The following is a 57,093-nucleotide window of genomic DNA, read 5'->3' on the forward strand; positions in this document are numbered from 1 at the left end:
CAAGCTAAGAACATCGGAAGCTGGGTGCGGTGAAAGCCGCACGCCCAGATTTAACTGAGAGGTGCGGGGAATAATATCCCCCATCGACTCAACCGGTTAAACCATAACGAGACACCAGTCGAGAAATTACAGGTTGCCTATGATACCGCTGAGGTACGAGAATTCGGCTGTGGACTGAAGCGGGTTCTACAGATTTTGTGAGAGACATCAGATTAATTCCCAATAGCGATGTCTACGGTGGGCTGCGCCTACGCAATTTTTCGGTTCGGCAGAGAATCTTGCTGATGCCGTACCCCTACAACTCAACTGTGCCTGTTTGAATATCAGCCTCATAGAGATTTTCATCTTTTTGGCTCTTATTAAACTACGGTAACTCTATCGATTTAACACATCTAATTGTTATCTAAAGGAGACTCCCACAAAGACCGCAAATAAACAATAAGTAAATTCACGTAAATTAGGCTCAATTTATGTGGAGTACTTTGACGCCAAACCCATTTAGAATCTTTTACAGCTGATATCGTCATAATCAGCAAGCATGGATCAAAAATAGCTTTGCTGACATCAATAATCTAGAACGGTTTGTCAACACCGAGTCAGAAGGGTGACTTCCTGGCTTAGGCATCCCAGCTAGTTGAAAATAACTAAAACCTCCTGAGTATTGTTAGTGTCTGAAAAATGGTGATAGTCAGTATTTGGGTGTGTAGTTTGATTATCAGTGTCTTAAAGGTACGTACACCAAAGGCATCGCAGAACTTTTTGGTCTACTGACATTGGTGTTGCCGACAGGACAGGTTACCTTTTGAGCTTGCCAATTAATAGCAAAACTCTTGACTCAGCATACCTTCAATATAATCCTGTGTTGAAGGTGGGACGAATTACAAACTGTAGTCACCGTCATAACTCACTCATACCTCCTGAAATAATGCTGATCGTCAGCGATCGTTGCTCTTCTTTATATATCTGAATCTAGCAAACTTAGATATTGCAACTAAATTGCTATCGGTTGACTTTAACTTGTCGTCCACTCAGAGTTGAAACTTTTGTGCAATAGAGCTATTGATGAATCAGCCCATCTCAAAATGGAAGGTTGGCTTCGACTAATAGAGGAATCCAAATTCAAACTTTAGTATGATCCCAATTTTCACCAGCCAGCCTGAGCTTCGATAAATTTTGCTCGTTGATAAGTATTTAGAGACACTGATGTTTGCCGATCAGGTGGAACATTATCAGCAGACAGTGATGTGAAATCTCTCAATATTAGAATTTATTCCGATAGTTCAACAAACCCTAATTATTACCTGTGAGATAATTGAGTTTGTCCGGCGACTAATTAGAAGATTGTTACTGACTTGTATTAACTATAGCTAGATGCGTTCACAGCAAACTCTCTCGCTCTCAACGACATTAGTTTAGCACCACGACAATAATGAGTCACTTTACATTTGGAGTCGATCCGATGCAATATCCTTCTGCTACAATTCCACCGGAACAACATATTCAAATCGGAGCGCTCGTCTTCCCTAACATGGATCAGATCGATCTGACTGGCCCGTTTGCTGTTCTATCGCGCTTGCCAAACTCATCCTTTCAGCTGATCTGGAAGAGTACAATGCCTGTGCGCGATCATAAAGGTCTACGTCTTTTGCCTGATGCAAGCTTGGCGAATGCTAAACCGATCGATCTGTTAATAGTTCCTGGTGGTCCAGGGCAAGAGGATTTAATGGAAGACAAGCAGGTTCTCTCCTTCCTCACCGCGCAGGCTGGGCGGGCGAAGTGCGTGTTCTCGGTTTGTACAGGCGCACTCCTTTGCGGTGCAGCTGGTTTGCTGAAAGGACTAGAGGCAACAACCCACTGGCAGTCTGTTCAGTTCCTGAAGTATTTCGGAGCCGTGCCGAAGGAACAACGGGTAGTCATTGATAGAACATTTGTCAGCGCGGCAGGTCTTACCGCTGGTATGGACGGGGCTTTGAAAGTGGCTGCCTTGCTGCGCGGCGAGGCGATCGCCCAAGCGATTCAACTCGACATTCAGTACGCGCCGGAACCGCCTTTCGACAGTGGCACACCCGATCGAGCGCCGACTGAAATCGTCGCGAAGTTGAAACAGACCTCAGAAAAACTAACAGCGCAACGGTTGGCTACGGCGAGGCGGGTGGCAGCTAAGTTAGGTGTTCGGGTCGATGACTAAAAGATACTATGAAATGGACAATTACTTTTTAGAAATTCGCGATCGCCCTTCAAATGTTCAATGTTCAAGACTAAAACTTTAACCATCATAAAATTACGATGAAAGCTGCCATTCTTCATTTTCACCATGCTCCTCTCAGCGAAGAAGTTGACCTGCCTCCTGCACCAAGGCTTCGTGGATTCATCGCGATGATGTGTTGAAGTTGATCGTGACCGCAATTACCATATCTCGATATCAAGTCAGCTTTAACGGCGATTTTAGGATGATAAGCACACTTTGCAATTTTGCCAGCTAGTTTAGATGAATGGTTAAGTCATTGGTCTACCATGTTCCACGACATCGCAGACTTTTACTCAGAGCTGCTCCGTTCGGTAGTTGAGGATGACACCAAAGCAGGTTCGCTAACACCATAAGAATCTGATAAAGCGTTGTAAGAATCTGAAAGAAATCGAGTATTGGAACTCATTACACTTCAGATAGTAAAGCAAGCGGTTGTGTAGCAAAAATTTTGTGAAGCACTATTTGTAGTGTTGTAGTAGGTGTACTTAAATCATACCTATAGCGGTTTTAGAATTTTTTGCGACACAACCAAAAAAAGTCAAAGGAGTTAATCATGAGCGTTGAAACCGATTCAAATCCACAAACCAACCTTACCCCTGCCCAAGCAGCGATGCAAGCCCTTTGGGAAGAACATATCGCAGATGAGTTTGCCACACGGGATACGGAAGCAGCCCTGGCAACGATGGTTTCCGATGCCTACGTTAATAACATTCCTGTGATGACCGGAGGAGTGGGATTAAACCAACTGCGCGAGTTTTACTCCAAACATTTCATTCCCCAGATGCCGGCGGATACAGAAATAATTCCGGTCTCCCGCACGATCGGCACCGATCAGTTGGTCGATGAAATGGTGCTTAAGTTCACGCACACGGGTAGCATAGATTGGATGCTACCCGGTGTCGCACCAACTGGAAAACGGGTTGAAGTGGCGGTGGTTGCGATCGTCCGTTTCCGAGATGGCAAGGTAGCGCACGAACACATCTACTGGGATCAAGCCTCTGTGCTAGTGCAACTAGGGCTGGTTGATGCCACTGGCTTACCGATTGTGGGTGCTGCAAGTGCTGAGAAGGTTCTCAATCCTAATTTGCCATTCAATGCATTGATGCAGCATGTGCATTAGAGTTCGTTCTCATGCACGCTTGGTATGCGAAGCGATCGCTTCTAACTCAGTAATGATCGAGATTGTATATATCGGCGATCGTGGGTTCTTCAAATTGGTGGAAGTTTGGGTTGAGAACAAGCAACTGCTGGAACTGTTCCCTCCTGAATTTTTGCAAGCGTACCTCAATCTCTTTAGCAAATCCCAGAACTTTGAGAATGCCATGAATGGTCAATCGAGCGTGCAAAAGCAGCCTGAGGTCTGTAAAGTGACTTTGATCGTCACTCGGCATTGCAAACTATAAGGAGAAATTTATGCGGCGGTTTACTCTGTTTACGTTACTGTATTTTGCTGCAGGAGTTTGCTTCACCGCGATTGCCATGCAGTCTGCTGACATGACTGCGAATCTCAAAACAACCTTGCTAGTCGAGGCAGGACTGCTATACCTTTTCGCAGTTCTCAGTACCTTTTCGTTTTGGCGTCAAGCTGTACTGCGAAGCCATAATAGAGTGCGCGATCGCTCGATTTGGCAACAGAATTTCGTGGCGATCGCCCCTTGGCTTGTCATTGTCTTAGTAGTGATTGAGTCCATCTCTAATCTGCTGGGGCAAAACTGGACGACTGAAGCGATCGCCAAAGCATCCTTGGGGCTACCGATCGTCTTGGTGTGTGCAGAAAATCTTTTGCCAGAAACCAAACCTTGGAATAAATCAACATCGTGAAGCTGCCGATGAAAAAGCAGCGATCGCCAATCTCGACCCAATCTGCAAAACAATCGGAGGTTTGAAATAGAAAGAACTTTACACGGAAATCGAGATTCAAGCATCGCCAGAACGGGTGTGGCAAGCTTTGAAATGACCTTGGAAAGTGGCATCGAGCTAGAAGCCCGCCGACTTCTGTTGGCTACAGGTGTAATCGATGAACTTCCAGCGATCGCAGGGCTGCAAGAGTTGTGGGGCGTTAGCGCGCTGCATTGTCCTTACTGTCATGGTTGGGAAGTGCAAGATCAGCCGATCGCACTTCACGGCAAGGGTCAAGTTGGTTTTGACCTTTGCGTCCTAGTTAAAAGGATGAAGCGATGACTTAGTGCTGTGCACTGATGGCCCCGCAGACTTAACTGACGAGCAACGCCGATTGTTGGTCAAGCATAATATTCCCGTGCGCGAAGAAAAGATCGATCGCTCTGAGGGCAAAGATGGACATCTTAACGCAATTGTTTTTGCAGACACGGTACTCGCTCGATCGGCGATTTACCTGCATCCTTTGCAGCAACAACGTTCTGAGTTGCCCAAACAGCTCGGCTGCGACATCGAAAACGGTTTCGTTAAAGTAGACGAGTGTGGACAAACCAGCATTCAAGGCGTTTACACCGCAGGTGACATGATCACTCCGATGATGCAAAGCCTTCCGTATGCTTCCTTTAGCGGAGGGCGTGCTGCGGGTTTCATCAATCAAAGACTATTAGCAGAAGACTTCGACTCATCAAAGATGTTGTCATAAACATCTGAGCGTCCCATCATCAATAAAATAGACTCATCCAGTTGACAAACATAGCCAAATCGAATGCTTGTCATTACGTGACGATCAGGCATTGGTGAGAGTTCACTTTAAAACTGCTGTATTTGTCCAACATTCAGCAAGACAACAATTTTTTATCAGAAGTAAGCGGTTGAGAAATATCTAAGGAGGGATGATAGAAATCATAATTTCCGACTGTCAATTCACCTGTATAAGAGGGAGTAGAGAGCGGTTGTTTGGTGAGATAGACGATCCTACCCGGTTCAAACTGACCATATAGCACCGAAGCAGGACTTTTGAGAACTTCGACTCGTTCAACGTTGATCAGATTTAACATTTTGGCGCTGGTAACAACAGGTTCTAGCTCACTTAATTGCCTAATCTTTTTAGTTGCTTCAAGTGGCTTGGCTTGTGGTGGTGTTTTCGCGAGGCGATCGCTCAACCGATTATTAGATTTGGGAATATCTTGCGCTTTTGCAGGCTGAACCACCAAAATTGTGAAAAGTATCAACAACCACTCCAGTTTGTAACTGAACACTAGACATACTTGCTTACTCATTTTCTCTCCACACACCGTAGTATTCCAGATGACAAAAAACCTCATACCATTTCTTATTGAGTTTTTTACTCTTCTTAATCCCCCCAATGCTTTTGAGGAAAGAATTAGACTCCCGAAGCGCGAGCATCGCTAATCCTGGTGATTTGTTGATCTTTGATGACTTGTTGAGGAATAACTTGAATTGACTGGGGAATGTCACGTTGAGGAGTATCAGTTTTCGTCGCAGTTGTCGCATCGGGCACTCGATATCCGTCTTCTTCACCTGTTACTACCAACTCAATCGCTTCATCACTATTGGTTGATGGTTTTGGCTGTGTTTGACTTTCTGGCTTTTGTTGAGAGGGAGTTGGTTGGGTTTGAGGTGGCTGCTGTGTTCGCGCTTGGGATGTAGCAGTTGCAACAGAGAAGATTATACCCTCGTTGGGACTGTCAAACAATTCGACAGTTGGTACACTCCCCTCACCCGTCACTGTGACTCGGATAGTATTAGCATCAAAGTTAGTAACTGTGATTTCAGTTACACCCGCAATTGGTTTAGTAGAGCGGAATGTAAACGTATCACCACTCGGTAAGCGCAGTTGAGCATTCGGAATATCAGCAATAAAATTATTACCAGCACTGCGATTTGTGACTTGCAACTGTTCACCTTTAGATGTCTGTAAAATCACCTCCACACCCTTATTGGTGGGATTTGCCTTCACAGAAGTCACTTGCACAACTTCTGTTTGTGGCGTGTTTGATGGTGTTGGCGACTGCACTAATAACATTTTGGCGCTAGTAACAACGGGTTCTAGCTCACTTAATTGCCTAATCTTTTTAGTTGCTTCAGGTGGCTTGGCTTGTGATAGTGTTTTCGCTAGGCGATCGCTCAATCGATGATCAGATTTGGGAATATCTTGCGCTTTTGCAGGCTGAACCAGCAAAATGAAAAGTATCAACAACCACTCCAATCTGTAGCTGAATTTACATACTTGCTTACTCATTTTGTCTCCACACACCATATTATTCAAGATGACAAAAAACCTCACTCCATACCTAGCTTCATAATTACTGTTCTACCGATGCAGATGTGTAAAGTTGAGCTTAGAATGTGAAAGAAACAGAGCCAATCACCGTAAATGGATCACCTGGGTAAACAACGTCGCGTCCCTGAGTCTCCAGGTAGTAGTTAATATCAAAAAGATTTTTGATATTGAGACCAACCCTCCAGTTATCTTGCTTGTAAAACAGCGCTGCATCTGTGCGAAAATAACTTGGTAGGATAAGGGATTTGTCAATTTCTCCGGGGCGATCGCCCACATAATAGAGACCTAAACCAAAGCCTAATCCTTTGAAATTACCTTGTTGAAGTTCGTAAGTTGTCCAGAAACTGGCAGTATTTTCTGCCACGTTTTGCAAGCGATTGCCTACAGGTAAGTCATTATCACGCGTGACTCTGGCATCTATATAACCATAGCTAGCAATCACATTCCAACCTGGTGTTAATTGTCCGACGATATCAAGTTCAATCCCTTTGCTGGTCTGTTCCCCAACCTGAATGGAGTAATTGGAATCAGTGGGATCACTAGTTAAAACGTTGGATTTTGTGAGGTGGTAAGCTGCCAATGTTGCTGAGAGTTTGCTGTCAAACAGCTCTCCTTTAACGCCTACTTCGTACTGTTTACTGCGTTCGGGAGTAAAAGGTGAATTGTCCCTAGAGCGTCCATACTGTGGTACGAAGGATTCTGCATAGCTTGCATACAGAGAAACAGGAGGGATTGGTTGATAGACAATGCCAACCCGTGGTGTGAAGGCGGAATTATTGTCGTTCGTTGCACTTTGGGCTACCAAGTCCTTCTGTAAAATACTGACCGTATCAAAACGACCGCCCAGGAGTAGCTTGAGGTTCTCAGCAATAGTTACCTGATCTTGCAGATAAAAACCTAATGTATCTGTAAAATTTTGAACTATGTAAGGAGTCGTGGGACGGGTAATCGGAACAAAGTAGACAGGATTGAAAACATCGATAGGTGCAAAAGGCCCGTTGGTAAAGCCATTGGAAACATTGGTGTAACGGTTCAGGTCTACGCCAAACAGCAGCTTGTGGGTAATTGTTCCTGTTTTGAAGTTACCAATAACATCTGTCTGGAGTCTGTAGTCCTCTTGGGTGGTTCCACCAAAATTAGCGATGTCTCTAGTTGCTGTGCGTCCATCTGCTTGCAGTTCGTCCACCTGAACGCGGATTTCATCACTCTTGAATATGTTGGTGGATAAGGTCTGACGCAATTGCCAATCCCGACTAAAGCGGTGTTCGAGATTGTACCCAAACTTGTAGTTTGTAGCAGTGCCTTCGTTAATAGAGGGTTCACCAAAAAATCGACTGATGGGAACTGATCCAGGGCGATCGCCAATTGCAATCACTCCGCGATCGGGTTTATAATCTCTGTCATTATATTCAAAGAATAACTTTAAATCCGTATTTTCACTAAGTTTCCAAGCTATGACTGGTGCAACAAATATATTCTTGGAACTAATAAAATCTTTGAAGCTACCAGCATTCTCGTAGGCAATATTGAGGCGATAGAGCAGGGTTTTGTCTACATTCAGAGGCCCTGATAAATCCAAAGCTGAACGATAGAAAGCATAATTTCCAGCACTCAGATCGACATTGTAGTAAGGGTCACTTAGAGGTTGCTTCGTCACAATATTTACAATCCCACCTGGTTCAGTTTCTCCGAATAGCACAGATGCTGGCCCCTTGAGTACCTCAACCCGTTCCACATTTGCAAAATCTGTGGATGGAAATTGGTCACGAATTCCATCTCGAAAAGTTGTTTCTTGCGTAAATCCCCGAATTCTCACCCTATCAAAGGAGTTTTGATAGCCTGCACCTGGTGTTACCCCACTGACATTTTGCAGAATATCCCGCAATCTAATTGTTTTTTGATCATCAATTATTTGTCGTGGAATCACCTGAATCGATTGGGGAATATCGCGCAGAGGCGTATGGTCAAGGAAAAACTACAGCTATCTGCCATCTTTTTAACTTAATAAGCGACTTCAAGGTTTCCAAGACTATTGGTGGCAAAACTAAAGATGTAATCGAAACTAGAGAGTTACTCTCAACGGGAGCGGGCAGAACTACTATATGTGAAGTAATTATTAAAGCATCTGAAAAAAGTTACATAGAGATAGAGCCTTATACAGTTGATGAGATGGAAAATCTGATTTTTGAATTCTGTGATTCTATTGCCAATAAAGATAATCCTCAAGCAGAGCAAAAAATAATTATTTCTCAAGAAATTGAAAGAGCTATTAGGAATGTTACAGAACTGAAAATCAGTTATAAATCAGTTAGTGATGGTGAAAAAAAGATAAATTTTAAAATTGACAAAACTAAAGAACTATTCGATGAATCAAAAGAGGAATTAAATGAAGAGTTAAGATTAGAGTTCCTTAAAAAAAATGCCCTTTCTAAGGCAAACCTAGAATCTAGAACTACAACTAAAATTAAATTTGAAAATCAGAGTAATGAGCAAGCATGGATCAAAAATACCTTTGCTGACATCAATAGCGTAGAGTTAAAAGAATTTGCTATTCCGAGAAAAATATATCTTTATGTGAGTTCTGACATTTTATCAGGCTCAAACTTATCTCAGTTTGATTCAGTCGTTGATACCAAAGGACTTGATGAAAATCCAATTCGCAAAGACTTACAGAAATATATTGATAGTCAGGATACCATTTGTCTCTTTGTAACTCCTTTCGCTGCGGCTCCTGAAGCTAATATTATTAAATTAATAGGTTATCATCTTGCATCGAAATCTAAAGAGTTTCATCATAGATTTGTGACTTTGGTATTACCTCACAAATATGAACCTGAAAAAGTCAATGGGGCTGATGGTAGGTGGGATTTAGGAATTGACATCAAAAAAGAATAAATTCAAGCTACATTCAAGCATTTGAACTTAGATTTTTTCCCAGAAAATATATTGTTCTATGATTCTTTGAGATACTATCGTCATGATATAGTTAAGCTAAATGAAATCTACGATGAAGAAGATGTACAGGCAGAGAAAAATGAATTTATCGAAGCTGTAGCCGGTGTAGTAAAACGGAGGCAAAATATTTTATTAGATGAAATCAAGGCTATTAAAGAAAGCTCGGCAAAAATCAAAAATGGTAATGCTTTAACAGAATCAGAAATCAATGCAATTCAAAATGCTATTCAGAAGATAAAAAGTTTACGGTATTTGAGTAAAAGAGTACCTAGTTTTGTTTATGAAGATTTTATTGGTGAATATGTTAATAAATACTATCGCACGGTATATCCAGCATGGAACACGAAACACGCTATCCATAGAAATTTTGGTTACTATCAGCCAAGGAATATAGATATATATTACGATGCGAGGGTTGTTGCTGAGGGAATAGATCAAGATAAAATGCTAAAAAAATTTACCAAAGAAGTAAAACATGAATTAGAAAATATCCTGAATGAGCTAACATCTGTAAATGAATCTTTAAAGACATTTATCCCTGAAGTAGTTAAAAAGTTTTACGCATTATATGACGATTTTATATACGAAGTAGGCAGAGAAGTTGAAGAAGAAGTTAGCAAAAAACTGTTACCTCGAAGTGAAGATTCTGATTTTTGGAAAGCTCTAATTGCTGAGAAAGGTAGGGACAGGAGTAAGGGAGAAACTTTTGTTGATAATGTATGTCAGATATTTAAGCGAGAGTTGGAAAAAGAGACAAACTTAAATACATTCTTAAAAAGCAGAGCTGAATATCATTGGGAAAAATTAGTTACTAAAATACTAGGCTTTTTTGGTTAAAAATAGACAATTTATCAATTGCACATTTAATACACAGTTTAGGGCGCAATATAATTGTGTCCCTAAAACTATTTTATTCACTATTAGTTGCTATCAAAAGATATATGGCTGATTTACAACAAGAAATATCTACAAAACTCAGCAGATATCCAAAAGATTATCAAGAATATACAAAATGTTTAATTAGAGGAATACAAATTCCAATTAATGGAAGGCCAGAGGAGTTAGTTAGACAAATATTTATTCATTTTTTTATTAAAGAAAGTGGGTTATTCCCAGATATTATCAGTATCGAAGTTGAGGCTAATCATCATGATGTAGAAATATACAAAAAGCAAAAATATGAGAAATTTAAGCCTTATCAATCCCCTTTGATAATTGTGGAAGTAAAACGATAAGATGTGAATTTAAAAAATCATTATAGTCAGATTCAAAGGTATTTAAAAAAAGCTTGTTGTGATATTGGCATTTTATATAATTATCATGAAATTATCGCTTTTACTAGAAAAAATGATCAGTTTGAAATTAATAATCTCAAAAGCCTTACAGACATAGAGACATTAATTTTACAAACAAATAATAACAATGATGATTTATTAGATTTTGAAAAAGCTCAAAACGGAAATTTTGATAGTTTTAGTTCTTTGATTAGTAAATATGGGGAATATACAACGAACAAAGTAGTTTTTAAACTTAAACAACAGCAATTCGAAATAGAAGGATATTTCTTCAATATACAAGGAAATAAAGTTTACTATGATATATGTGGTAAATATTCCCAAAAACAACAAAATTTTGATTGCCAAGATTTTGAAAAACTAATTTCTATCACTTATTAAAGAAAAACCTAACCCCCTAACCCCCTTTCCGACGCGGGAAGGGGGAAAATTCAAAGTCTCTCTCCTAAAAGGAGAGAGATTTAGAGAGAGGTTTTCCAGATACCGTGAAAAGTCAGAAAAAACGAGAGAGCTTAGGTTAACACATAGTAGGGGCGTGCAGCTAGCTGTACGCCCCTACTATGTGTTGCTATAACCCTTACCAATCATTTGGTTGAGTGTCATCCCAGACTTCTAACTCCAAGTCGTGGAGATAGGTTAACCCACTCTGAATTTGTGCATCTGTTCCTTGTAGTTCAAGGTCAAACCAACCATCACCGACAGCATTGGCTCCCAAAATTGCTGCGGTGATATTCACAGTCAGTCCATAGTCAGACACCAGGCGAGAAATGACAGGTTCCTGGTGATAATTCTTAGGAATTCTTAGTCGAATCCGTTTATTGGTAAGTGTATTGTCACTAGCCATATCTGAATTATTTCAATCCCTGATCGGGATTGGTACAGAACTACTCTTAACCCTAATGGTAATTTCCTAATAGGTACTAGGTAGATCGTACCATGTCCCCTGATTTGCTTGTATCCTATTTAAAGGATAACTGTTCTAACCGCTTGATTTTTCTATTCAACATCTTTAATGCGTGTTTTCCGTTCTAAAATCTCCTTCAACACTAAGGTTACTACTGCTAACAACGCTAACAGTACAGCCGCAGAGAAAGCAGCTTCGGTTTCGTACTGTTTGTAAGCATCTTCTACAAACAATGGTAAACTCTGGGTTTGGTCAGCAATGTTGCCAGATACCACCGAAACCGCCCCGAATTCACCCATTGCTCTAGCATTGGTCAAAATTAAACCGTAGAGTAAGCCCCAGCGGATACTAGGTAAGGTGATGCGCCAAAATATCTGCCAATCTTTCGCACCTAGAGTTCTCGCAGCTTCTTCTTGATCTTTACCAAATTCCTCTAAAACAGGAATCACTTCCCGCGCCACAAAGGGCATACTCACAAAGGCTGTAGCCAGAACCATACCTGGAAAGGCAAAGATAATCTTGATATCATGGGCCTGGAGCCAAGGGCCAAACCACCCATTCCGTCCGTAAAGTAGCACAATCATCAATCCTGCGACTACGGGCGAAATCGAAAAGGGTAGATCAATAATGCTCAAAACTACGGCGCGTCCGGGAAATTTATGACGAGCGATCGCCCAGGCTGCACATAGCCCAAATACTGTATTTATAGGCAGAGAAATCAAAGCTAGCAACAGTGTTAGCCAAGCTGCATGGAGAAAAGCTGGCCGCGTCAGGTTGGATAGAAATGGCCCAACTCCTTTGCTGAAGGCTTGGACAAAAACGTTAATTGCAGGGATGTATTGAACTAAGGCTAAATAGGCGATCGCTATCCCAATTAAAACTATTGGTACCCAACTCTTCTGCTCTTTAGGCTTGGCTATTTCTGTATCAGACCCAGAAGATGAGTGAAAACTTGGCTTATCTACTGTCATATCTCCTTGCCCATGCTTGTAAGAAATTAATTGCCAATAACAGTACCAATGAAATTGATAGTAAAACTATGCCAATTACTGTTGCACCAGAATAGTCATACTGCTCTAATCGCTGGAAAATCAGCACAGGTGCAATCAAATCTTGATAGGGCGTATTGGAAGAGATAATCACAGTTGAGCCATATTCCCCAACTGCACGGGAGAAACCCAAGGCAACACCAGTCAAAATTGTCGGAAATAAAGGTGGCAAAATTACCTTCCAGAAAGTCTGCCATTGAGAAGCCCCCAGACACCAGGCAGCTTCTTCTATTTCATGTTCCATTTCCTGAAGCACGGGTTGCACAGTTCTGACGATAAAAGGTAGTGAGATAAATATCATAGCCACCGCTACTCCCGTGCGGGTAAAAGCCACCTTAATTCCCAGTGGTGCTAATAGCGAACCTATCCAGCCATTATCGCTGTAAACTGTTGCCAGGGTTAGCCCTGCTACCGATGTTGGTAGCGCAAAGGGTAAATCCACTGTGGCATCAATCAAGCGTTTTAAGGGAAAGTCATAGCGAACCAGAACCCAAGCAATCAGAGTCCCAAAAATACCATTGAGTAAGGCAGCAAATATTGCTGTAAAAAAAGTGACATTATATGTTGCTAATGCGATCTCACTGGTTGCGATCGCCCAAAATCTCGCCGGAGGTTCCGTACTCGCTTTCAGGAACATGGCAGCTATCGGGATAAACAACATCACCGTCAGGTATGCAATGGTGATTCGCCAAGTCCAAGGAACCCGCCCCAATCTCTTCCAGAATGGCGTTTTGCGTTCAACTTCCACAGAAGGAGATACAGTCGTCATAGTCAAAAATTCAAAATTTTAATTTCAAAAAAAGTGGCGTTGCCAGTGGTCGGTTGTTTTTTCTACTGATCACCGACCATTGACTTATGACTAATTACCGTTTAATTTGGGCTTGAATCTTATCAAACACGCCCCCATCTGCGAAGAACTTCTGATCGATTGCACTCCAACCACCGAAGTCTGCAACTGTACCGAGAGTTTTCAGCTTGGGAAATTTGTCTGTGACTTCCTTCGTTTGAGCTAAAGTCTCATCTATTGATCGAAATCCCAATTTGACAAACTCTTGCTGTGCTTCTGGGCTGTAGAGGTATTTCACGAAACCTTCAGCAAGTTCGCGGGTACCATGCTTATCGACGTTTTTATCTACCACAGCGATCGGATTGTCGATGGATATATTCACATCGGGAACGACATACTCAACCTTCTCGCCCTTTTGCTGTGCCAAAATAACTTCGTTTTCGTAGTTTATTAAAACATCTCCCTGCCCTTGCTTGGCAAATGTATCAGTAGCTTCCCGCGCATCTTTAGGCAAGATTGGGACATTTTTGTAAACTTTTGTCACGAATTCAGTAGCTTTCGCCTCATCACCACCTGCTTTAATCACAGAATTCCATAGTCCTAAGAAATTCCACTTAGCGCCACCGGAAGTTTTGGGGTTAGCAGTAATCAATTTTACACCGTCTTTGGCTAAATCTTCCCAGTTCTTAATGCCTTTAGGATTGCCGGAACGAGTGACTAATGCTGCAACTGATTTGGAGACAATACCATTGTTGGGAACTTCTTTCTCCCATCCTGGCTGAATTAATCCAGCCTTCTCAATCTTTGATGTGTCTCCAGCTAGTGCTAAGTGAACAACATCTGCTTCCAAACCATCGATAACGGCGCGAGTTTGGGAACCAGACCCGCCATAGCTTTGCTTGAAGGTGACAGTTTGGTTATGATCTTTCTTCCATTGTTCTACAAATTTAGGAATGATCGCTTCGTGAGCTGCTTTGGTAACTGCAAAAGAAACGAGGGTTAGTTCAACATTATTCTTGCTTGCAGCAACAGGACTAGCAGTAGGGGTTTCAGAGGAAGAATTACTTCCAGTTCCACCAGAGCAGGCGGCAAGCGCCATACTCAATACGGTACCTACTAAAAAGAGCGATACAAAGCTTTTGAGCGAATTTAGCCGGAACCGATATGTTCTATGTTCAGCAATCGCTTGTAACCTTTTCAGTGGGCGTTGCCACAAACTCATTCTATTTCCTCCACTAAATCTACAAATAACTGATGGGAATACAGTTGTATAATGTTTATCATACTAGATGATTCCATGTATTTAATTGCAAACAACAATAAACATCACATTCTTTATCAAGAATATGGTGATTTTACCAGCTTTGTGAGGGATTATAAATGTTTTTAGTTTTTACTATTTAAGTTATCATCACAATTGGCTACTTAATGTATCAAGCAAATTGCTAGTGAATAGCTAATTTTTGAGACTCACTGCTATTTCCAAAGTTGGAAATGTAGTTTCCGCTGATGACGATGCCTCAATAGCTGATTTGAGCTTATTCTTTTGATTGTTAGGTAAACAAGAAATCTCGCAGTCATAGAGGTATGTAAAACAAGAGGTTACAACTTCATATAATTGTCTTTTTGTCAATCGATTTTGGATTTTGGATTTTGGTGAAGCAGCGCGGTCTTGGGGGTTTCCCCCATGAGCGACTGCTGAACCCGAAGGGATTGACCCCGACTACCTTTTCGCTTGGGGCAAGATGATTTCAAATTTTGGATAATGGAATTGTTCCGCCCACGTTAGCGCAGCAGGACGTTCGTGTTAGCGTCTCTAAGAGTTGTCCGAGGCGGGGCATGAATCGAAATAATTTTTAATCTAAAATCTAAAATCCAAAATCTAAAATTGGCACGGTCAAACGAGTTCTTTTTTGTTCCTTAGTTAAGAAAACGCGAATGCATATTATCAAAGTTAGTTTTCCAAGATAGAAAAAAAATTTTGCAATATCATACCAACTTCTGTTTTAGAGAAAGAACAAACCATTGCACAGCCTGGATTTAATCGCTGGTTGATTCCTCCGGCAGCATTAGCAATCCACCTGTGCATAGGACAAGTGTATGGCTTTAGCGTGTTCAATCTGCCAATGACGAAACTGATCGGCATCACCCAATCAGCGCCGACAGATTGGAACCTGCCAACTCTCGGCTGGATATTTTCTAGTGCGATCGCCTTTCTAGGGATTTCTGCGGCTCTTTTTGGCAAATGGGTTGAAAAAGAAGGGCCCCGCAAAGCGATGTTTGTGGCAGCACTCTGCTTTAGCGGCGGATTTTTCATTTCCGCTCTTGGAGTATATCTACATCAAATTGTGCTGGTTTATCTTGGTTACGGCGTATTGGGCGGGATTGGCTTAGGTATTGGCTATATCTCTCCGGTTTACACGCTAATTAAGTGGTTTCCTGACCGTCCAGGGATGGCAACAGGGATGGCAATTATGGGATTCGGCGGCGGAGCGATCATTGGTTCGCCACTGGCGGTAGCACTGATGAATCATTTCAAATCATCGACTTCCGTCGGTGTATGGCAAACATTTGTGGTGATGGGTGCAATTTACCTTTGCCTAATGATGTGTGGTGTTTTTCTTGTACGCGTTGCACCACCTGGCTGGCAACCCGCAGGCTATACATCATCTGTTCAGCCGAAAAAATTGGTAACAACTGCAAATGTTAATGCTGATAACGCGATTAAAACCCAGCAATTCTGGTTGTTATGGGTTGTGTTGTGTACCAACGTGACCGCGGGGATTGGTGTTCTTAGTCAAGCATCGCCAATGATTCAAGAAATGTTTAAGGTTTCAGCTTCAGTCGGCGCTGGATTTGTCGTATTGTTGAGCTTATTTAATTTGGTCGGTCGGTTTTTCTGGTCATTTCTATCAGACTACATCGGTAGGAAAAGAACCTATATGATTTTCTTTGGTGTTGGGATGATTTTGTATGCTTTAATTCCGACAACTGGCAAAATGGGCAATATTGTCCTTTTTTACGGAGGTTTTTGCATCATTTTGACCATGTATGGCGGTGGATTCGCAACTATTCCTGCTTATTTACGTGATTTATTTGGGACGGTACAGGTTGGCGCTATTCATGGACGGTTGCTTACGGCATGGTCTGTAGCAGGTGTTCTCGGCCCAGTTCTTGTGAACTACATTCGTGAGTCACAGATTAATCACGGTATACCGAAAGCTGAAGCTTATACATTGACAATGTACATCATGGTAGGGGTATTACTTGTTGGCTTTATTGCAAATCTACTTGTCCGTGAAGTCCATAGAAAATATAGCATTGGGCAAGAAAAGTTATCATAGAAAGAATGAAAAAGAAAACCCATTTAGAAATCATCTAAATGGGAAAAATATCTAGTTAATTGTGAAATTCGTCAAAAATATCAGATATTTGAGCCTTGGCTACCAAAGCATTTGTTGAGTAATATTCTTACTTTACATAACCTATACTTGTTCGGAACTGAACGCATATTTCAGGGGCAGCCCGTCCTGAAAAACTAGTAATTCTCCCGGTTGGATTTGTGTCCAAACTTCGTTGTCAGTGAGGGGAGTGGTAGCAATGACAGCGACGCGATCGCGTTCAGTAGTCACCTCCCGAAAATCTACAGTCATGTCTTGGTCAATTAAATGGGCAGCTGCAAAGGGCGCTTGGCGGACAATGTAGCTGAGTTTGGTTGAGCAATAAGCAAAAAAGTGTTCTCCATCTGATAATAAGTAATTAAATATACCTACTTTTGCTATTTTATCACTAGTTTCTTTCAGTACAGGGTACAGTTCCTTGATGTCAGGCTTACCCTCAGGAAAGCGCGATCGCAATGTTTCTAGCATCATACAGAATGCTTTTTCACTATCAGTGTCACCTACAGCTTGATAAAAGCCGAAATTTTCCGGATCAAAATCTGGCAAATTACCGTTGTGGGCAAACACCCAATACTGACCCCATAATTCTCTGCGGAAAGGATGGCAGTTGTGTAGGGCAACTTCACCCTGAGTGGCTTTGCGGATATGGGCTATGACATGGGTTGAGTGGATGGGATAACTCCGCACTAACTCCGCTATTGGAGAAACAACAGAAGGTTGGGCATCTAAAAACATCCGACATCCCTTTCCTTCAAAGAAAGCAATGCCCCAACCATCGCGATGATCATCCGTTTTTCCTCCCCGTGCAGAAAACCCTTCAAAAGAAAAGCAAATATCCGTTGGAACATTGCAGTTCATTCCGAGCAATTGGCACATGGATGTTGTAGCTCTCAATTTTTGACTAAGGCCTCAGGATCAAGATACTTCAGAATGCTGCATTGATTCTGGAGCGATCGCTTCAATCTTGGAATTTAATGAGATATTCCAAATGCTCCCCTACAATAAAGAATCTGCTTCAAGTTAGCAATATGTGACTATGCCAAAAGATGGTATCGGCGGACATCTGGTGCAGCAGTCACTAAACCTTCGAGTTTGGCTACTCCCGCTTGGAGATGGGGTGAATCTAGATGAGTATTCAGGGCTTGATCAGAAGTCCACTCCTCTACAAAAGTAAAGTCTGTTGGATCGGACTGGTTTTGCAAAAGTTCATACTTGATCGCACCTGCTTCCTGACGGGTTGGCTCAATGAGTTCCAACAGTACAGCTTTTAGTTCTTCTACTTTGTTAGGCAAAGCGATAAAATGGGCAACTACGCGAATAGTTTGGTTAGTCATTTGTCATTTGTTATTTGTCATGGGGTAGAAAGGATGGAGGGGCGAGGGGAAAAACTTGCTGCTCCCCTGCTCCCCTCCTATGCTGTTAACATTTATTAAAACATCTCCTGTAAATATTGCTCATAGCCTAGTTGTTCTAGTTTTTCTTGCTTTGCAATTACTGATTCAGATAGGGTTTGGCGATATTGCTGCACTCTTTCTAGCAATTCTGGTTGCCCAGTTGCGAGGATTTGTACTGCTAAAAGTCCGGCATTTTTGGCATTACCGATCGCGACTGTTGCCACAGGAATACCAGCAGGCATCTGTAAAATAGAATATAAAGAATCTACACCTTGTAAGTTACGGGTGGGTACAGGAACACCGATCACAGGAAGTGGAGTTAAAGACGCTACCATTCCAGGCAGATGGGCAGCACCACCGGCACCAGCAATAATCACCTTAATACCGCGTTGGTGTGCAAGTTGAGCATATTGCACCATCCGTTCTGGGGTACGATGAGCAGAAACGATCGCCACTTCGCTCTCAACGCCAAATTCCTCACAAACTGCGATCGCGTCTTTCATAGTGGGCAAATCAGAATCGCTGCCCATGATAATACCGACTAGGGGAGTCATAGAATTTTGGATTTTGAATTTTGGACTTCGGCTACGCTCAGTCGAACGATTTTGGATTTTGGATTAATCGCCGATTGTTTCATCTAAAATCGGATGAGATTTAGCCCTCTTTTCACCAGTGTGATGATCCAAGCAACACAAAATCCTGTAGATATTATCAATGCTAGAGTACCAGGGTACAAAGATTTGCAAATGCTCTTGGTTAATCAAGAGGGCATAATTGAGCAAATCTTGCCAATGAGTACAGTAGGAGTACACAGCCGTGCGCCCCTACTAGATGTAGCAGGTGACTGGATTTCTCTAGGCGGCGTCGATTTGCAAATAAACGGTGCATTGGGTTTGGCATTTCCCGAATTGACAGCTGAAAATGCTCACTTGCTAGTGAAAATCTCACAATTTTTGTGGGATGCCGGGGTAGATGGATTTTTACCAACACTTGTGACTACTTCGGTAGAAAACATTCAGCGATCGCTTGCTATTATTGTTGAGGTTCTCCCTAGTCAACAAGCAGGTGCCAAGATTCTGGGAGTACATCTAGAAGGCCCATTTTTGAATTTCCAAAAGCGTGGCGCACACCCAGCAGAGTACCTGTTACCCTTAACAATTGACGAGGTAAAGCGGGTTTTGGGTAATTATGCTCATATTGTGAAAGTGATCACCTTAGCACCGGAGTTAGATTTGACTGGTAAAGTCATTCCATATTTGCGTTCTTTGGGGATTACTGTCAGTTTAGGGCATTCTCAAGCAACAGCTGCCCAAGCGCAACGTGCCTTTGAGGAGGGTGCAACGATGGTAACCCATGCTTTCAACACTATGCCAGGATTACATCACCGCGAACCAGGATTATTAGGGGCAGCAATTACCCATCCTGATGTAATGTGTAGTTTTATTGCTGATGGTAAACACGTTTCACCCACGATGCTGCAAATTTTACTTCGCGCTAGCTATGAAGAAAAAGGGCTATTTCTTGTCAGCGATGCTCTTGCACCTTTGGGGCTACCCGATGGTGTGTATCCTTGGGATAGTCGGCAAATTGTAGTTAAAAACGGTACGGCACAACTGGCGGATGGCACTTTGTCGGGGACGACTTTACCCTTATTGGTGGGAGTGCAGAATTTGATGAAGTGGGGAATTTGTGACGTAGAAAGTGCGATCGCTTTAGCTACTAATGCACCTAGACAAGCGATTGGTTTACCAGGAATTGCCAAGAGTCAACCCGCGAATTTATTACGCTGGCATTGGGATGAAGCTACAAAAGAATTAACTTGGCAACGTGCTATCATCGCAGATATGGGTATATTTTAAGTAATCCATATCAGATTAACTTTGTCTCCCTTCATCCCCACACATACTATAAATTCATGTCCATCATCAGCAAAACTCAGCTTCCACAAATAGGTCTGAGTTTCTCCTTGTTTGAGATGACCGAAATAAGTAGTTGTATAACCCTCAGACATGCGTGGAATTAGCGGGGAGCTAACTTGGTCAAATATTTGTTTGGTAATATCTCTTTTGTACTCTAAATCACCTACCGTGAGAAAAAGTTCGTAATTTCCCGCAGCAGTGGCAGCCAAAATAGTCTGCAAACAATTAATCACGTTTTCAGGGGGATTTGTCGAATTCATATATCATCCTCCTATGTCTAGTACGCCACGGCGTAAATAGAGCAACCATTTAAAATCCCTAAAGAGCTTATTCCATAATACTTTTGACTTTTGACTTTTGACTTTTGACTTCCGCCTTGCGGTACTAGTGTGATTCAGAGATCAGGCGTTGACTAACAATATAAGAACATGATACTTGATTTATTGAACTTTAGAGATCGCACCATCGTTTATTAACGGGGTAATCTTGTTTAAAATCCTTTAAACCACTGGCTTTTGCGTCTGTTATACCATTTCACTTTAATGATGATACAAATACGTTGGTAAGGGCATGGCATTGCCATGCCCCTACGAGAAATCTATCTGTATCAGGGTTTTCGTGAATTGGTATTACTCCTGCTTGTGTGGAACAAGAATCTCCCACCACAGCGTAGCTTGGTGGGAGAGTGTTAATAAACTATGCAGGGCTAGGTTGAGTTCGGCTTTGAAGTAGTTGGATAATTGCAGCTTTTTCTAAGATTCCAATTAGAACGCCATTCTCACGAATTACGGGAAGCACAGATAGCTTTTGTTGTTCGAGTAACTGCATTACTTCCAGCAGAGGTTGATCGGATTGGACTGTGGTAGATTCGGTAATTGGTCGCATGACTTCTTTGACTTGAGTTTCTGACCACAGTGCTGTTGGGATGGTTCGTAAATTATCAACAGCGATCGCACCTACTAATTGTCCATGATCATCAGTCACTAAAAACCGATGCCAGTTTTGCCCACTTATGACTCGCTCATCGGCAAACTCTCTCAGGGTAAGATTAGCAGATACAATTGGGCTATCGAGAGTTACAGCATCCTCAGCTGTCAAACCTGTGAGTTTTTCTTGCACTCTGGCAAATTGAGCCGCATTACCAGCATTTTGCAACAAGAAGAAACCAACTAACAAGTTCCAGAAGTTACCGAAACTGCCAAATAATAGTAGGGGAAGTACACCAGAAAGAACTGCTACCCAACCAAAGATTTGCCCAACTCGACTAGCAAAGGTCACACCTTTATAAGGATTACCTGTAATCTTCCAAACGATAGCTTTCAGTATATTTCCGCCATCTAAGGGCAAGCCAGGAATAAGATTGAACAGGGCTAATGCCAAGTTAACAGAAGCCAGAACACCAAGAATTGCCGCTAACGGCCCTGATGCAGCAGTAGTAACACCAATAGCTGTAACGATACCGCATAGTAGTAAGCTAACTAACGGGCCTGCGATCGCTACCCAGAAAGCTTCACCTGGGGTTTTCGACTCTTTTTCTAAGCTAGCCAAACCGCCAAATATAAACAGTGTAATGGATTTAACATCAATTCCCTGACCAATTGCAACGAAACTGTGGCCTAATTCATGGGCGACGACAGAGGCAAATAACATCAGCGCTGTCATCAATCCTAATAGTAAAGCTAATCCCGCAGACAATTGGGGAAATTGCGCCGCCAGTCCACTGCTATAGCTCCAAGTTACCAAACTCAGAACTAAAAACCACGACGGATGGATATAGAAGGGAATTCCGAAGAGATTACCAACGCGAATTGTGCCATTCATGTCGTTCACCTTTGATTTCAGCTTCGAGAGGTTTGCTTTCGTCCTTCTCGATGTCTTTAGTGTAACGAAAGGTTAAGAGATTTTAATCTTGATGACGGTAGTGGTGTCCGTCGGTAAAGGTGCGGTTATTGAGAATATTGCGAACAAGAGTAATGACATCTCCAAGCGTTTACTAAAGAACCAGGGGATAAACAAGATAAACTCTAGTAGCACCATCACCAAGAAGGGCAGGGATTATCCCCAGGCTTACTATCGCGCTCAAGAAAATGGGCACAAGAAAAGCAAATATATCCCCAAGTAACTCTCACTACCTCTCGATCGCTACATCAGGCAGGCGACTCCACTCATTCCAAGAGCCATCGTAATTCCGAACATTCGGATAACCCAATAAATACTTCAAGACAAACCAGATATATCCAGAACGCGCACCGATAGTACAGTAAGGGAACACTTCTTTATCAGCTGTAATGCCATGACTGTTATAAAGATTTTTCAATTCGTTGAATGATTTAAAAGTTCCATCCTCATTGAGAATTAAGATATGCTCAAGATGCACTGCACCTGGAATATGTCCAGTGAGTTCACCTGCTTTTGGTGGCTGATTGAAAAACCACTCACCACAATATTCTTGAAGTGTTCGGACATCCAACAACACGCGTTGGCGTAGCCCGTCGTAGACATCGCTTCTACCAATTGATGCCTGAACTTCATTATGTAATACTCGCAGATGAGCATCAGGAGTTTTGGCACGGTAATCAGTGTCAGCAAAGGTGGATAACTCAGTTGCCAGTGGACAACCTTCTGACTTCCATTTCTGGTAGCCGCCATTGAGAACTCGGACATTCTCATGCCCAAAGACTTTCAATAACCAGAAAATCCAGGCTCCTGTTCCAGGATAACCGCCATAGGCAATCACTGTTGTGTCATTGGTGATGCCTGAGCGTGCCATCAACTTCTCAAAAGCTCGCGCATCCCAATTCATCTTCAAATCGGGCAATAGTAAGTCTGTAAAAATGTTCCAGAAGACAGCACCAGGGATGTGAGCATTTTTGTACGGCTCTAGACTCATATCTACTTCGATAATGCGGACGTTTGGATCGTTGAGATGATTTGCCAGCCACTGGGTATCAACGAGAACGGATGAATCAGCGTATTGAGACACTTATATTTCTCCTGTAATAGCGCTAAAAGAATTGAAAGTTGTGTTTCTTCTTGAGATTAGTCTTGGTTGTAGTTGGGAAATACAATGTGCAATGTTCGATGAACTAGGGTTGTGGAAATAGAGAATAAGGAAAAGCCGATAAGTGGGTGGAAGATTGCTAAAGGAAAAGAAGTCTTCAAGTGAATTGTGAGAAATTGCAGTCCCAGCAGCACTGGCATACTTGCTGTAAGGCTCTGGACTCTTGGGGGAAAGGGAATCAAAAACACCCATACCAACAAAATTAGTGAGAGTCCGCTATATCCTCGCACGAGCCAAATATGTAGGTTCCACCAATCAGAGTTGTAAAAGTAAGCTAATCCAACACTGAATACTTGGGTTGCTAAACAGAGATTGAAAAACACTGCTGCGATCAAAAAACCAATTTGAATCCAGCGCCCGGATATCTGTGTGTCATCAATGCCAGAATTTACAGTCATGGTAAAGTAATCCAAAAAAAGCAAACAAAGGATTTGACTTGATGTGACTAAAGCTAAGATAGGTCTGGTTGCTATACTGCGCCTAGACCTCGAAAGGGTACACTTTGCCAATCATGATTGCCTTACAAGCTCTATTTCATGCAATTGCTCAAGCTAAAGATGAACAGACGTTGCGATCGCACATATCCGCAGAAATGAGTCAGTATTTTTCAGCTACACGAGGTGGGCTGTTTTTCTTTGCTCAAATTTCTCTAGTTGACAGCAAGCTCCAAAAAGCAATGCAAATTGCATTATCACCCCAACACAATCCAGTTGCACGCTACTTGCTAGAACACCATGCCCCTGTTCATGAAGCTTTAGTAGTAGAACCTAAGACGTGGAGGATGATTTAAGGTTAGCTGTCTCTCCTCTTGATCGTTGCCATGACTTTAAGTGCTTTCATTGCTACTCCAGTATGTTAAGTGGGCGTGGTTAGGTTAATGCCCAAGGTTTCAAGTTGTTGATTTATCCAAGCTATTGTAGATCGCCCGTTCTACTCCTGTTTTAGCAATTTCTAGCAGTTGTTTGGATTGCTCCCACGTTTTGTGAGATGCTCTTACCTTTTGTGTGATTTTCTGGCGAGTAGATTCTTTCGGTAGCGCGATCGGAGTATTTAACAAGTCTTCAGTGGAAATTGCCGGATAAATTTCCTTAATTCTTTAATGGCGATCGCTGTGTATTCCTGGTGAACACATCATCCTGCTTCTATTTAATCTGTGCGATCGCAGTTCCTAGAAGATTAGCCTCGCCTTTTACGACTGCGAATTTGCCAATGGATTCTAATGCGGCTAAACCCGGACAATTTTTTGTGTGGTAGCGGGGCTTCCACACAAAAAGAATCTCAATCTAGGTGCGTAGCATTATACAAGTATTCGGGTGACCGCCGAGATAGGTGCAAAATGGAACACGTTGTAATGGCTTAGGCATCCACCTATGCTGCAATTGTCTCCATCTGCTGAGAACTTTTGTGCAACATTGCAGCAATTATATCAGCAGGGACAGGACGACTAAAGTAGAAACCCTGACCTTCATCACATCCCCGCATTTGCAGGTATTCAAGCTGTTCTTGGGTTTCCACACCCTCTGCCGTGATCTTCAACCGGAGACTCTTTGCTAGGGCAATGATCGCATCGGTGACGGCGGCGCTATCAGGATTAGATATGACATCCTGCACAAATGACTGATCAATCTTGAGCATGTTCACAGGAAAGCGCTTCAAGTAGTTCAGCGAGGAATAACCGGTGCCAAAGTCGTCTAGAGCCAACCATATACCCAGTTCTCGTAATTGTTTTAAAGTTTTAACAGATCGCTCAATGTCACTCATCAAGAAGCTTTCTGTCACTTCCAGTTCCAGGTAAGATGGTTGGAGTCCACTCTCCTCAAGAATCTCGCTGACGACCTCAACTAGATTTGCTTGTTCAAACTGTCGAGCTGACAGATTCACAGATATCCGAATTGGGGTAAATCCAGCAAGCTGCCAAGCACGGTTTTGGGCACAAGCAGTTCGTAAGACCCATTCATCAATTGCTACGATCAAACCATTGGCTTCTGCAATGGGAATAAACTTTACTGGAGAAACCAAACCGAAGGTAGGATGCTGCCAGCGAACCAACGCTTCCATAGCTGTAACTTTTCCGCTGTGTAAATCAATTAGAGGTTGATAATAAACCAGCATTTCGTTGCGCCCAAGCGCTCCATGTAATTCATTTTCTAAAGTCAGTCGCTCCTGCAACTGAGCATTAATTTCTGGCGAATAGAATTGGTATTGGCTACGTCCTTGCTGCTTCGCCTGGTACAGTGCTATGTGAGCCTGTTGCAAGAGTTTATCTACAGTATTAGGATCATTTAAGTCATTAATTGTGATACCAATGCTAGCGGTGAGATGAATCGAGTTACCCTCTAGAAAAAAGGGTTTGCTCAGGGTACTCAAAAGCACCTGAGATAACTTAATCACATTTTCAAAAGAATGAATGTTAATGCGGGCAAGGGCAAATTCATCTCCACTTAAATGGGCAAGAATATCTGTTTGCGCCATGCAGGTTGATAACCTATGAGCAACTGCTCTTAACAACAAATTTGTTGTCTCATGCTCTAACCCATGACTAATATCAGTAAAATCATCAATGGCTAGGAAAAAGACAGCTACAAGGCGCTGTTTGTTTTCAAGTTGAGATAGAGTTTGATAAAGGCGATCGCGGAATAAATCACGATTGGGCAATCCAGTTAGATCATCATAATTAGTGATGTAGTGAATTAACTCATCTAATTTGTGAAGAGTTTGTGAGGTATCCGCCATCAAGGTACCCGCTTCATCAGCAAATTCTGTAGGCAGTTCAGGTAGTGTTTTGGTATTGAGATAGTTTTGCAATGCAGCAGATGTCAAAATGACCGGTTTGAGAAGGTAGTGTAGCGCGTAGAGGGTGACAGCTGTACCCGCTAGCGTAGCCAACAAAGCAATGATCATAACTCGCACCGCCATCTCCAAGGAATAGGAGTTTGAGATGACGAAACTTAAGAGTAAGGTCAGAAGTGGTACATGAGTACCCAAAAATGCCACCAGCATGATTTTAGCGGTGTAACTTTTCTTGAGCCATCCGAAATGAGCTAGGAATGAATACAGGTAGAGCTTGTGATCGAGTTTCATAAATTCTGTTTGATAATTGGCGAATTAGTTCCGAGCTATCCTGGCAAAAGAGTATTTTTGATTCGCAATCCAGTTAGCTCTCAACCCAACCCTCATCAGGTTATATATTATGCTTCCCAATATATATTTATACTTAATATCTATAACGATAAAGTTTCTGTAAAACTTATTCCACAAACAATTCCAAAATCAAAATTATATTGTATTGATTGTTACAGTCACAGTAGTTATTCGTCGATTGGAATGTCATATGAAAGCAAAATTAACGACATATAATTACTGACAAATACCAGTGTTTACCCGTAGTTTAAGTTCACTAATTTCGACTTATGCAAGAGGTCTAAGAGGATGTTTGAAAAGTTGTAGAGTATAGCAATAACCCCACTTCCATTCCTCTAAAAGAAGCAAAGAGAGGCTTTGAAACCCCCATTCCCTTGTAGGGAAGGCTTGCTCGGTGGGTTAGATTTCTGAGGTTTTGATGTTAGTAATAATACTTTTCAAACATCCTCTAAGGGACTTCCAAAGCCTTTGAACCTCAATGTTGAACCTTTGAACCTCAATGTTGAACCTTTGAACCTCAATGTTGAACCTTTGAACCTCAATGTTGAACCTTTGAACCTCAACGTTGAACCTCTGAACCTCGAAGTTGAACCTCTGAACCTCAATGTTGAGCCTTTGAACCTCAATGTTGAGCCTTTGAACCTCAATGTTGAGCCTTTGAACCTCGAAGTTGAGCCTTTGAACCTCGAAGTTGAGCCTTTGAACCTCGAAGTTGCACCTTTTAACCTCAAGTTTGGAGTTTGGAACTCGAAATAGCCAGGTAAATACTCTATTCCTCCTGCCTTCTGCCTCCTTACATTAAGGTGACTGATTTAACACCCACTTCAACCACTGCCCAAAGGAACTTACAACATTTAACCTTTGAACTCCAGGCGCACGGGCGGCGGCGAGTCCATCAACGGCGACTAATGCGGCATATTGCAACCCCAAGAAACTATCAACTGCTGCATAAGGGCCACCTAAAGTAATAGCCCCAGCAGCATACATTTGACCTTTATCACTACGCATTTCTACTAATTCAAAATTGTTCGCTACAGCCAATCGCCCCAGGTGATTCACTGGGAGATTGTAATGTTTCACCAAATCTGCTATTAAAGGATTGGCATCTACTTTGGCATCCAGTCCAGTAGCATCAACAATAAAGTCAGCTAGCAATTTCATTTCCCCAAAGCTTTGCTCTCGGATACGGGTAATAGTCCGATTTTGGGCATCTCGTTCTACATCCAAAACCTCTCCGAAGGTAATTTGATACCAACCTTCGCTGATCCCTTGGGCAGTTATTTGCTGCCAGTCGTGGCGGTCGGCAGTGGTAGTTCCACCCCAGTCTGCTAGTAAACTCTTGCGTTCATCAGGACTAGCTTTTTCTAACATTGCCCGGAGTTCGCCGCCCCAACAAGCTTTCGGCCAGTTAAAGGGTTGAAATTCGTAATGATTTTTGACTAGGCGTTGGGTATTTTGAAATTTGTTGCCTTGGGGTTTAGGCGATCGCATTAAATGCAAAACTGCAATATTCTGATTTCGCTTTCTGGCTTCATAAATCCGTTGAATAATCCGCGAAGCCACAATTCCCCGCCCACGAATCAACACCGTACCACCTCGTTGCTCTAGTTGCTGATAAACATGATCATGGGCTTCATAAGCATTGACGACAGATTTAAAGTCTTGATATTTTTCCCTATAAGTTTGCAAATCTGGGAGAAACTGAATTGCTGGATACCCAGTAGCTAAATGTAAATAACGAGTAACTAAAAAAGCATAATTTCCTGGGCCGCGAGAATAAGCTACGCAATACCTGCCATCATCAGTTTTGCGAATTACCCTAACTCGCCCATAACGATAAATTTGATTCCAGCCAATCCGCTTCGCCTCCCGGTCTATGGAATCAAAGACATTACCCGCACGCGGAGTATAAGTTTCTGCAAATGTTGGTTCAGCAAACACTTGCCACAAATACTTGAATGCTGACTTCATCTCTCCCTTGGTGAAATCGTGCCAAGCCTCACGCAAGGCATAACTAGGCCAGCCCCAAATATTATCAGGACAAGAGTCAGAATTAGATCGCAGTCTTTCATGTAAGGGAATTTGCGAATTCAAACAAAGGCGCTTATAACGAGCATAGGGCTGCCCCTCTAATCCCAAAGCTACAATTTTGTCAGGACGCACACCACTAATTCGCAGCAAATTAGCCCAAAAAAAGCTACCCAGTCCCGCCCCGATCGCTAGATAATCAGATTCATCTACTGGTAAACCCGTAGCATGAAGTGCTTGCACAGCGACTTTTTGTGCCTGAAATGCTAATGGCGGGAAATTACTCGCCAAGGGCCTTAGCGGCTGAACGGCAGGCAAACTGGGGTCTGGGAGATTGGTCTTTGCATTGAAGTGAATCGTTGAAGGGGGAGTGGTATCTGGTGCAGAGGCGTTAGCAGCAAATGTCACCATGATCACATAGGGGCCAATTTGCAACGTATCGCCATTAACCAGGACACTGCGTGTTTGTAGTTGACCGTTGACATATACACCGTTAACGCTACCTTGGTCAATCACCACCAAATGGTCTTGTTCCCAGTCAATTAGGGCATGGTAGCGAGAAACTTCGTTACTGTTAAGCAGCATCCTAGAAACCCGCCCTCCCCTGAGTTCAGCAGGTAAACGAGCGAATTCTCGACCAAAAGCGATCGGCATACTCAACATTGGTTCTCGCCGTTCTCCCGTCGCTGGATCTTCCCAACTCAATTTAATTTGTAAGTCATTTGTCATTAGTTATTCCCCTCTGCTCCCCTGACTTTTCACGGTAAGTCCTCAAGCACAGAAAAAGCGTGGCTTTTTCCACAGTCTGATTCTCAATAGCTTTTAGTTAATGAAAATAGCTGACGCAAAAATCAGGGCTTGGGAAACCCTCAAAATAACCTTTTCCACATACCGTGAAAAGTCAGCTGCTCCCCTGGTTACTGAGCGACCTGTCCTAAGCGGAGCCAAAGGAAGTCGAAGTATGCCCCCCTGCCCTCCTTCTCAACTACCCGGTGCTACCAACACACTCACAGCCGCAGCCAAAGATGTCCCACACCAACGACAGCCAATTTGTAAATTCTCTCCTGGGGAAACTTTATGACATTTGGGGCATTCTAAACCATAAACTCCTGGCAGTGGTGCGGGGGGTGTCGCTGGATAGTGGTGATGTCCATGTACTGGTGGATGCGGTGAGAGCAAAATTGTTGCTGGAATGCTGCCCGTTGAAATGCTAGTAACGTTGAGTTTTATTTGTCCCAAAGAGATACTAGTGCCCTCAGTTAAAGGCATTTCACCTTGGACTAATTGCCGTCCATCGACAATCGGGGGATTTTGCGATCGCAAATTCCTGATATAAAAGCCCTGTTGCTGGTGATGAAAAAAGATTTCAACGTGCAGACCAGAGACAGTAGGGTGACTCAGAATAATATCGCACCGGAGTGGATCGCGACCGATGCGGACAGTGCCAGGATTTTGACTTGACTGTTGTTCGTAAATGTTCTGAATTTTATCTTCACCTGCATCGTGCCACTGTAAAGTCAGTGCGTTCATTGTTCTAACTTCGTAACTCGTATTTAGCTACTTCAACTTCTTTCTGTGCGATTCCTAACACGATTGAGTCGGTGCAAGCAAGTATTTAGAAAAAACTTCAACAAGCTTTATTTCGCCGACGCTAATTTATCTGCAATGCGTGTAGTTTCTGGCAACCGATATTTTGGCGTGCAGCGTAATACATAGTCGATTGCTGTCGGTAAACTAATTCTATGGCCACTGGAGATGTACAGAGGTTTTACTCCGGTGCGCGATCGCAAAACTGCCCCAATCGTTTCACCCTTATATATCAGTGGTTGCCTGCTGCCTTTTGTTTGGGCCAATTCTTCATACTTGCCTACTAACAACGACTTAGCTACACCAATTGTTGGTATATCTATAAGTAACCCTAGATGGCTAGCTATACCTAATCTGCGGGGATGAGCAATTCCCTGACCATCACACAGGATCATATCTGGTGTTGTTTTAATCTTTTCCAGGGCATCAAGAACGGCTGGAATTTCCCGAAATGAGAGGAACCCAGGAATATAAGGAAAGCTCGTAGGACGGTGTGCTAGGCTTGTCTCGATTACTTGTAAATCAGGAAAACTCAGGACTGCGACAGCTGCCCGGCTAATTGTTCCATCAGCTTCAAAACCCATATCCACTCCAGCAACGTACTGGATAGGTTCTTGCAGTTGATCCTTGGTAATTACTTGATCGCGTAGCTTTTCTTGGATAACTATGGCTTCTTCCAGCGTTGAGGGCCAAGCATGATCGTGATAAATTTTCATATTGAAAATTGGAATTAAACTGATTAATATTAATATTGTTAATTTGGCAAACACAAAAACAATAGTTTTTGATATTGATACAGGGAAAATATCTTTATTGCAAAACTCTGTGAAAGACTATCTTTGTACTAGATATTTTAGCCCAATTTAGCTGATATTGTGCATCATTATGTTACTTAAGGCTGTCAAGAGGGAATCCTGAGAATATAAGTTTATTTTCCTAGATTTTCTCTTTTAGTGGTCATGACACAGCCGAATATTCTAAAACTTGCAAAACAGGGAGATACCCAGGCGATCGCATCTCTGATGAACCGCCATCTACACCCCAAAGGGATCACTGCAAAAGTTGCCTTCAAAGATGCTTGCTTAGAGGTAATCCTAGAATCTGCCCAAGTACCAAATCAGCAAATTTTAGTTGCATTTATCCGAAAAGGGTTAACTGCTTTAGGGGCTGCATCTATTGAAAGAGTGAAAGTTAATGGACAACAAACGGGTAAGGGGTTTCCAGCTTGGAGTAAAGAGTTTGATTTGGGCATAGCAGAAGCTGAAATAGAAACAATAGATAAGGAAAATTCTTCCAGCAATCCTCAAACTATAACTATTTGTATTAACTTAAGTGGCGATACTGCACAAGGATTAACAAACCAAGATTTTGAATTTATTGCTAATCAAATAAGCACTGACATTTTATCATCTTGTACTGATGTTTTTATTCAGAAAGTAAGTATTAGTAATGGTAGCTCTGTGATTACAAAGGAACGTTAGTGTTTAATATCCATCACATATAGGCGCAGACAAAGGGTCTATAATCGAGGTTTTTACAATAAGTATAATAAATCCAAGTAAATTATAAATATAGGGCTAAAAATGTTATTTCTACCTGTAACTAGGGAACTATGAGATAGAAGATATTTATCAGATTTTCGGATTTATTGGTTATGACACAGCCGAATATTCAGGAAGTTAGTAAGCAAAACATACAAAAGTTTTACTGGCCTTTATGGTTTCCTTATCCTATTTCTTGGTTAAAAGCATTGATTTTGAATTTCTTTTTGAGTTTTATTATATTTGTACTCAAGAATCCTGGAAAAGTAGCCTACCTTATTGCATATTTTGATAATAGTCCTGAGTTATTTGCTATATTTACAATACTGTTACTCTTATGTCCAATTCCTATAATTTCTTTTACTCATCACTGCTTACACTTGCTCATTGGTCGGTTTATACCAGAAATTCAGGCACCCGAAATAGGTAGAACACAAGGATTATTACCAGGAATAATGAGTTGGTGGGAAGGATTGTATGCTTGGCTTGTAATTGCAATTTCTACACTGATAGCAGCTTTGTTTTCTACAATATTTCTACCATTTTTTAATCTTAGCTACGTCAGACAAATTGAAGAATACACACAACTACAAAATATTAATAATAATATAATATTAATATTTGGACTATTCTATATTTCTGGTGGGGCACTAACTTATCAAATTGAATATTTGGTAAAACACAGAATCATATCTGCTTATTCTGGCAATAAAGAAATAGATGCAAGTAAATCCAACACTGATTTAAAGGCAGATAAAGAACTCAATAGATTGCGCGGTGAAATGGGTTTACACAAAATGAAATCAAATAATTTATCAAATAATCAAGAAATTACAATCCTCAAGACTCAACATAAATATCGTAATTTAAACAAAAATTGGCTGCTTATTTTTTTAATATTTTCAATTCCTGTAGGAATATACTTTTCATCAAAATTTGTAGAAATACTTCCCTTTACCTCTAAAAATCCAACACAAATCTCATCAAAGTCTGTATTAGTTACACCCTCACCAGTGATTTCCAAATCGCCGATTGTGTTACTTAAAAATGATACATTCCGAGAAGCAGTAAGTAAGGCAATTAATGCAGCTAACCTTACTCAATCAGCAAAATCTCCAGATGAGTGGAAAACAGTTGTAAGTCAGTGGCAAACTGCGAGCGCACTTATGAAAACTGTGCCATCTTCTAGCCCAAATTATGCAATAGCCCAGCAAAAAATCAGAGAATATCAGAAAAATCTGAACTACGCTGAGAAAAATGCCGTCGGTGGCAAGTAATGCGATCGCACCTCAAAGTTAAACTAGAAAAAGCAGTGCGTAGGCATAGCCCGTCGTAGACATCGCTCTTATTCTCACCTACCTGATCAAATGCGATATTCCGATACTAATAAGGATTAATTATCATGCTTAATGGACTCAGGCAACAGGCGATCGTCAAACCTGGTGGTGTAGTAGAAATCTGTTCTCCAGAACTTCCAGCAGGTGTAACTGTCGAGGTTATAGTACTTCTGGAGTCACCCCCAAAGCATTCAGAAAAGCTTCTAACTAGCTTTATCGGATCTGCTAGAGGCAGTTTTGCCACACCCGAAGAAGTGGATAACTTTATTCGCCAAGAACGAGATGCATGGGAATCTTAGATGCTATTCAAAGCACACGGATCTACCTCGATACAAACATTTGGATCTATGCTTTAGAGGGATATCCACCATTCATCCAAGATTTAACTCAGTTATTCCAAAGTATCGATCAAGGTAACTTGAGTGTAGTAACTAGTGAATTATCACTTGCTGAAGTATTGGTAAAACCTTTCCAAAATCAGGACTTAGCTCAACAGACAACTTACGTACAACTGATTAGCAATTCACAGAATTTAACAGTGATTCCTGTCAGTCGTCAGGTTTTAATTGAAGCTGCTAAACTCCGTGCCAGTATTAACATTAAATTACCAGATGCTATCCATGCAGCAACAGCACTATTGACTCAATGCTCTACTTTTCTAACTAATGATCAGCGCTTTCGGAGCGTTCCTGATCTATCAGTAATTTTGCTTTCTGAGATTAATTCCCGCTAGCTAGAATTTATAATAAAAGTAATTTCGTCCCCGAAGCCAATCATGACAGAAGGAAAAACGCGGCGTAATTTTCTAATTACCAGCATTGCTGTGACAGGAGGTATTGTGGCAACTAATGCTTTACAGCAAAATACTAGCAACACCGCTACACCGCCAGCAACCATGCCAGAACGGCTGCTGGGACGTACGGAAGTAAAACTGCCTATCTTCGGATTAGGAGGAGCAGGACAAACGCCGCTATCCTGGGAAGGAAAAGAGGGTGATGCTGCGGCAATTATTCAAAGAGCGCTGGAACTTGGCATTCGCTACTTTGATACAGCGGCTAGTTATGGGCCGAGTGAAGATTATTTAGGTAAAGTCCTACCACCCCATCGCTCAAAGCTGTTTCTAGCAAGCAAGACTGATCAAAGACATCGGGATGGTGCATGGCGAGAATTGGAGCGATCGCTTAAACGTCTCAATACAGATTATCTCGATTTGTGGCAGTTGCATCGTGTTTCTTTTTCCGAAGAACTCGACACCATCTTTAGTTCATCTGGTGCAATTAAAGCTTTAGAAGAAGCCATACAACAAAAATTGGTGCGCTTTGCTGGTATCACCGGACATCACGACCCTGAGGTGATTGCGGAAGGGTTACGTCGCTATCCTTTCCACACTACACTGATTCCTGTGAATGCCGCTGACAAACACCACCCACATCCATTTATCCCAGTAGTTCTACCAGTTGCTCAAGAAAAAAATGTCGGTGTGATTGCGATGAAAGTCCCGGCTTATGGTCGGCTGTTTAAATCAGGTGGGTTGACAGGTATGCAGCAAGCTTTAGGTTACACAATGTCTCAGCGTGGGGTTCATTGTTGCGTGATTGCGGCAGAGACTGTCGCACAATTAGAGAATAATGTCAAGATAGCGCGGGCTTTTGTGCCCCTTAAAAAGGAAGAATTAACAGCGATCGCTCAACGGACTGCTAATATCTGGGAAGATAGTACATTCTTCCGTAACTGGACTTAGCCCAACCTTGCACATATTGCAGAGTGTATTCTTATCAGGGGGACTGATAATGTTGTGCCGCTTGGGACATATTAAATTGTAGTAGCTTTTCCTCTGGCAACTTGTATCCCAAACTCGGTTTAAAAGGCGAAATATTCAAACTGCGAATAATTTCTGCCGCCACAGCCTTTGCTAGTAGGGGTGGTACAGAGTTACCGACTTGTCTAAATCCGTGCCATTTAGTTACATGAAATCTAAACCAATCGGGGTAAGAATGTAATCTTGCTGCTTCTCTGACTGTGATACAACGGGGCGTAAATGGATGAATCGGTCTAGGAGATGTGAAAGAACCCTTGTACTTGTCTGTTCCGGCTCTTAACGTATTGCAGACACCAGCAGGGTGCAGCTTATAAAAACGACTAATTTTTTCTCTTTCGCCTTGTTGAGTCTCCTGAAAACGTTGAATAGTTTCTGCTGAATGTTTTGTTCTTAAACTTGAAGAAAGTATTCGCAAATCATATTCACGTTTGTAAGAATAATCATCGTTTAGGCATTTGATACCGCGAAGTATCCGAGCATAGTTACTAGGCTTTCCGTATTCTGCTGTTACCCAATTTTTCGTTAGTAACTCAGGATATTTTTCTATTTCAGGTAAATCTCCAATTGCATCCCATACTGTAGGACTCAATGGAATGTCAGATATTTTTTTATAATTTAAATTATTTTGTAATGCTTGTTTAGTAATCGGTTGAGGATATTTTGGCAACTCTAGATCCTCCCTTGCGCCTATGAGAAATAATCTCTCACGGGACTGTGGTACTCCGTAATGTGCAGCGTTGAGAATTTGGTAATTTTCTTCTACCTTATAGCCGTAAGTTTTAAACTCGCTAATCAAGGTTTGGAGGATTTGTTTATGTTCGCCAACCGTGATCCCCCGCACATTTTCCATCACAAAAAATTTTGGTTTTAGCTCCAAAACCAGTCGATGAAAGTGAAACACCAAAGAGTTTCGTGGATCATCAACAGCCCGTTTACCAATTAGGGAAAATCCTTGACATGGTGAACCACAAATTACCACATCAATTTCACGATCGCCAACACGAGACCGATTCCTAATTTCTTTCCCGGTTGTCTGTTCAACACTTTTACATAAAACTGAGCAAAAAGGGAAGTTAAACTCATGTGTTGCACAGTGGATCGGGTCGATTTCCACGGACGCCAGCACATCAAAGCCAGCTTGCTCAAAGCCAAGAGTCATACCGCCCGCGCCCGCGAACAAATCAACTGCGATCGCTCTTTGTTTTTTCATCTCATAAGCCATGACACCTCAATATAATTCCTAATTTCCCCACGGATAAATGCGGGTTTCAACAAAAATACGTGCTTCACACTTATTTTATTCATAAATAAATTGATTGATTCTCTATTTTGAATTACAAATTACAAATTTGGTCGCATTTGCAAAATTTCTTGAGCAGCGCGATCGCATACCCCAACTTCTCCTAAACTTTGCCGCATTTCTTCATAATCTAGCAAAGTTTGCTGTCTGCGACGGGGATTGAGTAGCAGTTCCATCGCTGCTTGGATAATATTCTCTGGTGTGGCTTGCTCTTGTAAAAATTCTGGCACAATCGACTTCATCACTACTAAATTGGGTGGTGATGCAAAGGTTATGGAACCTTTGAGGATGTTACGAGCTATCCAAGCAGTCAGGGAACTGAGGCGGTAAACTACAACTTGCGGCACATTTAACAGAGCCAGTTCTAGGTTGACAGTACCAGATTTACTAATAGCTAAATCAGCAGCGGCAAAAACTTCCTTTTGTCGACCTAATACAACTGTAGCCTGCAAACCGTAACGCTCAATAGCCTCCTCAATTGGCTGTCTATAGACTTCCAGAGATAGGGGAATCCAAAAATGAACTTCAGGTAATTTAGCTTGCAGAGTTTGGGCGGCTTGAAAAATAATTGGTAAAAGATATTTTAGTTCTTGGTGGCGAGAGGCGGGGAGGAGTGCGATCGCAATCTGTTCTGGTGCAATCCCCAATGTTGTCCGAGCTGCTTGGCGACTGGGAGCGTCTTGCATTCCGTCAACCAAAGGATGCCCTACCCAAATAACTTTTGCCCCTTGTTCGCGAAAGTAACGGGCTTCTTGTGGGAAGATTGCCAACAACTTGTCTGTAAAACCAACAATCCTGTTAGTCCTACGGAAATTGACTGACCAAGCCCACTCTTGGGGAGCGATGTAATATACCACAGGCACATCTGGCAGATGCTGTTTCATGTAAGTCCCAATTTTTATATTCGGACTCATGTAATCGATCAGCACCACCAAGTCAGGTGGATCTTGCTTTAGGGAAGCGATCGCCTTACGTTGCACTTGGAGAGTCGGTAAAATATAAGGCAGCCCTTCTTGAATACCCATTGAGCCAATACTACTGGTATTTCCCAGTAGAGTTGCCCCAGCCTCTACCATTTTTTCGCCACCCAGGGCCACAATCTCTAATTCCAACCCAATCGCCACAGCTTGACGCTTCAGCGCTGTAATTAGCAGCGACCCTTGTAAATCGCCAGATACTTCGCCAGTGCTGATAAATATCCGCATTTGATAATTGGTAATTAGTAAAAACTTAAAAGTGAGGAGTGAATAGTTAAGAGTTAGGAGTTAAAAATTTAATTCATCAACTCATAACTCCTAACTTATAATTCACGATTCATCACTCACGCCTTTTTTCCCCTTACCGGGAATCAAGCCACGCCTTCCTGGCATCTGAGAAAGTAGCAGGAAGCGGCGCAGATGCTGCAATTCTTCGCTATCCCCTAACAGTTCCAGTTGTTCCAAGGCATCCTTAAAGGACAAATCAGAACGGTAGAGAATGCGGAAGGCTTTTTTCAGCATTTGCAAATCTGCTGAGTCCATACCAGAGCGTTTAAGTCCGACAAGGTTTAGGGTTCGTACCCGCGCCGGATTTCCCTCAACTAGCATATATGGGGCCACATCCCGGTCAATACGTGCCATGCCTCCTACCATTGCCTGTCTACCAATATGTACAAATTGATGGACACCTAAAACCCCACTCAGCCTAGCGCGTGACTCTATATGGACATGACCTGCCAACGCCACAGAGTTAGCAATCACTACCTGGTCTTCAATCACGCAGTTATGAGCCACATGGACATAAGCCATCAGCAGGTTTCCATCACCTATTACCGTCGCTTCACCGGCACCAGTAGCACGGTTAATAGTAACGTACTCACGAATTAAGTTGTTATCACCAATTTTGACCCAGGTTGGTTCTCCCACAAACTTGAGATCCTGAGGTTCCATGCCGATGGCTGCACCTGTAAAAATCTGATTTTGCGCCCCAATTTCACAAGGTCCCTCTAGCACAGCATGAGCGCCGATTATTGTTTCAGGGCCCACTTTGACATGCGCTCCAATCACAGCATAGGCACCGACTTGCACTGTATGGTGGAGTTCCGATTTAGGATGAATTACAGCAGTTGGATGAATTAGCGTTTTCAAGGGTGAATCTCCAGAACTGTCTTGATAAGCCAGCGCCAGACGGGGTTTCTGAAGCAGCGTGTTACTCTGGTTAAGAGAGTTGTACCTACTGCCGTCCCATCGAGGTGACTGGTAGAGCGTGAAGTATTTCAGTGAACGAAAGTGTCGGGCAAAGCAAGTTAAGTGTGTTTGTGAGTGCGTCTCGTAGAGAGGGCGTCGAAAATCAATAAATTATTCAGATGCTGTTGTGGATTTTTTTTAACTGTTATCCTTTTTCCGGATTCAGTAAGGGCACTTCACGGCTATGCCTATACCACGAAAGCAAACTTTTAGTTAACTAGAGAAAACATTAATTCCCCTTCACAAGTAAGTTGACCGTCAACTTCGGCACGACCTTGCATCTTACCGAAACGACGTTGTTTTACCCATAACAGTTCCAACGTCATTACTAGTTGATCTCCCGGTACGACCTGGCGGCGAAAGCGGACTTTATCGATACCAGCGAAGACGAACAGTCCGTCTTCTTCCGGAGACATTTGAGTCAGGACAATACCCCCGACTTGTGCCATTGCTTCGACAATTAGCACCCCTGGCATCAGTGGACGTCCAGGGAAATGCCCTTGGAAATGGGGTTCATTGATAGTGACATTTTTAACCCCAACAGCTTTTTTACCTGGAACATAGTCAATTATTTTATCTACAAGTAAAAATGGGTAGCGGTGGGGTAGCAATTTCTGAATTTCTTCAGATGTGAAGCTTGTTTTAATCTCAGAACTGATTGTAGTCTCATTTATAGCCTGTGGTTCGGTAGATGTAGTTGTATCGATGGTATTCACTTCAGTGAGGATTGACATTGGCCGTGTAGTTGATTTTTCATCTGAAAGTTGAGTAGGCAGGCGTATATCCAAAGCTTAATAATCCTAGATTTTAGGCTTTAGTTCTACTCCAAAATCTAAAATCGTTCGACTGAGCGTTCGCGCAGCGTCTCGTAGAGAAGCCGAAGTCCCAAATCTAAAATTTTTTGAGCCAGTTGAATGTGTAAATTATGACTGGCTTTATACGCTAAGAAATGAGCACTAGGAAAAGTTCCTAGTAAACTTAAATCTCCTACTAAATCCAAGATTTTATGACGGACTGGCTCATTTGCAAATCTTAATGGTGGATTTAGCCAGCCTTCTGATCCACAAACAAGTGCATTATCCAAACTGCCACCTTTAATTAACCCTGTTTTTTGTAAGTGTTCAATTTGATGCTGTAACCCAAAAGTACGGGCAGGAGCAATTTCCGCAGCAAAGCTAGCAGAAGCTTTTCCTAGTTCAGCACTGAGTGACCAACTATGCCATTGATTACCAATGGCAGGCAGGTCAAAATCAATACCGTAACTAAAGCGGGTTTCTGGTGCTGGGAGGGCACATACAAAGGCATCCCCTTGATAGACCCATATTGGTTCTGTAACAGCCAAGGGAACTTGGTTGTTAACGGGTTGTGATACTAAGCCAACTTGGGCAATGTTGGCTGTCCACACACTTGCTGAACCATCCAAAAGTGGAACTTCTGGACCATCAATTTCAATCCGGGCATTATCCACACCCATACCAGAAAGTGCTGCCAACAAATGCTCTACCGTGCGAACAGATACCTCACCCTTGCCCAACTGAGTTGAGAGAACAGTGTGACTAACTGCCGCAACTTGGGCTGGAATGATCGGCAAATCTGGTAAATCTACTCGCACAAAGTAGCGTCCACTTCCTGCCTCAGCTGGTAGTATCCGCACCTGGGTACTCACACCGCTATGCAGTCCCACCCCTGTTTGGATGATTTGGGCGGCTAGAGTGTGCTGTTGCATAGCCGAAAAGTCAATATATTTCTTTTAGTATTGTTCATCGTCTGTTTTGGTAAAATCCCTGATATTCCCCAAAAAATGTGATTAATCCCTTTATCGGAACAGTATTGAGGTAAATGTGAAAATTAGCAAGCTAATCCAAAAAAGTTATGAGTTAAGAGTGAGGAGTGAGGAATTAAAACTCATAACTCCTTTACGGGCGCAAGGTCTTGCGCCCCTTCTAACTCCTAACTGGTTAAAATCTTTCCCCAATACCGAAATTAATCCGGCTATCACCGTCATCGTTGATACCGTAATCAATCCGAATTGGCCCCAGTGGAGACTGGACGCGAACGCCAAGACCATAGCCAAAGCCACTACCATTTTTGTTCAACACTTCAGCTGCCCTAGTACTAGTTCCCAGGTCACTGCCGACATCAAAAAATAGTGCGCCACTGACTACTGAAAAAACTGGGAACCGATACTCAACTGATGCTTGTACATAAGAGCGTCCACTACCTAATGTTCCTTCTTCATAACCCCGGACGGAATTGCTACCGCCAAGGGTAAAAGCTTCGTAGGGAGGCAAGTCACCGAAGATGGTTCCTGCTTGCAGGTTAAATGCTAAGGTTTGTGCCCCTTTGGTGAGGCTAATCAGCTTGATGGGTAAATATTGGCTGTAGCTACCCCGGAATCTGGTGAGGAAAATGCTGCCTAGTCCGATAGGAACCGACTGATCAACCCCGAAGCGGAGATAAGAACCACTGGTGGGTTGCAGGGGGTTATTCCGGAGATCCCGTTGTGCCCCTAGTTGCAGCAGTAGTAAATCGTCTTGACCGCTGCTAGATAAAGTCAGTGGAATTTCATCACTGATGCGGTTTCCATTATCATCAAATACCGCTCCTGTTTTTCTGAGATTGCCATGAGCATCACGGGCAGAAACTCGTTGATACTGTAAACCCGCTGAGGCAGTCCAGACAGAAGTTTTGTAAGGATTGGAGGACAGGGGACGGGTAAAGGTGACACCACCACCTATACGCAGAATCCGGGGGCGATCCTGAGAATTTGTATTGGTGGGATTACCTGGGTCAAACGTCTTAATATCTTCATCTTTGCCATCAAAAATCAATGAAATTGAACTGCGGCGAAAAATATTGGTTGTGTAAGAAGTCCGGTAGGGATCTCCCGCGATCCAGGGGTCTGTGAACCGCAGATCAAACAGCAGTTCCCGTTCTCCCACCTGTACTTCTGCCCCCAGCTTTTGGTTTCTACCGTTCAGATTTTGCTGTTGATAGCTTACTGTTCCAAAAAGTCCGCTAGCAGAACTAATCCCTGCCCCAGCCGCAATAGAACCGCTGCTGCGTTCAGCTACATTCACTACTACATCCACCTTGCTGGGGTCACTACCAGGGTTAAGGGACACATTCACATCCTCAAACAGTCCCACTCCATACACGCGCTGTAGGTCTTTTTGCACTGTGTTGCGATTGAATACTTGTCCTGGCTTCAACTCCAATTCTCGTGTAATGATGTAATCCTGTGTGCGTCCCCGAATCGGTTGTCCTTTCTCGTCTGTCTCCTGACCATCTTTATTACGGAACCGGACTCTAATATTCTCTACTACCCCTTCTGCTATTTGCAAGGTAACAACTCCGTTTTCAGAGACTTGAGGCGCTCCAATCACGTTGGCTAGCACGTAACCTTGGTCTTGATATCGCTTGTTTAACTGCTTGATGCCTTCTTGCAAGTCACGCAAGTTGAGGATTTTGCCATACTGCTCCCGAAATACTTCATCCACAGTATTAGCTGGTAGTACAGAAGCAACACCAGTGCCAGGATTGGCTTGCACTTCTACTTTGCTCAGAACGGGGTTAGGCTGCACAACAAAGCTCACCCGCACTCCCAAGGGGGTATCTTCTGGCGTTGCCTGGACGTTGGAGAAGAAGCCAGTACCAAAGATGGCGTTAATATCTTCTTGTAGTTGGCTGCGGGTTGTCGTTCGTCCTGGTTGGGTACGAATTACTTTGTAAACTTGGTCTTCTAGTTCTGGTGATAGTTGCCCAGCCTGTGATCTAATTAATACTTCTGATACCAGTACGCGGGGGTCATTGGCTTCTGGGGCTGTGTTGGGTTGAGTATTTCCCGGAGTTGTCGGCGGGTTAATATTCTGCGGACTGGGAGTAGCGCCTGGGGCTGTGTTGGGTTGAGTATTTCCTGGAGTTGTCGGCGGGTTAATAATCTGCGGACTGGGAGTAGCGCCTGGGCGTGGGGCAGGTGTTCTTTGTTGACTAGCTGGGGGGGGAATGTCTGGAGTGGTTGATGGTTCTGGAGTTGTGGGTAATAAAGGTTCCGTTGTCGGTGGATTGACATTTTCTGGGACTGGAGTGGTTTCAGGAGTTTGGGAAGGCGTTGGTTGTTGAATTTCTGGCGGTGGAATGTCTGGAGCGGGAGATGGCTGTTGAGTAGGGCTGGGATTAATTTGAGGGGTTTGTGCAGTTGTTGGCGTTATGGAGGTTGGTACTATTACCTTTGATGTCGCACTCGCTGCTGGATTGGCAGGGTAAATTGCGACAATGCGGGATTGGAGAGGCTCCCCCTCTATAACTCTTGTGGGATTAGGTCGAGATACTAGACTTTTACTAGAGTTACCCTGACCAGTATCCTTTTCTGGCTGCTGATTTTTTTCTAGTGTCAAAACTTCTGTTGTCTGTTTTGAACTGTTGGCGGTTTCTGCATTTGCACTCAATGAACCGCCCAAAGGGACTGCAATTGCTACTGCTGCCAGCAATACGGGAGATAAACGCATTTTACTTATGATTCCTCTTCACGACCACACACACACCATCACAAGGCAATAATGCCCTCATGCCCAAAGGTAAAGCTCAAGACATAATTTTTTCTTTTGCTTTTTTACTTTACAAGGCAAAAGGCAAAAGTCAAATTTCAGGAGGCAAGATCAATCCCACGCTTTTAAACGTGGGATTGATCTTGGACGCTTTGGATCTCGTACCACCTGAGGTGAGATCCAATTCTTCTTTTAAAACTGGCTAATGACCCACGACTAAAGTTTTCATTCATAATTGTTTCCTTTTGTCTCCTGCCTTCTCTTATAATTTCTTCTTACCTTTTGGTTTTTACCTGTTTAACTTGTAGTTTCTACTGCTTTTAGCACTCTTTGTAAAACCTCCTGGTAGGCATCCTCTACATTTCCTAAGTCTCGGCGAAAGCGGTCTTTGTCCATTACCCGGCGGTTTGAGTCCTTTTCTGCGGTATCCCACAAACGGCAGGTGTCGGGGCTAATTTCATCGGCCAAGAGCAACTGCTGTTGTGAGTCCAAACCAAACTCTAGTTTGAAGTCTACTAGGGTAATGCCGCACCGCTGCCAAAAGTTATTGAGAAATTTGTTGATGTGCAATGCTAGATGTGTTATTGCGTCTACTTGTTCCGCAGTAGCTAGTTCTAGCAGATACAGGCGATCGCATGTCAATAAAGGATCTCCTAATTGGTCATTTTTGTAATAAAACTCTACCAAAGGCTGTTTCAGAATTGTACCCACTGGTAACCCTGTTTGCTGACACAGACTGCCAGCAGCAATATTTCTGATAACTACTTCTAAGGGCAAAATCTTTACTGCTCTCACTAGCATCTGATTTGGGGCAGGGCTGTTGATAAAGTGAGTCTTTATACCATTTGCCTCCAACTGTTTAAAAAGCTGGCTGGAAATGCTACAATTAATTTTTCCTTTTCCTTGGATACTGCCACGCTTTTGGGCGTTGAACGCCGTGGCGTCATCCTTAAAATCGGCCAACAAGACTTCGGGATCGTCCGTTGTATAGAGAATTTTCGCTTTGCCTTCGTATAACTTGGAATTAACAGACATGGTGGCAGGTAAAGTTCTAGGCGATGGACGATTTTTGTCGTTTCGGGCTTCACCATTTTATCTTTAGTTATTGACTATTAGTCATTGGTGATTATTGAGTGCTAAGTACTGAGTGCGGAATATCAGTTCTTTACTCATAACTTGGAACTCAGAACTGTTTTGCCCAACGCCCTCATTAGCCAGTTGCCAAGCATTCAGAACTAAATCTCTAACTTTTAACAGACGACGACAATTAGCTTTAGTGCATAATAGGTTTATCTAAGTAGTTTCAACCGAGAAGATTAGTAATTATTTTTGCAGAGAAAGATTGCTAAAAAGTACGGGTATGTTTTAATAGTTTGTAAGTCAGTGTTTCAACTGTAGTTAATTATAATCTGAGCTTCATAAACTAAGATGAAAGAAATTGATAGCTCGGAGGGAAGTCAAATATACTCTCTAGTCATTTTAACAGGGAATTTTTTGTAACATTTACAGTAAAACTATTTCAAGCTTTATCTTCTAGTCTCAAAATCTGAATCAACCAATTTCTGCATCACCAATTGGAAAAGGAGTTGGATGATTTGATTTCCCCTAGTCTGACAAAAAAAGATTAGGGTAGCTAGTGATTCAGCTTTAGACATTTAAACAGAAAGGGAGTTAAATAATTTGGAGAAAAAAATAGTGAACAAGGATGATTTTCTCTACCCTCGTGGTCGCTACTACGGTCAGGTAAAGCCAGAAAACTTGGTTTTTAATGCGAATCTACAGGAATTTGCCCAACGAGTAAGCTACATTTGCAACTTAGAAACAGGTGGAAAACTGCCTCCAGGTGCAGCTTACGAACAAATAAAGGATCTATGGAAACAGTTGAAACGCTCAAAAAAAGAGCTAAGAATTGGCGAAGACCCTTTTCAGGATGACCAGGGAGAGGTTCAAGGTTGAAGGGGAGAGGTGGGGACGCTGGGATTGATAACTCATAACTCCTAACTCTCTCACTCAAAACTACTTGGTAAGCATTGTCCAAATACCATCCCAGGACTCTGGTGGAGTTTTTTGTAATTAATTATACGCATATTGCTGGTGGATATCAACAGATCGGTCTTTGGGTTGGATGCATTTGGTGGATTCAAAACAGGCGATCGCTTGTGAGAAGTGCGCGATAAATAAGCAGTGCGTCCGCATATAATAGTTAAACAGAAACTCTTGAGTGTTGGTATCTAGAGGGGTGCTGCGATCGCTAATTAACTTGTAGATATTCACCGCCTGGTGTTTCCCTTTGACGCGAATTTTATCTAACTAGCGCACCCAAATGCGATCGCGGCAAAGCTAGTAAGTAAATTCACTTAAAATAATATCACAATCATATTCCTTAGTTACCGCTTTCAAGCGCAAACTCAAATTGGGCATTGGTTATTCTCCCCACTCCTCTATTTTGTCAACTGTTCAGAAAATATCACCTTTTGGTAGTAATCCTGTAACTGCCTGGTGGCAGATGGCCAACCCCAACTTTCTGCTTCCTGGCGAGCATTTTGACGGATGATGTCTCGTTGTTGTTTTTGTTCTAAGAGGCGAATAGTAGCAGCGATGGCTCCGCCAACGCCAAGGGCGAACGCTCCTTGAACATCTGCTGTTGGCTCGAAAAGATATCCATTTACCCCATCTGTCACAATATCAGGAATTCCCCCCGAACGGGCTGCTACCACCGGACAGCCAGCAGCCATCGCTTCTAGTAGTACTAAGCCTAATGTTTCTGTCCGGGAGGGAAAAATAAAGGCATCGGCGCTAGCAAAGGCAGAACCCAACTCTTGCCCCATGAGATAGCCAACAAAATAAGTGTTTGTGCCAGCAAAGTGTTTTTGCAATGCTTGACGGTGGGGGCCATCCCCAACCAATGCCAACCGCGCTTCAGGAATGGCTTCTAAAATTGGTTTGATGCGCTCAATTTCTTTTTCAGCGGAAAGCCGCCCAACATAAAGTAGCAATGGACTTTCTGGATGGTTTTGTGATAGACGCGATCGCATCTCTACACTAGCCAAATTGGGGTGAAATAATTCTGTATCTACCCCACGCTGCCACAAATCTACCCGTTCAATACCGTGTGCTGTCAGTTCCTCCATCATTGCTGTTGAGGTACACAGATTCAAAGCTGCTTGATTATGAGCACCTTTGAGCAGTTCCCAAAGAAAACCTTCCAGCATCCCCAAGCCGTAATGCTGGAGATATTGGGGTAAATGCGTATGATAAGACGCCACTAAGGGTATTTTGAGGATTTTACTATAAAATATCCCAGATAAACCCAAAACTGCTGGATTCACGACATGAATAACATCTGGCTTAAACTCTTCTAAGGCGTAACCAATGGCTGGGCGGGGAAGTGCCATTTTCAACTCTGGATACAATGGCAGAGGAAAGCCAGTAACGCCGTAAACTTTAGCGCCTTTGTGTTCAGTGATCCCTCCATCAGGGGCAATTACCAAAACTTGATTACCACTGCGCTGTAAATGGTCAACGGTATGGCGCAGGCGCGTCACAATGCCGTCAACCTTGGGCAAAAAGGTTTCGGTGAATAGGGCAATTCTCATAAAAAACTATTTAGTACAGGCAGATAATCCCAGGTTTTCTTGCGTTTCGGTATCAAACACAGAGTAAACTGTCTCCCGTGGTGTAATCAATTCTGCACAGTCAGATTTAATGTTTTGCCGCTGTTTTTGTACAAAGTCCGATGTGTCCTCAATGTTCACAATCCAATCTTTGGCATAACTAGCTAGCACTTGACCACGTAACCCTAACTGAATAGCGCGTCGTTCTAATTTTGTCCCCGATGAGTGATGGTCTGGGTCCCATTGTAGACGGACTTGTGATTGCTTCAATGCTCTTTGCCATGCACTTTTATTGGGATAAAGTTTTGGAACGTAGCTGGAATGAACACCTGCCGCTAAAATTTTATCAAAAGCCGAACGCTTAATCCAAATAGCTAACCCCACCTCTTGCCCATTTTATGTACCCCATCCAGAACGATACATCATCCAGAGGAAGTTAGGTTTTATCCAACTCATGCGGTCAAAACTGAACTCACCACCAAAATAACCGTAGGTGGCGGCGAAATCACCAATAGCTGGACGATACGCCTGATAAATAACAATTGAATGGTCGTCATATTGTGCTAGGAGATGACGACCATTTTTAGGCCAATTGCTGACTTGAGTTAAATAAGGTTCTGTTATCAGCCGCACGCAGAGTTTACCCTAATTTCTGTGCCAAGAGACTTTGGGCAGAATTTGTTTGTGATCAACTCGTTTCTGATACTTGATGGCAAAGTTTAACAGAGAATCGAGTAGAGAATCAGAAAGCAAGTGAGGCTCTAAACCTAAATCGAGCAATTTAGTGTTTTTAGCGTTGAAGTAATGTTCTTCTTTCTCGACTCTGGGATTATCTAAGTGATTGATTTCTACATTCAATCCCATAGCGTTACCAGCTTTTTTCACCATCAATGCCAAGTCGCCGACGCTGAATTGTTCGGTAAATTGGTTAAATACGCGGAATTCACCAGGTTGTGCAGGGTTAGCGATCGCTAATTCTACACATCGGACTGTATCCCGAATATCCAAAAATCCGCGAGTTTGCCCGCCTTTACCGTAAACCGTTAAGGGGTGTCCAATAGCTGCTTGAATGCAGAAGCGGTTCAGTGCAGTACCAAACACGCCATCGTAATCAAGCCGATTAATCAACAGTTCGTCCATCCCCGTTTCTTCGGTTAAGACGCCATAAACTACACCTTGATTTAAATCCGTTGCCCGCAATCCCCAAATCCGGCAAGCAAAGTGGGTGTTATGACTGTCATGGACTTTGCTTAAATGGTACATTGAACCAGGCTGCTTGGGATAAGGTAAGGTATCCTTGCGTCCATTGTGTTCAATGGTGATGTACCCTTCTTCTATGTCGATGTTGGGTGTACCGTATTCACCCATCGTCCCCAGCTTCACCAAATGACAGTCTGGGAAATCTTCCCGCATGGCGTACAACAAGTTCAACGTACCAACTACATTATTGACCTGAGTAAGAACTGCATGTTCGCGGTCAATCATCGAAAATGGAGCCGAACGCTGTTCACCAAAATGCACTAGGGCGTTTGGCTTAAATTGATGTAATGCTTTGTTGAGAAATTCGTAGTTAGTAATATCGCCGATGAACAGGTCGATAGATTTGCCAGTCAAATCTTGCCAGTGCTGGAGGCGTTGCTGAATTAGTGCGATCGGAGTGAGAGTTTCGACACCCAGTTCATTATCCCAATGCCGCCGCACTAAACTATCTAAAATTGCAACTTCATAACCTCGATTGGAAAGGTAAAGAGCAGTTGCCCAACCGCAATATCCATCACCACCAATAACCAGGACTTTCATCTTCACCAGTTTTTACTCGCTGATAGCTAAATCTACCAGGTTTGTGTCCCCTCTCAATCATCATTCTGGCAAAGATGTCAATTTAGGCAGCAGGGGGAGAGGGGAAGATGAGGGGAATTCTACCTAAATCCTGTACAGACGCGATTAATCGCGTCTCTCCTAACTCCTAACTCAGAACTTGGAAATCCGATATTGCTGGGCAATGTAATAAAACAAACGATAGTAATCTTGAAATTCTTGGCTCTTGCTTCGTCCCTGCCAGTAGTATTTCACTTGACTCTGAGTTAGTGTCAGTGTCATCGAACCTACTCCTTTGTCAACTTCTACAACCAGTACCCCAGATACTCCTTGGGCAGTCTGAAAGTTGGGATTTATCTTTTTCACAGAATTTTGGTCTGTAACAATCGAATTTGGTAGCTGCTGACTTGCCCACCCCCGAATTTCCACTGTTTTGTTCTGGGGTGAAATAAACACAATTCCATCATCATTTTCTGGGGCTGCTAATGAAGTCCAGTTACTTGGATATGGAAATTCAAAGCCATAACGGGAGTTACTATAAGTTTTCCATGTGATAGCTCCGGCGTTAAAATCGTTTGCAGTGCAACCCCACAGGATTATGAACAGGGCAATGGCTTTGCTAACGCTGGAGGCAAACCGATAAATTCTTCGCCCCAAACGATAGGTTTTATTAGCAGTAGTCATTTATATTACGCATTTTGCCAAAATTATTGATTTTATAGAAATACCAGGGGCAAGTTAGAGCCACCATACTAAACTGCTGCTTGATTAAATCTAGTTAACCCCAGATAACTGTTTTGTAAATAACTCAGTTTGGTAACGATGTCATTAGTACACTGTGGCGTCAGTTTGCCTACCTTTAACAAAGGGATTTTGCCCCTTGTTAAGCTGCAAGTCTTTTTAATTGAGATGGTAGATGGATTTACACGCCCGCTGTACTAGTTAAAACAGCATCTAAATCTAAAATGTAAATAAATGTAACGAAACTGCCGTTAAAACGTTTTGCCGTCTTGACAACCAATCAAGAAACCGATAACTTGATATACATACCCGGGTAAGACCGTTAAAGAGTTATATGCAAACGCAAACTAAGCAAAAGGTCACTTTGTATTTATCGCCAGAGTTGCACAGAAAATTGAAGATTCGTTCAGCAGTCGATTCAGAACCAATGTCAGAACTTGCGGAACGTGCCCTCGTTTTTTACCTGTCTAATTCCGAATTGGTTGACGAGGTAGAAGATTCTTCTTGTGGGCGGACTCATAGAGTTTATTCATGCCCAACTTGTGATAGCTCACTAGTCTTACGTGATGGGGAACTGGTAAATTTGGGCAATCAACCAGGAGTAGTTGGTCAAGAACATCTTTGTATTGATGAGATGGATAAAGATGAAACCCATCCCAAGAGTGAGGAAGAGTTAGTTCCTTGCTAAATAGATACGAATTATGAATTATTTATTCATGATTCAGTTGTCTTTACCAGAAGCAATGTCTCTACTGTCTCTATAAGGTCTCAAGTAGGTCGATGTATGAAAGAAGAGCTCAATATCCTAATTCAAGCTCAATACCCTTTAATCTACCTTGTGACCTCCGAGGAAGAGCGGGCCGAGCAAGCAGTTTCCACAATCGCCCAGTTGTTAAAGCCCCAGCGCCGGGTATTTGTTTGGACAGTAACACACGGGATTGTGGAGTATGGTCAACCCCGGAATGTCACCCAACATAATACCGTGTCTCCAGAGGCGGCGATTGAGTGGATAATCCGGCAGAAAGAACCAAGTATATTTATTCTTAAAGATTTACATCCCTTTATTGATGCGCCTGCAACAAACAGATCGTTACGTGATGCGATCGCTAGCTTTAAAGGTACGCAAAAGAACATCATTTTGATGTCGCCGATGCAACAAGTACCTATAGAGTTGGAAAAAGAAGTTGTTGTTATCGACTTTACACTGCCAGATATGGCAGAGTTAAATAAAGTACTGACTCAGCATGTAGACCAAAATCGTGGTCGGCGGCTGACAACAGAAGCCAGAGAAAAGCTTCTCAGAGCAGCTTTGGGTTTAACTAAAGATGAAGCTGAGAAAGTCTACCGGAAGGCGCAGGTAACTACAGGGCGTTTGACGGAAGATGAAGTAGATATAGTTTTATCTGAGAAAAAGCAATTAATTCGGCGCAATGGGATCTTAGAATATATTGAAGAAGATGAAACCATTGATGCTGTAGGTGGCTTAGAAGAGTTAAAAAGATGGCTCAAGCAACGCTCTAACGCTTTCACAGAAAGAGCGAGAGAGTATGGTTTGCCTCAACCAAAGGGGATGTTAATTCTCGGAGTTCCCGGTTGCGGAAAGTCATTAATTGCCAAAACTACTTCCCGGCTGTGGGGTTTACCACTGTTGCGGTTGGATATGGGGCGAGTCTATGACGGCTCAATGGTGGGACGAAGTGAGGCAAATCTGCGAAACGCCCTGAAAACAGCAGAATCTATTTCCCCAGCGATTTTGTTTATCGATGAATTGGATAAATCCTTTGCTGGTAGTGGAGGTTCCTCTGATTCTGATGGAGGGACTTCAAGTAGAATCTTCGGTTCTTTCCTCACATGGATGCAAGATAAGAAGTCACCAGTGTTTGTGATGGCAACCGCCAACAGAGTAGAACGCTTACCTGGCGAGTTCTTGAGGAAAGGACGCTTTGATGAGATTTTCTTTGTGGATCTGCCAACACCGGAAGAACGGCAGCAGATTTTCAATATTCATCTGACCAAGCGCCGTGAAGACATCTCTCGATTTGATCTTGAGCAACTAGCTAAGATGTCTGATGGCTTTTCTGGGGCAGAAGTTGAGCAAGCGATCGTTGCGGCAATGTATGAAGCTTTTGCCCAAGATCGGGAGTTCACCCAACTAGATATTATTGCTGCACTGAAGGCAACATTGCCGCTGTCTCGAACGATGCAAGAACAAGTAACGGCTCTGAGAGATTGGGCCAGACAGCGCGCCCGCCCCGCAGCATCCTCCGTAGCTGAATATCAGCGAATGGAGTTTTAAAAGCTTTCCTCTGCCATCCCAGGGGGAAAGGCTAGCTGAAAATGCTAGCAGTTATAAGAAAAGCCGCATCCTGTTAAGCGCGGCTTCGCCCAAAACAAACCGTTGTCGTTTTTCTCAATCTTCTCATTGGAGGAAACCCCAAATGTCTCACTTTAGCACCCTGCGTACCAAAATCACCGATGCCGAAATCCTCAAGGCTTCCTTGCGCGACCTCGGTATCAGCGTAAAGACTGAAGCTGATGTCCGTGGTTATAACGGTCAGCGTGTCCGTTCCGACATCGTTGCTATGTTGGATGGCGAATATGACCTCGGCTGGTCTCGCAACAGCGATGGTTCCTTTGACCTAATCGCTGACCTGTGGGGAGTTGCTAAAAAGCACAACCAAACCGAGTTGATCAACTCCATCAACCAAAAGTATGCCGTTAACAAAACTTTGGCTGAAGTAAAACAACGCGGTCTGCAAAACGCCAATGTGAAGTTGGTATTGCAATAACAATTTCTCTGCGCGTTCCCAAAGCTGCACGGGTTAACCATATAAATAGCGGTTAGCCCGCTTTTTTATTCGGGACTGAGATGTATTTCTCAGTCCCGATTTTTGATGACTTTAGTCAATACTAATTTAAAATAAGTAAGCCTTATTAACTTCAGTTTTTAATTTGATGCCTGAATCTCGCAATGATTTTCAATCAAGAGCTATTACAGAAAGAACAGGCACATTTACTGACAATATGAAATTACCTATTCATAGATGGTTTAGGTATTCTGCTGGATTCTCAGCAAATTGGATTGAGGGAGTAATCGCAGAACTGGAACCTAAAATTGTCCTCGATCCATTTGCAGGATCGGATACTGTTTATATTGCTGCTGATAAACTTGGTGTGGCTTCCTGGCTTAGACATCCGACTCAATTAGTCATCATCATCAGTAAAGTAGCTACTTCTTTCTTCCCGTTTTTCTTCTATCCAAGCATCGTAAGCACCAGCATCATCTGGTTCATAGTCTGTTTTATAACACCAGTTTATAAAATCACTCTGATAGCGATCTCCGTAAAAAGATTCAACATCAACACTAGTTTTAATCTGTTGATTTTGATTATTAAGTTGCAAATAACTGTTAATTTCTTGTAAACGTCCATTGCTAATTCTGTAAACATCAGAATCTATTAATTGATTTTTTTCACATAACATAATCGCTTGTTGATAATTTTCTTTTGCTTGTTGAAAATCACTATTCTTGTGAAAGCAGTAAGCGCACCCCCGAAAATTATCTGGTTCATTAGGATTTATTTGTATCAAAAGTTTATAATTAATAATTGCCTTATTATAATCAACTAAACCATAAGTATAAATATCAGCTATTAGTTTATAAGCTTTAACATTTTGATTATCAATACTAATTAGAGAGTTTAAGTCTTCAATTGCCGATTTATAATCTCCAATTCTACGTTTTAATTGAGCACTTGTTAAATAAACTTCATGGAAATCGGGAACATTTTTTATCAGTTCTGAACAAAAAATAATAGCTTGGTCATATTGTTCTATATGGCTATATACTGCTATCATGCTGCAATAAACTTCGACGTTTGTAGGCTGTCTTTTTATAAAAATATAATGTTTGGGTATGTGCTAGTGTAATGTGCTGTGCATTGCAAAAACAAAAACTAACACGAAAAAAAAGACTTTACGTAGTAGCCAAGCAAAGACAGAAAGAGTCCAAAGGCTGAGAATAGAGTATTGGGAAAAAGTAAAACAAATAGACCCAGAAAACCTTGTTTTTATTGATGAAATGGGTGTTTTACTTGGTTTGACCCGAACTCATGCCAGAAGCGATCGCGGAAGTAGGGTGTATGATTTTAAACCATATTACCGATAGCGCAGCGTTAGCGAGTCTTCGAGCGTCGGGGCGAAAGTAAGTGTAATTGGGGGAATCAGCTTCAAGAAAGTTTTGGCTGTCATGACTTTAAACGGCTCAATGGACGGGGATGCATATAAAGTCTTTATCGAACATTTTTTGCTTCCACAATTATGGATTGGTGCAGTAGTGGTGATGGATAATCTTCCTGCACATCAAGTCGAAGAAATTAAACCCTTAATTGAATCTGTTGGTGCAAGTGTTCTGTATTTATCTCCTTATTCCCCTGAATTTAACCCCATCGAACATTGGTGGTCACAATTAAAAGCATTCCTAAAACAATTTTCTCCAAAAACTGCATCTGGAGTCGATGGTTTAATTAAAATAGCACTTGAATTAATTAATCCTGAACATCTCAAACATTGGTTTACAAATTGCTGTTACTGTACCTCATAAGCTCCGAATCTGCTGTATTTTTATACATTTATATAGTATAAGCAAAGTAATTTTTCAGATTTTATTAAATTATTCAATCAATAACTTAAATTTTTTATTTTTCCGAAGATTATCAAAATCTGGATCATTTTTGGCTGTATTTTGAATTTCTTCACAATAGTTGTTCGCTGCGGTCTAGAAAAATCTGCTCATGATTGCTACGTCCATCTTCTTGAGCAATAGGGACTATCCGATCTAAGTTATCAGCAATTAATACTAGTTGAGAATATCCTGGAGGTAAGTTACTTTTTGCATCTTTAATAAAATCATTTAACGCTTCAATTAAAGTTATTGTATAAGGGTTGACTCGCTCGCGAATTTTTTGGCGTTGGCTAGGTTCGGCTCGTAAATTTGCTGTGATTTTGGCAAATTGGGAGATTTGTGCTTCTATGGTTAATTTATCTAGGGATACTTCAGTCAGTGCCAAATCTTTTAAATCTTGCCAGCGGTTGTTTAACCATTTCAACAAACTGGCAGGAGAAGCATTATCTTTTAACGCTTCTAATAAGTGTCGTGTACAAGCTAAGAGAATATCTGTATATTGGGCATCTTCTGGCTCAATATCTGCTTCATCGGCAGCAAAATAAACCACAAAGCAGCCTTGCTCATCTAAATATTTTTGCAACCGCAGCAATTCTGTTGACTTTCCTGCACCACGATGACCTGCATAAAGTTGACAAGTCATTCTATCTGACAACAAAATCTCTCTACCTATTTCTACTAGGATGTCGCCATCTCCTCGCACAGCCTGACAATCTACATATTTGGGATCGCCAGCAGGTAAGGGTCGAAATGGGTCGAAAACATTGTATATCCGCTTTAGAAGTGCAAAATCTTGCGTCATCGGTTCAAGTCTCTTGATATGGACGATTTTAGCAACTGTCTTGTCATATCAAATAGTTCTTGAAAAAGTCAATGTTAGTAAAGTATTTCTAGTTTAGAAATGCTCGCATTAAACAATCCGATTGACAATTGTCCATACTTCCCCATCTGAGCGGACATAGGGAACAGAGATTGTCTTGAACCCAGTTATGAAGGGCTTGTAATAAAGCTGCCAATACATTGGACTCAGTTGATTGGCACAAGCCTTGAGTAAACGGACTTCTGTCGCCAGTTCACCTGCTAGTTGATTAATGCGTTGAGCATGAACCTGAGCGACTTCTTTAGCTTCCTCTAGCTGCTGCTGTTGGGTAAGTTGGTTTGATTCAACTTGCCAACGCACTAACTTACCTTGTCTTTGTTTTATCTGGACTTCTAGAGCTGCGATCGCTGCATCTATGCCCTGGAGTTCAACTGATAATTGGGCATTTTCCCTGGCTTGACGGCGGTACGCTTCAACCATTGCCTGGGGTGAATCATTCTCGGCAGAGATTACATTATTAATAGTGAGTGCAGCGCGTTCTTCTAGGAGAATCTGAATTTGAGATTTAAGCGCCGCCATTTCATCCTGAATTTGCTCCATAAATCGAGTTTTAAGTGCTGAGTAAAATAGTCATCTGATTTTTTAAAAGCTTTTTGCCCCTTGGGTATCGAGAGAAAGCGATCGCACCTCGGCTGTAATTCCTTCTTGTTGCCAAGCAGCTAACATCGCCGCCTCCACAGCCTCTGAGTGTAATTTATCCGCTAAAGCTAACAGTGTCGGCCCCGCACCACTAATCACCATACCATAAGCACCAGCACTAACAGCTGCTATGTTCAGAGCATCATAACCAGGAATCAAAGCTTTGCGATAAGGCTGATGCAACTTATCTTGCAAACCTGTCTTTAACCATTGTCCGTTACCAGTTTCCAAGCCACGCAACAATAACCCCAGATGTGCCATATTGAAAATCGCATCGGCGCGACTCACCTCAGTTGGGAGAACGCCCCGCGCCTCTGAAGTGGAAAGTTCAAAATCAGGAATAGCCACAACTGGTACAACATCTTTATGCCAGGGAACATCACAAATTTCCCAACCTGCGCCACTAGTTGCAGCAAGACGACATCTTCCCAACAAAGCTGGAACTACATTATCAGGATGTCCTTCCATTGCGATCGCTAACTCCATCACCTGCGACTGACTCATCGGCGCACCCTCAAGTTGATTAGCAGCAACTAAGCCACCAACAATTGCTGTCGCCGAACTACCCAAACCTCTCGCCAATGGGACACCTAATTTAATCTCTATTTTCACAATCGGCGGTGTCTGTTCTATATGTTGATAGAACTTGACAAACGCTTGGTGGAGGAGATTACTCTCATCAGTTTGGACTCGTTCAGCTTCTGTACCAGTGACATGAATAATTAGCTCACCCTCTTCTAGGCGAGTGAACTTGAACTCGTTGTACAGCTTTAAAGCTGCACCGATGCAATCAAAACCAGGCCCCAAATTAGCAGTTGTGGCCGGAACGGTAACAGTGATGGCAGAAACAACAGACATTGGCAAAACTCACTAATCATCAACCAGCATCCCATGTATTGGTAGCACTTTGGGGCTAGTTTTTGAGTACTGTTGGGGATACTTTGATCTACTGTTCCTTAATTCATCCTCCGAGCCTTGAGTTGCAGTGATTGTGGCTCTGGCAAAATTATACTATGGGATTTAAATAGTTTGATTGTGCGATCGCTCCGCCCCATCTACAGTGATGATATAATTATAAGTTCTGTTATAGTACAGATACACTATAAGAATCACAGATTCTAAAAAGTATAATTTGCAGAATTTGTAATTTACAAGGTTATGTAATATGTCTAGTACGCACACGGGTATTGAGTGGACAGATAAAACTTGGAACCCGACAACTGGTTGTAACAAGGTTAGCCCAGGTTGTTTGCATTGCTATGCAGAAGCTCTCACTAAACGTTTTCCTAATAACTTCAAGAATGGATTTGATTTAACCTTACACCCGGAAAGGTTAGCAGAACCTTTAAAGTGGCGTACTCCAAGTAGAATATTTGTGAATTCAATGAGCGACCTTTTTCATGAAGATGTACCTCTTGATTTCATTAAAAAGGTCTTTAAAGTGATTCATGAAACGCCTTGGCACATATATCAAATATTAACAAAACGACCTGAACGGTTACTTGAGTTGGCTTCTGAGCTAGAATTTCATGAAAATATATGGTTAGGTGTGTCAGTCGAAAATCAAAATTATGTTCATCGTGTTGACTTTCTTCGCAAAGTTCCGGCGACTGTCCGCTTTCTTTCATGTGAACCGCTTTTAGGGAAATTGAATCTTGAGTTAACAGATATTCACTGGGTTATTGTTGGTGGAGAGTCAGGACAAAAACATCGTCCTCTAAAAACTGAGTGGGTAAAAGATATTCATGACCAGTGTAAAGCAGCAGAAATTGCATTCTTTTTTAAGCAGATTGGCGGCAGAACTTCTAAGGCTGGAGGTAGGTTACTGGATGGCAGAATATGGGATGAAATGCCTGATGCTTGGAAGCAACATCAAAATATGTGGGGTAATACTCCACTAAAATTAGCAGCTAGAAAAGAAAAGCTGGTAATTAATGCTTAGGTGGAAATGTAACTTTAACTGAATCTGCAAATGTAG

58 protein-coding genes and 6 pseudogenes (1 of these 64 only partly in view) are annotated in these 57,093 nt (G+C 42.4%); 26 read left to right on the forward strand and 38 right to left on the reverse strand.

All coding sequences use genetic code 11. The features are described 5' to 3' along the window. Nucleotides 1-94 precede the first annotated feature (94 nt). Nucleotides 95-208, reverse strand: a pseudogene (locus tag V7K49_RS27700) (NIL domain-containing protein); the annotation flags it as partial. A 1,251-nt stretch (nt 209-1,459) separates the two neighbouring features. On the opposite strand from V7K49_RS27700, the gene V7K49_RS27705 reads away from it, so the two are divergent. The 3 genes from V7K49_RS27705 to V7K49_RS27715 all read left to right on the forward strand — a co-directional run bounded on the left by V7K49_RS27705 (nt 1,460) and on the right by V7K49_RS27715 (nt 3,368). Next, nucleotides 1,460-2,188, forward strand: a complete 729-nt coding sequence (locus tag V7K49_RS27705) for a DJ-1/PfpI family protein (protein WP_335208500.1) — start codon at nt 1,460-1,462, stop codon at nt 2,186-2,188. A 284-nt stretch (nt 2,189-2,472) separates the two neighbouring features. Beyond that, nucleotides 2,473-2,601, forward strand: a complete 129-nt coding sequence (locus V7K49_RS27710; RefSeq protein WP_335208501.1) for a hypothetical protein — start codon at nt 2,473-2,475, stop codon at nt 2,599-2,601. Between the two features lie 200 nt (nt 2,602-2,801). Continuing rightward, nucleotides 2,802-3,368 carry an ester cyclase gene (locus V7K49_RS27715; RefSeq protein ID WP_335208502.1) on the forward strand — a complete coding sequence of 189 codons (567 nt, stop codon included), beginning with the start codon at nt 2,802-2,804 and terminating at the stop codon, nt 3,366-3,368. A gap of 46 nt (nt 3,369-3,414) precedes the next feature. On the opposite strand, the gene V7K49_RS27720 is transcribed toward V7K49_RS27715, so the two are convergent. Beyond that, the gene (locus V7K49_RS27720; RefSeq protein WP_335208503.1) at nt 3,415-3,639 is read right to left on the reverse strand and encodes a hypothetical protein; all 225 of its coding nucleotides are present in this window, start codon (nt 3,637-3,639) and stop codon (nt 3,415-3,417) included. A gap of 22 nt (nt 3,640-3,661) precedes the next feature. Between V7K49_RS27720 and V7K49_RS27725 the strand changes: the two genes are divergently transcribed. The 3 genes from V7K49_RS27725 to V7K49_RS27735 all read left to right on the forward strand — a co-directional run bounded on the left by V7K49_RS27725 (nt 3,662) and on the right by V7K49_RS27735 (nt 4,847). Then, nucleotides 3,662-4,069 carry a hypothetical protein gene (locus tag V7K49_RS27725; protein ID WP_335208504.1) on the forward strand — a complete coding sequence of 136 codons (408 nt, stop codon included), beginning with the start codon at nt 3,662-3,664 and terminating at the stop codon, nt 4,067-4,069. 132 nt (nt 4,070-4,201) lie between these two features. Next, on the forward strand, nt 4,202-4,429 hold the full coding sequence (locus V7K49_RS27730) for a hypothetical protein (RefSeq protein WP_335208505.1): 228 nt from the start codon (nt 4,202-4,204) through the stop codon (nt 4,427-4,429). Nucleotides 4,430-4,481: 52 nt separating this feature from the next. Beyond that, entirely contained in the window at nt 4,482-4,847 is a 366-nt protein-coding gene (locus V7K49_RS27735; RefSeq protein WP_335208506.1) for an FAD-dependent oxidoreductase, read from the forward strand. A 133-nt stretch (nt 4,848-4,980) separates the two neighbouring features. Here the strand turns inward: V7K49_RS27735 and V7K49_RS27740 are convergent, their stop codons facing one another. The 3 genes and pseudogenes from V7K49_RS27740 to V7K49_RS27750 form a co-directional block, all read right to left on the reverse strand. Next, a complete protein-coding gene (locus V7K49_RS27740) occupies nt 4,981-5,424 on the reverse strand; it encodes a hypothetical protein (protein ID WP_335208507.1) in 444 nt (147 codons plus the stop codon). A gap of 122 nt (nt 5,425-5,546) precedes the next feature. Further along, nucleotides 5,547-6,191, reverse strand: a pseudogene (locus V7K49_RS27745) (AMIN domain-containing protein); the annotation flags it as partial. A gap of 316 nt (nt 6,192-6,507) precedes the next feature. After that, nucleotides 6,508-8,376: a TonB-dependent siderophore receptor gene (locus V7K49_RS27750; RefSeq protein WP_335208508.1), complete on the reverse strand. Its 1,869-nt coding sequence runs from the start codon at nt 8,374-8,376 to the stop codon at nt 6,508-6,510. On the opposite strand from V7K49_RS27750, the gene V7K49_RS27755 reads away from it, so the two are divergent. The 4 genes from V7K49_RS27755 (at nt 8,367) to V7K49_RS27770 (ending at nt 11,080) form a co-directional block, all read left to right on the forward strand. Beyond that, nucleotides 8,367-9,344, forward strand: coding sequence for a hypothetical protein (locus V7K49_RS27755; protein WP_335208510.1), 978 nt, complete (start codon nt 8,367-8,369; stop codon nt 9,342-9,344). The two genes, V7K49_RS27750 and V7K49_RS27755, sit on opposite strands and share 10 nt — an antisense overlap. A gap of 21 nt (nt 9,345-9,365) precedes the next feature. Continuing rightward, nucleotides 9,366-10,241: a hypothetical protein gene (locus tag V7K49_RS27760; protein WP_335208512.1), complete on the forward strand. Its 876-nt coding sequence runs from the start codon at nt 9,366-9,368 to the stop codon at nt 10,239-10,241. Nucleotides 10,242-10,345: 104 nt separating this feature from the next. Beyond that, the gene (locus tag V7K49_RS27765; protein ID WP_335208513.1) at nt 10,346-10,639 is read left to right on the forward strand and encodes a hypothetical protein; all 294 of its coding nucleotides are present in this window, start codon (nt 10,346-10,348) and stop codon (nt 10,637-10,639) included. Between the two features lie 3 nt (nt 10,640-10,642). Further along, nucleotides 10,643-11,080, forward strand: coding sequence for a hypothetical protein (locus V7K49_RS27770; RefSeq protein ID WP_335208514.1), 438 nt, complete (start codon nt 10,643-10,645; stop codon nt 11,078-11,080). A gap of 196 nt (nt 11,081-11,276) precedes the next feature. Here V7K49_RS27770 and V7K49_RS27775 read toward each other — a convergent pair whose 3' ends face one another. The 4 genes from V7K49_RS27775 to V7K49_RS27790 form a co-directional block, all read right to left on the reverse strand. Next, a complete protein-coding gene (locus V7K49_RS27775; RefSeq protein WP_334872754.1) occupies nt 11,277-11,543 on the reverse strand; it encodes an NIL domain-containing protein in 267 nt (88 codons plus the stop codon). Nucleotides 11,544-11,695: 152 nt separating this feature from the next. Further along, nucleotides 11,696-12,574, reverse strand: coding sequence for a sulfate ABC transporter permease subunit CysW (gene cysW, locus V7K49_RS27780; protein WP_334872752.1), 879 nt, complete (start codon nt 12,572-12,574; stop codon nt 11,696-11,698). Continuing rightward, a complete protein-coding gene (cysT, locus tag V7K49_RS27785; RefSeq protein WP_334872750.1) occupies nt 12,561-13,421 on the reverse strand; it encodes a sulfate ABC transporter permease subunit CysT in 861 nt (286 codons plus the stop codon). The genes cysW and cysT overlap by 14 nt, the downstream gene beginning before the upstream one ends. 94 nt (nt 13,422-13,515) lie before the next feature. Further along, entirely contained in the window at nt 13,516-14,661 is a 1,146-nt protein-coding gene (locus V7K49_RS27790; RefSeq protein ID WP_335208515.1) for a sulfate ABC transporter substrate-binding protein, read from the reverse strand. A gap of 829 nt (nt 14,662-15,490) precedes the next feature. On the opposite strand from V7K49_RS27790, the gene V7K49_RS27795 reads away from it, so the two are divergent. Beyond that, a complete protein-coding gene (locus tag V7K49_RS27795) occupies nt 15,491-16,783 on the forward strand; it encodes an L-lactate MFS transporter (protein ID WP_442948700.1) in 1,293 nt (430 codons plus the stop codon). Between the two features lie 141 nt (nt 16,784-16,924). Here the strand turns inward: V7K49_RS27795 and V7K49_RS27800 are convergent, their stop codons facing one another. From V7K49_RS27800 to purE, 3 genes are all read right to left on the reverse strand, one after another. After that, complete coding sequence (locus V7K49_RS27800; RefSeq protein ID WP_334872744.1) at nt 16,925-17,716, reverse strand: class II glutamine amidotransferase; 792 nt, start codon at nt 17,714-17,716, stop codon at nt 16,925-16,927. 158 nt (nt 17,717-17,874) lie between these two features. Beyond that, nucleotides 17,875-18,174, reverse strand: coding sequence for a putative quinol monooxygenase (locus tag V7K49_RS27805; protein ID WP_334872742.1), 300 nt, complete (start codon nt 18,172-18,174; stop codon nt 17,875-17,877). A 95-nt stretch (nt 18,175-18,269) separates the two neighbouring features. Then, nucleotides 18,270-18,788, reverse strand: coding sequence for a 5-(carboxyamino)imidazole ribonucleotide mutase (purE, locus tag V7K49_RS27810; RefSeq protein ID WP_334872740.1), 519 nt, complete (start codon nt 18,786-18,788; stop codon nt 18,270-18,272). 123 nt (nt 18,789-18,911) lie between these two features. Here purE and nagA point away from each other — a divergent pair, with 123 nt between their 5' ends. Continuing rightward, a complete protein-coding gene (gene nagA, locus V7K49_RS27815; protein ID WP_335208555.1) occupies nt 18,912-20,093 on the forward strand; it encodes an N-acetylglucosamine-6-phosphate deacetylase in 1,182 nt (393 codons plus the stop codon). On the opposite strand, the gene V7K49_RS27820 is transcribed toward nagA, so the two are convergent. Then, the gene (locus V7K49_RS27820; protein ID WP_335208517.1) at nt 20,090-20,413 is read right to left on the reverse strand and encodes a hypothetical protein; all 324 of its coding nucleotides are present in this window, start codon (nt 20,411-20,413) and stop codon (nt 20,090-20,092) included. The genes nagA and V7K49_RS27820 overlap by 4 nt on opposite strands. Before the next feature lie 436 nt (nt 20,414-20,849). Continuing rightward, the gene (locus V7K49_RS27825) at nt 20,850-21,974 is read right to left on the reverse strand and encodes a site-2 protease family protein (protein WP_335208518.1); all 1,125 of its coding nucleotides are present in this window, start codon (nt 21,972-21,974) and stop codon (nt 20,850-20,852) included. 88 nt (nt 21,975-22,062) lie between these two features. Between V7K49_RS27825 and V7K49_RS27830 the strand changes: the two genes are divergently transcribed. After that, entirely contained in the window at nt 22,063-22,275 is a 213-nt protein-coding gene (locus V7K49_RS27830; RefSeq protein WP_335208519.1) for a hypothetical protein, read from the forward strand. Nucleotides 22,276-22,281: 6 nt separating this feature from the next. Here V7K49_RS27830 and V7K49_RS27835 read toward each other — a convergent pair whose 3' ends face one another. Beyond that, nucleotides 22,282-23,136 (reverse strand): sulfurtransferase, encoded by an 855-nt coding sequence (locus V7K49_RS27835; protein ID WP_334872732.1) that lies wholly within the window; start codon nt 23,134-23,136, stop codon nt 22,282-22,284. 56 nt (nt 23,137-23,192) lie between these two features. After that, on the reverse strand, nt 23,193-23,612 hold the full coding sequence (locus V7K49_RS27840) for a DUF6220 domain-containing protein (RefSeq protein WP_334872730.1): 420 nt from the start codon (nt 23,610-23,612) through the stop codon (nt 23,193-23,195). Between the two features lie 113 nt (nt 23,613-23,725). Between V7K49_RS27840 and V7K49_RS27845 the strand changes: the two genes are divergently transcribed. Beyond that, entirely contained in the window at nt 23,726-24,004 is a 279-nt protein-coding gene (locus V7K49_RS27845; protein ID WP_335208520.1) for a hypothetical protein, read from the forward strand. Between the two features lie 99 nt (nt 24,005-24,103). Here V7K49_RS27845 and V7K49_RS27850 read toward each other — a convergent pair whose 3' ends face one another. Together V7K49_RS27850 and V7K49_RS27855 are read right to left on the reverse strand one after the other, a co-directional pair. Beyond that, complete coding sequence (locus V7K49_RS27850; RefSeq protein ID WP_334872728.1) at nt 24,104-24,271, reverse strand: hypothetical protein; 168 nt, start codon at nt 24,269-24,271, stop codon at nt 24,104-24,106. Between the two features lie 311 nt (nt 24,272-24,582). Next, nucleotides 24,583-26,295, reverse strand: a complete 1,713-nt coding sequence (locus V7K49_RS27855) for a putative bifunctional diguanylate cyclase/phosphodiesterase (protein ID WP_335208521.1) — start codon at nt 26,293-26,295, stop codon at nt 24,583-24,585. 528 nt (nt 26,296-26,823) lie between these two features. Between V7K49_RS27855 and V7K49_RS27860 the strand changes: the two genes are divergently transcribed. Beyond that, a complete protein-coding gene (locus V7K49_RS27860) occupies nt 26,824-27,111 on the forward strand; it encodes a hypothetical protein (RefSeq protein ID WP_335208523.1) in 288 nt (95 codons plus the stop codon). 42 nt (nt 27,112-27,153) lie between these two features. Here V7K49_RS27860 and V7K49_RS27865 read toward each other — a convergent pair whose 3' ends face one another. The 3 genes from V7K49_RS27865 to nfi form a co-directional block, all read right to left on the reverse strand. Further along, the gene (locus tag V7K49_RS27865) at nt 27,154-29,112 is read right to left on the reverse strand and encodes an FHA domain-containing protein (RefSeq protein WP_335208524.1); all 1,959 of its coding nucleotides are present in this window, start codon (nt 29,110-29,112) and stop codon (nt 27,154-27,156) included. 252 nt (nt 29,113-29,364) lie between these two features. Further along, complete coding sequence (locus V7K49_RS27870; RefSeq protein WP_335208525.1) at nt 29,365-29,913, reverse strand: FHA domain-containing protein; 549 nt, start codon at nt 29,911-29,913, stop codon at nt 29,365-29,367. A gap of 107 nt (nt 29,914-30,020) precedes the next feature. Further along, nucleotides 30,021-30,686 carry a deoxyribonuclease V gene (gene nfi, locus V7K49_RS27875; protein WP_335208527.1) on the reverse strand — a complete coding sequence of 222 codons (666 nt, stop codon included), beginning with the start codon at nt 30,684-30,686 and terminating at the stop codon, nt 30,021-30,023. Between the two features lie 243 nt (nt 30,687-30,929). Here nfi and V7K49_RS27880 point away from each other — a divergent pair, with 243 nt between their 5' ends. From V7K49_RS27880 to V7K49_RS27900, 5 genes are all read left to right on the forward strand, one after another. Continuing rightward, nucleotides 30,930-31,451, forward strand: coding sequence for a hypothetical protein (locus V7K49_RS27880; RefSeq protein WP_335208528.1), 522 nt, complete (start codon nt 30,930-30,932; stop codon nt 31,449-31,451). A 173-nt stretch (nt 31,452-31,624) separates the two neighbouring features. Further along, nucleotides 31,625-32,788 (forward strand): hypothetical protein, encoded by a 1,164-nt coding sequence (locus V7K49_RS27885; RefSeq protein WP_335208529.1) that lies wholly within the window; start codon nt 31,625-31,627, stop codon nt 32,786-32,788. Nucleotides 32,789-32,913: 125 nt separating this feature from the next. After that, nucleotides 32,914-33,147 carry a hypothetical protein gene (locus tag V7K49_RS27890; RefSeq protein WP_335208530.1) on the forward strand — a complete coding sequence of 78 codons (234 nt, stop codon included), beginning with the start codon at nt 32,914-32,916 and terminating at the stop codon, nt 33,145-33,147. Then, nucleotides 33,135-33,581: a type II toxin-antitoxin system VapC family toxin gene (locus V7K49_RS27895; protein ID WP_335208531.1), complete on the forward strand. Its 447-nt coding sequence runs from the start codon at nt 33,135-33,137 to the stop codon at nt 33,579-33,581. The genes V7K49_RS27890 and V7K49_RS27895 overlap by 13 nt, the downstream gene beginning before the upstream one ends. 42 nt (nt 33,582-33,623) lie before the next feature. Continuing rightward, on the forward strand, nt 33,624-34,589 hold the full coding sequence (locus tag V7K49_RS27900) for an aldo/keto reductase (protein ID WP_335208532.1): 966 nt from the start codon (nt 33,624-33,626) through the stop codon (nt 34,587-34,589). Nucleotides 34,590-34,623: 34 nt separating this feature from the next. Here V7K49_RS27900 and V7K49_RS27905 read toward each other — a convergent pair whose 3' ends face one another. From V7K49_RS27905 to purC, 7 genes are all read right to left on the reverse strand, one after another. Then, nucleotides 34,624-35,877, reverse strand: a complete 1,254-nt coding sequence (locus tag V7K49_RS27905) for a DNA cytosine methyltransferase (protein ID WP_335208533.1) — start codon at nt 35,875-35,877, stop codon at nt 34,624-34,626. 131 nt (nt 35,878-36,008) lie between these two features. Then, the gene (lpxB, locus tag V7K49_RS27910) at nt 36,009-37,172 is read right to left on the reverse strand and encodes a lipid-A-disaccharide synthase (protein WP_335208534.1); all 1,164 of its coding nucleotides are present in this window, start codon (nt 37,170-37,172) and stop codon (nt 36,009-36,011) included. Nucleotides 37,173-37,274: 102 nt separating this feature from the next. Continuing rightward, nucleotides 37,275-38,093, reverse strand: coding sequence for an acyl-ACP--UDP-N-acetylglucosamine O-acyltransferase (gene lpxA / locus V7K49_RS27915; RefSeq protein ID WP_273762418.1), 819 nt, complete (start codon nt 38,091-38,093; stop codon nt 37,275-37,277). A 308-nt stretch (nt 38,094-38,401) separates the two neighbouring features. Further along, entirely contained in the window at nt 38,402-38,926 is a 525-nt protein-coding gene (gene fabZ / locus V7K49_RS27920; protein ID WP_334967574.1) for a 3-hydroxyacyl-ACP dehydratase FabZ, read from the reverse strand. 98 nt (nt 38,927-39,024) lie between these two features. Then, nucleotides 39,025-39,918 (reverse strand): UDP-3-O-acyl-N-acetylglucosamine deacetylase, encoded by an 894-nt coding sequence (lpxC, locus tag V7K49_RS27925; RefSeq protein ID WP_335208536.1) that lies wholly within the window; start codon nt 39,916-39,918, stop codon nt 39,025-39,027. Nucleotides 39,919-40,150: 232 nt separating this feature from the next. After that, the gene (locus V7K49_RS27930; RefSeq protein WP_335208538.1) at nt 40,151-42,700 is read right to left on the reverse strand and encodes a BamA/TamA family outer membrane protein; all 2,550 of its coding nucleotides are present in this window, start codon (nt 42,698-42,700) and stop codon (nt 40,151-40,153) included. A 336-nt stretch (nt 42,701-43,036) separates the two neighbouring features. Further along, on the reverse strand, nt 43,037-43,774 hold the full coding sequence (gene purC / locus V7K49_RS27935; RefSeq protein ID WP_334872692.1) for a phosphoribosylaminoimidazolesuccinocarboxamide synthase: 738 nt from the start codon (nt 43,772-43,774) through the stop codon (nt 43,037-43,039). A 645-nt stretch (nt 43,775-44,419) separates the two neighbouring features. Between purC and V7K49_RS27940 the strand changes: the two genes are divergently transcribed. Next, nucleotides 44,420-44,695, forward strand: coding sequence for a DUF7219 family protein (locus tag V7K49_RS27940; RefSeq protein WP_298904448.1), 276 nt, complete (start codon nt 44,420-44,422; stop codon nt 44,693-44,695). A gap of 117 nt (nt 44,696-44,812) precedes the next feature. Here V7K49_RS27940 and V7K49_RS27945 read toward each other — a convergent pair. From V7K49_RS27945 to V7K49_RS27965, 5 genes and pseudogenes are all read right to left on the reverse strand, one after another. Next, nucleotides 44,813-45,154, reverse strand: a pseudogene (locus V7K49_RS27945) (adenylate/guanylate cyclase domain-containing protein); the annotation flags it as partial. A 26-nt stretch (nt 45,155-45,180) separates the two neighbouring features. Then, nucleotides 45,181-46,335, reverse strand: a complete 1,155-nt coding sequence (locus V7K49_RS27950; protein ID WP_334872689.1) for a glycosyltransferase family 4 protein — start codon at nt 46,333-46,335, stop codon at nt 45,181-45,183. A gap of 6 nt (nt 46,336-46,341) precedes the next feature. Beyond that, nucleotides 46,342-46,986, reverse strand: a pseudogene (locus V7K49_RS27955) (DUF4291 domain-containing protein). A 12-nt stretch (nt 46,987-46,998) separates the two neighbouring features. Further along, nucleotides 46,999-48,153: an NAD-dependent epimerase/dehydratase family protein gene (locus V7K49_RS27960; RefSeq protein ID WP_335208539.1), complete on the reverse strand. Its 1,155-nt coding sequence runs from the start codon at nt 48,151-48,153 to the stop codon at nt 46,999-47,001. Nucleotides 48,154-48,324: 171 nt separating this feature from the next. Continuing rightward, complete coding sequence (locus V7K49_RS27965; RefSeq protein ID WP_334872685.1) at nt 48,325-48,855, reverse strand: hypothetical protein; 531 nt, start codon at nt 48,853-48,855, stop codon at nt 48,325-48,327. Nucleotides 48,856-49,246: 391 nt separating this feature from the next. On the opposite strand from V7K49_RS27965, the gene V7K49_RS27970 reads away from it, so the two are divergent. The 3 genes from V7K49_RS27970 to V7K49_RS27980 all read left to right on the forward strand — a co-directional run bounded on the left by V7K49_RS27970 (nt 49,247) and on the right by V7K49_RS27980 (nt 51,701). After that, the gene (locus V7K49_RS27970; protein WP_335208540.1) at nt 49,247-49,600 is read left to right on the forward strand and encodes a hypothetical protein; all 354 of its coding nucleotides are present in this window, start codon (nt 49,247-49,249) and stop codon (nt 49,598-49,600) included. A gap of 96 nt (nt 49,601-49,696) precedes the next feature. Then, complete coding sequence (gene ycf46, locus V7K49_RS27975; RefSeq protein WP_273762402.1) at nt 49,697-51,208, forward strand: stress-responsive protein Ycf46; 1,512 nt, start codon at nt 49,697-49,699, stop codon at nt 51,206-51,208. Between the two features lie 142 nt (nt 51,209-51,350). Beyond that, nucleotides 51,351-51,701 carry a DUF1257 domain-containing protein gene (locus tag V7K49_RS27980; protein ID WP_012407317.1) on the forward strand — a complete coding sequence of 117 codons (351 nt, stop codon included), beginning with the start codon at nt 51,351-51,353 and terminating at the stop codon, nt 51,699-51,701. Between the two features lie 415 nt (nt 51,702-52,116). Here the strand turns inward: V7K49_RS27980 and V7K49_RS27985 are convergent, their stop codons facing one another. Continuing rightward, nucleotides 52,117-52,830 carry a tetratricopeptide repeat protein gene (locus V7K49_RS27985; RefSeq protein WP_442948701.1) on the reverse strand — a complete coding sequence of 238 codons (714 nt, stop codon included), beginning with the start codon at nt 52,828-52,830 and terminating at the stop codon, nt 52,117-52,119. Between the two features lie 274 nt (nt 52,831-53,104). On the opposite strand from V7K49_RS27985, the pseudogene V7K49_RS27990 reads away from it, so the two are divergent. Then, nucleotides 53,105-53,515: pseudogene (locus V7K49_RS27990) on the forward strand (transposase); the annotation flags it as partial. Nucleotides 53,516-53,672: 157 nt separating this feature from the next. Here V7K49_RS27990 and V7K49_RS27995 read toward each other — a convergent pair. The 3 genes and pseudogenes from V7K49_RS27995 to thrB form a co-directional block, all read right to left on the reverse strand. Next, nucleotides 53,673-54,398: pseudogene (locus tag V7K49_RS27995) on the reverse strand (ATP-binding protein); the annotation flags it as partial. 108 nt (nt 54,399-54,506) lie between these two features. Continuing rightward, nucleotides 54,507-55,016 carry a hypothetical protein gene (locus V7K49_RS28000; protein ID WP_335208543.1) on the reverse strand — a complete coding sequence of 170 codons (510 nt, stop codon included), beginning with the start codon at nt 55,014-55,016 and terminating at the stop codon, nt 54,507-54,509. 42 nt (nt 55,017-55,058) lie between these two features. After that, on the reverse strand, nt 55,059-55,973 hold the full coding sequence (gene thrB, locus V7K49_RS28005; protein ID WP_335208545.1) for a homoserine kinase: 915 nt from the start codon (nt 55,971-55,973) through the stop codon (nt 55,059-55,061). Nucleotides 55,974-56,280: 307 nt separating this feature from the next. On the opposite strand from thrB, the gene V7K49_RS28010 reads away from it, so the two are divergent. After that, nucleotides 56,281-57,057: a DUF5131 family protein gene (locus tag V7K49_RS28010; protein WP_335208546.1), complete on the forward strand. Its 777-nt coding sequence runs from the start codon at nt 56,281-56,283 to the stop codon at nt 57,055-57,057. Here V7K49_RS28010 and V7K49_RS28015 read toward each other — a convergent pair. Then, nucleotides 57,047-57,093: the 3' portion of a three-Cys-motif partner protein TcmP gene (locus V7K49_RS28015; RefSeq protein ID WP_335208548.1), read on the reverse strand. 1,102 nt of this gene lie beyond the right edge of the window; 47 of the gene's 1,149 nt are visible here — the last part of the coding sequence; its start codon lies beyond the right edge, outside the window; it ends in the stop codon at nt 57,047-57,049. The two genes, V7K49_RS28010 and V7K49_RS28015, sit on opposite strands and share 11 nt — an antisense overlap.

It is taken from the genome of Nostoc sp. (assembly GCF_036919675.1).
GTDB lineage: Bacteria > Cyanobacteriota > Cyanobacteriia > Cyanobacteriales > Nostocaceae > Nostoc.

Excerpts from the sequence above, each read along its gene's own strand:
- V7K49_RS27715 (WP_335208502.1), top strand. The coding sequence starts at position 2,802 with ATGAGCGTTGAAACCGATTCAAATCCACAAACCAACCTTACCCCTGCC.
- lpxB (WP_335208534.1), bottom strand. The coding sequence starts at position 37,172 with ATGCGGATATTTATCAGCACTGGCGAAGTATCTGGCGATTTACAAGGG.
- V7K49_RS27890 (WP_335208530.1), top strand. The coding sequence starts at position 32,914 with ATGCTTAATGGACTCAGGCAACAGGCGATCGTCAAACCTGGTGGTGTA.
- V7K49_RS27775 (WP_334872754.1), bottom strand. The coding sequence starts at position 11,543 with ATGGCTAGTGACAATACACTTACCAATAAACGGATTCGACTAAGAATT.
- V7K49_RS27885 (WP_335208529.1), top strand. The coding sequence starts at position 31,625 with ATGACACAGCCGAATATTCAGGAAGTTAGTAAGCAAAACATACAAAAG.
- V7K49_RS27960 (WP_335208539.1), bottom strand. The coding sequence starts at position 48,153 with ATGAAAGTCCTGGTTATTGGTGGTGATGGATATTGCGGTTGGGCAACT.
- V7K49_RS27825 (WP_335208518.1), bottom strand. The coding sequence starts at position 21,974 with ATGAATGGCACAATTCGCGTTGGTAATCTCTTCGGAATTCCCTTCTAT.
- V7K49_RS27980 (WP_012407317.1), top strand. The coding sequence starts at position 51,351 with ATGTCTCACTTTAGCACCCTGCGTACCAAAATCACCGATGCCGAAATC.
- nfi (WP_335208527.1), bottom strand. The coding sequence starts at position 30,686 with ATGAAAATTTATCACGATCATGCTTGGCCCTCAACGCTGGAAGAAGCC.
- V7K49_RS27800 (WP_334872744.1), bottom strand. The coding sequence starts at position 17,716 with ATGTGCCAATTGCTCGGAATGAACTGCAATGTTCCAACGGATATTTGC.
- thrB (WP_335208545.1), bottom strand. The coding sequence starts at position 55,973 with ATGTCTGTTGTTTCTGCCATCACTGTTACCGTTCCGGCCACAACTGCT.
- V7K49_RS27855 (WP_335208521.1), bottom strand. The coding sequence starts at position 26,295 with ATGAAACTCGATCACAAGCTCTACCTGTATTCATTCCTAGCTCATTTC.
- V7K49_RS27725 (WP_335208504.1), top strand. The coding sequence starts at position 3,662 with ATGCGGCGGTTTACTCTGTTTACGTTACTGTATTTTGCTGCAGGAGTT.
- nagA (WP_335208555.1), top strand. The coding sequence starts at position 18,912 with ATGATCCAAGCAACACAAAATCCTGTAGATATTATCAATGCTAGAGTA.
- V7K49_RS27790 (WP_335208515.1), bottom strand. The coding sequence starts at position 14,661 with ATGAGTTTGTGGCAACGCCCACTGAAAAGGTTACAAGCGATTGCTGAA.
- V7K49_RS27950 (WP_334872689.1), bottom strand. The coding sequence starts at position 46,335 with ATGAGAATTGCCCTATTCACCGAAACCTTTTTGCCCAAGGTTGACGGC.
- V7K49_RS27705 (WP_335208500.1), top strand. The coding sequence starts at position 1,460 with ATGCAATATCCTTCTGCTACAATTCCACCGGAACAACATATTCAAATC.
- V7K49_RS27740 (WP_335208507.1), bottom strand. The coding sequence starts at position 5,424 with ATGAGTAAGCAAGTATGTCTAGTGTTCAGTTACAAACTGGAGTGGTTG.
- V7K49_RS27900 (WP_335208532.1), top strand. The coding sequence starts at position 33,624 with ATGACAGAAGGAAAAACGCGGCGTAATTTTCTAATTACCAGCATTGCT.
- V7K49_RS27805 (WP_334872742.1), bottom strand. The coding sequence starts at position 18,174 with ATGACTAACCAAACTATTCGCGTAGTTGCCCATTTTATCGCTTTGCCT.
- V7K49_RS27965 (WP_334872685.1), bottom strand. The coding sequence starts at position 48,855 with ATGACTACTGCTAATAAAACCTATCGTTTGGGGCGAAGAATTTATCGG.
- V7K49_RS27895 (WP_335208531.1), top strand. The coding sequence starts at position 33,135 with ATGGGAATCTTAGATGCTATTCAAAGCACACGGATCTACCTCGATACA.
- V7K49_RS27840 (WP_334872730.1), bottom strand. The coding sequence starts at position 23,612 with ATGACTGTAAATTCTGGCATTGATGACACACAGATATCCGGGCGCTGG.
- V7K49_RS27720 (WP_335208503.1), bottom strand. The coding sequence starts at position 3,639 with ATGCCGAGTGACGATCAAAGTCACTTTACAGACCTCAGGCTGCTTTTG.
- ycf46 (WP_273762402.1), top strand. The coding sequence starts at position 49,697 with ATGAAAGAAGAGCTCAATATCCTAATTCAAGCTCAATACCCTTTAATC.
- V7K49_RS28000 (WP_335208543.1), bottom strand. The coding sequence starts at position 55,016 with ATGGAGCAAATTCAGGATGAAATGGCGGCGCTTAAATCTCAAATTCAG.
- V7K49_RS27905 (WP_335208533.1), bottom strand. The coding sequence starts at position 35,877 with ATGAAAAAACAAAGAGCGATCGCAGTTGATTTGTTCGCGGGCGCGGGC.
- V7K49_RS28010 (WP_335208546.1), top strand. The coding sequence starts at position 56,281 with ATGTCTAGTACGCACACGGGTATTGAGTGGACAGATAAAACTTGGAAC.
- lpxC (WP_335208536.1), bottom strand. The coding sequence starts at position 39,918 with ATGCAACAGCACACTCTAGCCGCCCAAATCATCCAAACAGGGGTGGGA.
- fabZ (WP_334967574.1), bottom strand. The coding sequence starts at position 38,926 with ATGTCAATCCTCACTGAAGTGAATACCATCGATACAACTACATCTACC.
- cysW (WP_334872752.1), bottom strand. The coding sequence starts at position 12,574 with ATGACAGTAGATAAGCCAAGTTTTCACTCATCTTCTGGGTCTGATACA.
- V7K49_RS27880 (WP_335208528.1), top strand. The coding sequence starts at position 30,930 with ATGACACAGCCGAATATTCTAAAACTTGCAAAACAGGGAGATACCCAG.
- V7K49_RS27930 (WP_335208538.1), bottom strand. The coding sequence starts at position 42,700 with ATGCGTTTATCTCCCGTATTGCTGGCAGCAGTAGCAATTGCAGTCCCT.
- purC (WP_334872692.1), bottom strand. The coding sequence starts at position 43,774 with ATGTCTGTTAATTCCAAGTTATACGAAGGCAAAGCGAAAATTCTCTAT.
- V7K49_RS27865 (WP_335208524.1), bottom strand. The coding sequence starts at position 29,112 with ATGACAAATGACTTACAAATTAAATTGAGTTGGGAAGATCCAGCGACG.
- V7K49_RS27870 (WP_335208525.1), bottom strand. The coding sequence starts at position 29,913 with ATGAACGCACTGACTTTACAGTGGCACGATGCAGGTGAAGATAAAATT.
- V7K49_RS27820 (WP_335208517.1), bottom strand. The coding sequence starts at position 20,413 with ATGAATTCGACAAATCCCCCTGAAAACGTGATTAATTGTTTGCAGACT.
- V7K49_RS27730 (WP_335208505.1), top strand. The coding sequence starts at position 4,202 with ATGACCTTGGAAAGTGGCATCGAGCTAGAAGCCCGCCGACTTCTGTTG.
- purE (WP_334872740.1), bottom strand. The coding sequence starts at position 18,788 with ATGACTCCCCTAGTCGGTATTATCATGGGCAGCGATTCTGATTTGCCC.
- V7K49_RS27765 (WP_335208513.1), top strand. The coding sequence starts at position 10,346 with ATGGCTGATTTACAACAAGAAATATCTACAAAACTCAGCAGATATCCA.
- V7K49_RS27845 (WP_335208520.1), top strand. The coding sequence starts at position 23,726 with ATGATTGCCTTACAAGCTCTATTTCATGCAATTGCTCAAGCTAAAGAT.
- V7K49_RS27970 (WP_335208540.1), top strand. The coding sequence starts at position 49,247 with ATGCAAACGCAAACTAAGCAAAAGGTCACTTTGTATTTATCGCCAGAG.
- cysT (WP_334872750.1), bottom strand. The coding sequence starts at position 13,421 with ATGACGACTGTATCTCCTTCTGTGGAAGTTGAACGCAAAACGCCATTC.